The organism is Bacteroides sp. AM54-2NS (assembly GCF_003602935.1).
Classification (GTDB): domain Bacteria; phylum Bacteroidota; class Bacteroidia; order Bacteroidales; family Bacteroidaceae; genus Bacteroides; species Bacteroides xylanisolvens.
The window spans coordinates 1-57671 of record NZ_QTMZ01000014.1 but is presented as its reverse complement, the minus strand read 5'-3'; the positions used below and the strand labels follow the sequence as shown (position 1 = coordinate 57671).

Annotated in this window: 32 protein-coding genes and 13 pseudogenes (1 of these 45 running past the window's edge); 19 read left to right on the top strand and 26 right to left on the bottom strand. The window is 41.0% G+C overall.

What is annotated here, in order from left to right:
• Positions 1–102: pseudogene (locus tag DXA05_RS10765) on the bottom strand (TonB-dependent receptor) (it extends 2075 nt beyond the left edge of the window).
• 596 nt (positions 103–698) lie between these two features.
• Positions 699–1308, bottom strand: a pseudogene (locus DXA05_RS10755) (DNA-binding protein).
• Between the two features lie 337 nt (positions 1309–1645).
• Here DXA05_RS10755 and DXA05_RS10750 point away from each other — a divergent pair.
• Together DXA05_RS10750 and DXA05_RS10745 are read left to right on the top strand one after the other, a co-directional pair.
• Positions 1646–3562, top strand: coding sequence for an Ig-like domain-containing protein (locus tag DXA05_RS10750; RefSeq protein ID WP_128859160.1), 1917 nt, complete (start codon positions 1646–1648; stop codon positions 3560–3562).
• Positions 3507–4381, top strand: a pseudogene (locus DXA05_RS10745) (DUF3108 domain-containing protein). Before DXA05_RS10750 ends, DXA05_RS10745 begins: the two are co-directional and overlap by 56 nt.
• Positions 4382–4459: 78 nt before the next feature.
• Here the strand turns inward: DXA05_RS10745 and DXA05_RS10740 are convergent.
• The 3 genes from DXA05_RS10740 to DXA05_RS10730 form a co-directional block, all read right to left on the bottom strand.
• Positions 4460–4870, bottom strand: coding sequence for a hotdog fold thioesterase (locus DXA05_RS10740; RefSeq protein ID WP_004298330.1), 411 nt, complete (start codon positions 4868–4870; stop codon positions 4460–4462).
• A 32-nt stretch (positions 4871–4902) separates the two neighbouring features.
• Positions 4903–5895: a FecR family protein gene (locus DXA05_RS10735; RefSeq protein WP_004307470.1), complete on the bottom strand. Its 993-nt coding sequence runs from the start codon at positions 5893–5895 to the stop codon at positions 4903–4905.
• Positions 5896–5996: 101 nt separating this feature from the next.
• The gene (locus DXA05_RS10730; protein WP_004310927.1) at positions 5997–6593 is read right to left on the bottom strand and encodes an RNA polymerase sigma-70 factor; all 597 of its coding nucleotides are present in this window, start codon (positions 6591–6593) and stop codon (positions 5997–5999) included.
• Between the two features lie 405 nt (positions 6594–6998).
• On the opposite strand from DXA05_RS10730, the gene DXA05_RS10725 reads away from it, so the two are divergent.
• The 9 genes and pseudogenes from DXA05_RS10725 (at position 6999) to DXA05_RS10685 (ending at position 24332) form a co-directional block, all read left to right on the top strand.
• A complete protein-coding gene (locus DXA05_RS10725) occupies positions 6999–8723 on the top strand; it encodes a hypothetical protein (protein ID WP_008776096.1) in 1725 nt (574 codons plus the stop codon).
• Between the two features lie 57 nt (positions 8724–8780).
• Positions 8781–12281 carry a TonB-dependent receptor gene (locus tag DXA05_RS10720; protein WP_118195144.1) on the top strand — a complete coding sequence of 1167 codons (3501 nt, stop codon included), beginning with the start codon at positions 8781–8783 and terminating at the stop codon, positions 12279–12281.
• 23 nt (positions 12282–12304) lie between these two features.
• Positions 12305–14133 (top strand): annotated as a pseudogene (locus DXA05_RS10715) (RagB/SusD family nutrient uptake outer membrane protein).
• A 26-nt stretch (positions 14134–14159) separates the two neighbouring features.
• Positions 14160–15245, top strand: coding sequence for a family 43 glycosylhydrolase (locus tag DXA05_RS10710; RefSeq protein ID WP_128859159.1), 1086 nt, complete (start codon positions 14160–14162; stop codon positions 15243–15245).
• A gap of 3 nt (positions 15246–15248) precedes the next feature.
• The gene (locus tag DXA05_RS10705) at positions 15249–16325 is read left to right on the top strand and encodes a metallophosphoesterase (RefSeq protein WP_008641764.1); all 1077 of its coding nucleotides are present in this window, start codon (positions 15249–15251) and stop codon (positions 16323–16325) included.
• Between the two features lie 39 nt (positions 16326–16364).
• Positions 16365–18172 (top strand): annotated as a pseudogene (locus tag DXA05_RS10700) (sugar-binding domain-containing protein).
• Between the two features lie 282 nt (positions 18173–18454).
• Entirely contained in the window at positions 18455–19657 is a 1203-nt protein-coding gene (locus tag DXA05_RS10695) for a glycoside hydrolase family 88 protein (protein ID WP_004308000.1), read from the top strand.
• 151 nt (positions 19658–19808) lie between these two features.
• On the top strand, positions 19809–21359 hold the full coding sequence (locus DXA05_RS10690) for a sulfatase (RefSeq protein ID WP_004298319.1): 1551 nt from the start codon (positions 19809–19811) through the stop codon (positions 21357–21359).
• 113 nt (positions 21360–21472) lie between these two features.
• A pseudogene (locus DXA05_RS10685) lies at positions 21473–24332 on the top strand (chondroitinase family polysaccharide lyase).
• A 139-nt stretch (positions 24333–24471) separates the two neighbouring features.
• Here DXA05_RS10685 and cysS read toward each other — a convergent pair.
• From cysS to DXA05_RS10660, 7 genes are all read right to left on the bottom strand, one after another.
• Positions 24472–25953, bottom strand: coding sequence for a cysteine--tRNA ligase (cysS, locus tag DXA05_RS10680; protein WP_008023995.1), 1482 nt, complete (start codon positions 25951–25953; stop codon positions 24472–24474).
• Between the two features lie 230 nt (positions 25954–26183).
• Entirely contained in the window at positions 26184–26996 is an 813-nt protein-coding gene (locus DXA05_RS10675) for a Cof-type HAD-IIB family hydrolase (protein ID WP_004315541.1), read from the bottom strand.
• Between the two features lie 332 nt (positions 26997–27328).
• Positions 27329–29326, bottom strand: coding sequence for a PL29 family lyase N-terminal domain-containing protein (locus tag DXA05_RS10670; protein WP_008023999.1), 1998 nt, complete (start codon positions 29324–29326; stop codon positions 27329–27331).
• Between the two features lie 21 nt (positions 29327–29347).
• Entirely contained in the window at positions 29348–29515 is a 168-nt protein-coding gene (locus DXA05_RS27425) for a DUF4955 domain-containing protein (protein ID WP_284515516.1), read from the bottom strand.
• Entirely contained in the window at positions 29476–31254 is a 1779-nt protein-coding gene (locus tag DXA05_RS10665) for a DUF4955 domain-containing protein (RefSeq protein ID WP_284515515.1), read from the bottom strand. The genes DXA05_RS27425 and DXA05_RS10665 overlap by 40 nt, the downstream gene beginning before the upstream one ends.
• 56 nt (positions 31255–31310) lie before the next feature.
• On the bottom strand, positions 31311–31952 hold the full coding sequence (locus DXA05_RS27420; protein WP_284515514.1) for a PL29 family lyase N-terminal domain-containing protein: 642 nt from the start codon (positions 31950–31952) through the stop codon (positions 31311–31313).
• A 145-nt stretch (positions 31953–32097) separates the two neighbouring features.
• Positions 32098–34938, bottom strand: coding sequence for a DEAD/DEAH box helicase (locus DXA05_RS10660; protein ID WP_008024003.1), 2841 nt, complete (start codon positions 34936–34938; stop codon positions 32098–32100).
• 53 nt (positions 34939–34991) lie between these two features.
• Here DXA05_RS10660 and mnmA point away from each other — a divergent pair.
• Positions 34992–36130, top strand: a pseudogene (mnmA, locus tag DXA05_RS10655) (tRNA 2-thiouridine(34) synthase MnmA).
• Between the two features lie 240 nt (positions 36131–36370).
• Here mnmA and DXA05_RS10650 read toward each other — a convergent pair.
• Positions 36371–37896 (bottom strand): annotated as a pseudogene (locus tag DXA05_RS10650) (GH3 auxin-responsive promoter family protein).
• A gap of 137 nt (positions 37897–38033) precedes the next feature.
• Here DXA05_RS10650 and DXA05_RS10645 point away from each other — a divergent pair.
• Positions 38034–39044, top strand: coding sequence for an ATP-dependent 6-phosphofructokinase (locus DXA05_RS10645; RefSeq protein WP_004315551.1), 1011 nt, complete (start codon positions 38034–38036; stop codon positions 39042–39044).
• Here DXA05_RS10645 and rnc read toward each other — a convergent pair.
• From rnc to DXA05_RS10630, 3 genes and pseudogenes are all read right to left on the bottom strand, one after another.
• Positions 38986–40052: pseudogene (gene rnc, locus DXA05_RS10640) on the bottom strand (ribonuclease III). The gene DXA05_RS10645 and the pseudogene rnc sit on opposite strands and share 59 nt — an antisense overlap.
• Complete coding sequence (gene fabF / locus DXA05_RS10635; protein ID WP_008024013.1) at positions 40018–41280, bottom strand: beta-ketoacyl-ACP synthase II; 1263 nt, start codon at positions 41278–41280, stop codon at positions 40018–40020. Before fabF ends, rnc begins: the two are co-directional and overlap by 35 nt.
• A gap of 15 nt (positions 41281–41295) precedes the next feature.
• Complete coding sequence (locus DXA05_RS10630; RefSeq protein WP_002558672.1) at positions 41296–41532, bottom strand: acyl carrier protein; 237 nt, start codon at positions 41530–41532, stop codon at positions 41296–41298.
• A 98-nt stretch (positions 41533–41630) separates the two neighbouring features.
• Between DXA05_RS10630 and purN the strand changes: the two genes are divergently transcribed.
• Positions 41631–42257, top strand: coding sequence for a phosphoribosylglycinamide formyltransferase (gene purN, locus DXA05_RS10625; RefSeq protein WP_128859158.1), 627 nt, complete (start codon positions 41631–41633; stop codon positions 42255–42257).
• A 77-nt stretch (positions 42258–42334) separates the two neighbouring features.
• Here purN and pdxB read toward each other — a convergent pair whose 3' ends face one another.
• Positions 42335–43375, bottom strand: a complete 1041-nt coding sequence (gene pdxB, locus DXA05_RS10620) for a 4-phosphoerythronate dehydrogenase PdxB (RefSeq protein ID WP_128859157.1) — start codon at positions 43373–43375, stop codon at positions 42335–42337.
• A 117-nt stretch (positions 43376–43492) separates the two neighbouring features.
• Here pdxB and DXA05_RS10615 point away from each other — a divergent pair, with 117 nt between their 5' ends.
• Genes DXA05_RS10615 through DXA05_RS10605 form a run of 3 tightly spaced genes read left to right on the top strand, consistent with a single transcriptional unit; the run spans position 43493 to position 46269 of the window.
• Positions 43493–44098, top strand: coding sequence for a DUF4254 domain-containing protein (locus DXA05_RS10615; protein WP_008024018.1), 606 nt, complete (start codon positions 43493–43495; stop codon positions 44096–44098).
• 3 nt (positions 44099–44101) lie between these two features.
• The gene (locus DXA05_RS10610; RefSeq protein WP_055235779.1) at positions 44102–45133 is read left to right on the top strand and encodes a glycosyltransferase family 9 protein; all 1032 of its coding nucleotides are present in this window, start codon (positions 44102–44104) and stop codon (positions 45131–45133) included.
• Between the two features lie 59 nt (positions 45134–45192).
• Positions 45193–46269, top strand: coding sequence for a glycosyltransferase family 1 protein (locus tag DXA05_RS10605; protein ID WP_061448425.1), 1077 nt, complete (start codon positions 45193–45195; stop codon positions 46267–46269).
• Here the strand turns inward: DXA05_RS10605 and DXA05_RS10600 are convergent.
• Positions 46252–47310 carry a glycosyltransferase family 9 protein gene (locus DXA05_RS10600; RefSeq protein WP_049701600.1) on the bottom strand — a complete coding sequence of 353 codons (1059 nt, stop codon included), beginning with the start codon at positions 47308–47310 and terminating at the stop codon, positions 46252–46254. The two genes, DXA05_RS10605 and DXA05_RS10600, sit on opposite strands and share 18 nt — an antisense overlap.
• 231 nt (positions 47311–47541) lie before the next feature.
• Here DXA05_RS10600 and DXA05_RS10595 point away from each other — a divergent pair, with 231 nt between their 5' ends.
• On the top strand, positions 47542–48453 hold the full coding sequence (locus DXA05_RS10595; protein ID WP_009039121.1) for a lipopolysaccharide kinase InaA family protein: 912 nt from the start codon (positions 47542–47544) through the stop codon (positions 48451–48453).
• Here DXA05_RS10595 and DXA05_RS10590 read toward each other — a convergent pair whose 3' ends face one another.
• The 6 genes and pseudogenes from DXA05_RS10590 to DXA05_RS10565 all read right to left on the bottom strand — a co-directional run bounded on the left by DXA05_RS10590 (position 48454) and on the right by DXA05_RS10565 (position 53838).
• The gene (locus DXA05_RS10590) at positions 48454–49266 is read right to left on the bottom strand and encodes an FkbM family methyltransferase (RefSeq protein ID WP_009039122.1); all 813 of its coding nucleotides are present in this window, start codon (positions 49264–49266) and stop codon (positions 48454–48456) included.
• Positions 49263–50395: pseudogene (locus tag DXA05_RS10585) on the bottom strand (glycosyltransferase family 1 protein). Before DXA05_RS10585 ends, DXA05_RS10590 begins: the two are co-directional and overlap by 4 nt.
• Before the next feature lie 29 nt (positions 50396–50424).
• Positions 50425–51235, bottom strand: a pseudogene (locus DXA05_RS10580) (LicD family protein).
• Positions 51236–51251: 16 nt separating this feature from the next.
• A pseudogene (locus DXA05_RS10575) lies at positions 51252–51982 on the bottom strand (phosphocholine cytidylyltransferase family protein).
• Positions 51979–53027 (bottom strand): annotated as a pseudogene (locus DXA05_RS10570) (histidinol-phosphate transaminase). Before DXA05_RS10570 ends, DXA05_RS10575 begins: the two co-directional pseudogenes overlap by 4 nt.
• Before the next feature lies 1 nt (position 53028).
• Positions 53029–53838 (bottom strand): glycosyltransferase family 2 protein, encoded by an 810-nt coding sequence (locus DXA05_RS10565; protein WP_032811956.1) that lies wholly within the window; start codon positions 53836–53838, stop codon positions 53029–53031.
• A 196-nt stretch (positions 53839–54034) separates the two neighbouring features.
• On the opposite strand from DXA05_RS10565, the gene DXA05_RS10560 reads away from it, so the two are divergent.
• Positions 54035–55018: a glycosyltransferase family 2 protein gene (locus tag DXA05_RS10560; protein ID WP_118220066.1), complete on the top strand. Its 984-nt coding sequence runs from the start codon at positions 54035–54037 to the stop codon at positions 55016–55018.
• 70 nt (positions 55019–55088) lie between these two features.
• Here DXA05_RS10560 and DXA05_RS10555 read toward each other — a convergent pair whose 3' ends face one another.
• Both DXA05_RS10555 and DXA05_RS10550 read right to left on the bottom strand, forming a co-directional pair.
• Positions 55089–56129 (bottom strand): hypothetical protein, encoded by a 1041-nt coding sequence (locus DXA05_RS10555; RefSeq protein WP_008024039.1) that lies wholly within the window; start codon positions 56127–56129, stop codon positions 55089–55091.
• Between the two features lie 6 nt (positions 56130–56135).
• Complete coding sequence (locus DXA05_RS10550; RefSeq protein WP_128859156.1) at positions 56136–57512, bottom strand: MBOAT family O-acyltransferase; 1377 nt, start codon at positions 57510–57512, stop codon at positions 56136–56138.
• Between the last annotated feature and the right edge of the window lie 159 nt (positions 57513–57671).

The following is a 57671-nucleotide window of genomic DNA, read 5'->3' as shown; positions in this document are numbered from 1 at the left end:
TTTGTTTTTTCCGTCTTTAACGATTGCTTTAAATGTGTTTTGCGCCCATGCGTTTTGCACCAGCAATGTAACTATTGCTAGTGTTATAATTCTTATGTTCATATTTTTATTATTGATAATTTACCGTTGCACATTTATTCACAGTATGAATAAATACGCAGCAAACCTACGGTGAAGTATAATCTTCGCCGTCGTGAATTAAATAAATAGTTATATCTCCATTGAAGAGATATTCTTGAATAAATGATTAAAGACTCATTATCTTGGGTGGTTGCCAGATAGAAGATGAGAACTGCGGAATCAGTTTCTCCTTGTAAAACGAAAGGGGGGTATCATTGAGCTGAATCATTGTGACAAATGGCGAATGAAACAGTTTGGGTGCAGGGCAGCCCGTACAGGTGTTACAATGTAAGAAAGGTGAGCAGCAACAATCTGTGCAGGAACATCCGTCGTCATCTGTGGATGTCTCCTCCTGCGTGTCATTTTTGCATTGGAATAAACATTCATCTTTCAAAAAGCAAGGAGCTGTTGATAATAACAACACCCATAAAGCTAGTATGTAAGACAAATATTTCATATATGTTGTACGACGTTTAAATTCGGGCGCAAAGTTACTGCTTTACATTAAATAAACAAAATGTGTCATACTTTTTGTGCGAAAATGAGATTATAATAATGCTATCTCATTTTCCGATTATTTACTCTTCTGTCTTTTTCGCATATACTACCAGTTTACCCGCTCCATAACGGATCAATAATCCACGTTCGATAAAGATATTTAACTCATTGATCGCCCGTTGTTTGTCATGTCCTGTCATTCGGCAATAATCTGCACGGGTCAGGCAGGGAAATCGTTGGAGGTGTTCATTGATTAGCTTCAGACATTCTTCTTCATTGCGTCCTTTCCCGTGAGCGGGTGAACGATGCTCCGCGCTCCGGTCTCATTTGTTGGCCCACTTCTTTCTTGAACTGTTTGCCTGCCCTGAAATTGATATTTTTCAAGCTGATGGATTGTGCATGTACATCTTTCTTTTTCATTACGGGAGGTCCTTGTAGAGATACGGAAAAATATCCGATGTCACCCAGTTCTACAATCCATCCGTTTGCAAGCAAATCTCGCAATTCATTTTGGAAAGACTGCATGGCACCTACCAGTAGGCTACGGCTTATTCCGGTGAATTTGTGAACACGATCCAGAAATTCTTCCTGATCGATCGTCCCGTTGAAAACAACACGGGGATGAAGCGGTTGTTCTTCGCCTTTCTTCTGAATGTCGGGCGTGTCGTAAAGGTCGTAATGTATACTCATAATCAGAATTGTTTTATATCGGCACTTTTATCTATCCGATTGCCTGCGCGGATTTGTTTCATTCGTTATTCTTACTTCGTTTGACTATAGTTTCCCTTTCGTATGACTATAGTTATACGCAAGGGAGACTATAGTTGTCTTTGCGTATAACTATAGTTAAACGAAAAAAGATTAGGCAACAAAGGTAATCTCTTTAGGCAATAAAACTAATTATATTAGCAGGAAAAAAATAAAAACGTCGCAAATATTGTTTATTACCTTAAGTCACCCTTTCCTTTTTTAATAAATTAGCTAGAAAGTGTGGTGTTTATTGAATAAGAACGCTTATTTTTGCAGCATGTTACAATTTGAGAATCAAAAGATAAAACAAATAGTTCGCAAGGTGCTTCCGGTAGTAACGCTGGGGGCGATGTTATATTCCTGCGCCAGTATTGGACGGCCGGACGGTGGACCATACGATGAGACGCCGCCCCGTTTCATCGGCAGTACTCCGGAGGCGGGGGCTTTGAATAATAAAAGGACTAAAGTCTCTTTGATGTTTGACGAGTTTATTAAGCTGGAGAAAGCGACCGAGAAAGTCGTTGTTTCCCCTCCCCAGATACAGCAACCGGAAATCAAGGCTTCCGGCAAGAGAATACAAGTCAACCTGCTCGACTCTCTGAAACCTAACACGACCTACACGATTGACTTCTCGGATGCAATTGTCGACAATAATGAAGGTAATCCGTTGGGTAACTTTGCATTTACGTTCTCTACCGGTACGGAAATCGATACGATGGAAGTAGCAGGAACGATGCTCGATGCCTCTAACCTGGAGCCTATTAAAGGTATGCTTGTCGGACTACATTCCAACCTGAACGATTCGGCTTTCAACAAATTGCCTTTCGACCGTGTGGCACGTACAGACAGCCGTGGACGTTTCTCCATCCGTGGTGTAGCTCCCGGCAAATATCGCATCTATGGATTGATGGATGCCGACCAGAATTTTACCTTCAACCAGAAGAGTGAGATGATCGCTTTCCATGACTCGTTGATTATCCCCCGCATGGAAGAACGCATCCGCATGGATACGGCTTGGGTGGACTCATTGACTTACGACACGGTAGTGGAAAAGAAATATATGCATTATTTGCCGGATGATGTCATTCTCCGTGCTTTTAAAGAACTCAACTATTCGCAATATCTTATCAAGTCGGAAAGACTGGTTCCTCAAAAGTTCACTTTCTATTTTGCCGGTAAGGCGGACACTTTGCCTGTCTTGAAAGGTTTGAACTTCGATGAAAAGGATGCTTTTGTCATCGAAAAGAATCAGCGGAACGATACGATCCATTATTGGGTGAAAGATTCTCTGCTCTTCAAGCAGGATACGCTGGCCATGAGTCTGACTTATCTTTATACGGATACCTTGAATCAGCTAGTGCCCCGTACGGATACGTTGAACCTTGTTTCGAAGCAGAAATATAAGAAAGAGGAGCCGGATAAGGATAAAAAGAAAAAGAAGAAAAAGAAAGGGGAAGAGGATGAACCCGAACCGACGAAATTCTTGCCGGTGAATGTCAATGCCCCTTCGTCAATGGATGTATATGGATCTATTTCTTTGAATTTTGAAGAACCGATAGCCAGTTTCGACACTGCCGCCATACATCTGCGGCAAAAAGTAGATACGCTCTGGAAAGATATACCATTCGAATTTGAGCAGGATTCAGTGAATCTGAAGAAGTTTAATCTGTATTATGACTGGGAACCGACATTGGAATATGAATTCTCGGTAGACTCGACTGCCTTCCACGGAATATACGGATTATTTACCGATAAGATAAAACAAGGATTCAAGGTGCGTAGTGAAGATGAATATTTCACGCTTCATTTCAATGTGACGGGAGCAGACTCACTGGCCTTTGTCGAATTGCTTGACGCCCAGGACAAGGTGGTCCGTAAGCGGAGAGTGGAAGAGGACGGAATGGTCGATTTCTACTTCCTGAATCCGGGAAAATATGCAGCCCGACTAATCAATGACACAAATGGAAATGGTGAATGGGACACGGGAGACTTTGCTAAAGGCATCCAGCCGGAGGCTGTTTACTACTATCCGACGATATTGGAATATAAAGCGTTGTGGGATGTGACCCAACCGTGGGATATTCATGCGACTCCTGTGGATAAGCAGAAACCGGACGAACTTAAAAAACAAAAACCAGATGAAGACAAGAAAAAGAAAGATAGGGATCGAAATAATCAGAACCGCCGTCGTTGACGCTCGACGTAACCTTATTATTGGATTGGTGGCATTACTGACGGGAATCTTCGCCCTCCCTGCCAGTGCCCAATGTGAAGCGAAGAATGATGCGTTTCAATCCGGCGAACATGTAATGTATGATTTATACTTCAACTGGAAGTTTGTCTGGGTGAAAGCCGGACTCGCCAGTCTGACAACGAATGCGACCACTTATCATTCGCAACCGGCCTACCGGATTAACCTGCTTGCTTTAGGTAGCAAACGGGCAGATTTCTTTTTCAAGATGCGCGATACGCTGACTTGTGTGATCGGTGAAAAACTGGAACCACGCTATTTCCGCAAAGGTGCCGAAGAGGGAAAACGTTACACGGTCGATGAGGCTTGGTTTTCATATAAGGATGGTCTTTGTCTCGTAAATCAGAAGCGTACTTACCGGGATGGAGCGTTTGATGAATCTGAAGCTAGCGATAGCCGTTGTATATACGATATGTTGAGTATTCTGGCGCAGGCACGTTCTTACGACCCTGCAGATTATAAGGTGGGAGACAAAATCAAGTTCCCGATGGCTACGGGCCGTAAAGTGAAGAACAAACGCTTATCTACCGTGGAAAAGAAAATGTAAAAGCGGAGAATGGAGTTACTTACCGTTGTCTGATCTTCTCATTGGTAGAATATGATAAGAAAGGAAAAGAAAAGGAGGTGATTACTTTCTTCGTAACGGACGACTTGAACCATCTTCCTGTCCGCCTGGATTTATTCCTGAACTTCGGTTCGGCAAAAGCATTCCTGAATAATGTGACGGGTAACCGGCATCCGCTGACTTCTATCGTTAAATAGATATATAGAAAAAACGAAGGTATATCAGAAGTAAATTGACCTGCCAACCTGTTAAGAGTGTTGATATACCTTCCTGTTTTATTCCTGAACTTCGAAAGGCACTTTCTGATCCTTTCGGAATACGCTAGATTCAAAAGTTGCAATCAACTCTCCGTCTTGGTTTGTTATATCTACCTGATAGCAACCTGTACTTCGACCGATATAGCGTTCGCGTGCTTCGGCAAAGAGAGTATCTCCGGGGCCGCTGGCACGCAGAAAAGTAATAGTGGACGAGAGAGAGAAAGCTAGTGTGCCGTGCGAGTTGGCAGCTGCGGCAAGCGCAAGGTCTGCCAGCGTAAAGATCGCTCCTCCTTGTGTGCGGGCACCTGCGTTAAGATGTTCGGGTTTTATTTCTAATTTGGCTTTACTGTAACCTTTGCGTACTTCCAGCAGTACTACTCCTGCATTTTCGGCAAACAGATCGTTCTTAAAAAACTCTTGTGCGGTCATGATATTATTTTTGAAGATTCTTTAATCGTTTCTTATTTTTTCAATGAATGGATATATACCTTATCTTTTTCAATTGAGTAGCTAAATTTATTTGTTTCAGACATAATATCCAATATTTTCTCCAAATTATTTGTTTCTATAATAAAACTTCCATGGAAAATCAAATTCTTGAGTTGCTCTGACTCAAATGCGAATGTCACATCAAACTGGCGCTCCAACTCTTTAGAAATGATCGACATAGGAACTTCATCCCAGAATACTTTGCAGTTGATCCACTGTTCAGCATAGTCAGCACTCTCGGTCAGCTTATAAGTTTGGTCAAGCTTATTAACTGTCATCGTTTGATTAGGCTTCATTATAAACTCTTGGTTGATGCACAATAAGACAATGGAACCTTCTAGGAGTGATACCTTTATATAATTCTCATCACCATAATTTTTAACGTTAAACTTAGTACCCAGTACCTTGATCTGTGCGGAGTCTGTTTGTATAACAAATGGATGCTCTCCATGCTCTACCTCAAAATACCCTTCGCCTTCCAGCCGGACATTGCGATTCTTTCGACTAAAACTCTCGGAGTAAGAAAGCTTGGAATCTGCGTTTAACCACACTATAGAACCGTCAGGAAGCTTCATTTTTAATTTCGATTTTCTTGGAGCGTATACTTCGGAAATCAAAGAATCATCAGGTGTTGTAAAATTATAAATTATAAAAGGAGTGGTAAACAGTAATATAATGATTGCCGCTGCGTAACCTGCATACTTCACAAATAAGGCTCTTCTCATCTTTCCTGCCGGAGCACTCTTATGTTTGCGGATTCGTTTCGCAAATCTGTTATAGGCTTGTTCTTCGTGTACAGATACATTTTTATACTCGGCAGACAGAAGCCAGATTCGTTTCTGCTGTTCAAAATATTTCTGATTCTCCGGATCGGAGTATATCCATTCGTTCAACTTATGCAAGTCCTCTTTGGTGATACTTCCCGAGAGGAAATCATATATCAGTCTGTCAAATTCTTCTTTCATACCATCTTAAACTTAATATCTATTGAAAATCATATACCTGCGCTATCATCAGGACAGTTTGTCAATAGAAGAAGTATAGTGAATTACTTTGCTTTTTAATATTAATTAAATATATTCGTAATAAACATTACAATCAGGGCAAGATAAGATCTTGCTGCTTCCTTCAGTTTATCCAGTGCACTTCGCATGTGATATTTCACTGTATGAATAGTGATTCCCATGATTTCGGCAATTTCTTCTTGTCTTTTGTTCTCAAAACGACTCAATAAAAATACCTTCCGGGTTTCTGGAGATAAGCCGTCAATCGTCTTCTGGATAATAGAATGTAGCTCTTTACCCTCTAAATGCTCAACCGGATTTTCGCCCAAGGACCATAAATCGCTGTAAATGACCAGGTCTTCTGACGAGCAGGCCGTTTCCCTTCTCACATATTCAAGCTGAAGATAATTGATACACTTATTGGCTACACTTCTGAAAAGGTAGTTCTTCAATGAGGTGTTAATTGTTATTTTAGAGCGGTTTTCCCATAGACTATACACCAAATCTTCTACTATAGATTCTGATAGATAAGAGTCTGTCAAATACCCTCTCGCTATCCGGCAAAGATCTGTATAGTAAGTTTTATAGATGTATCGGAATGCCTCCTCTTTACCCGATTTCAGGGCCTCGATAATCTCTGTTTCCAGGTTTTTTTCCATTATGTCTTTCAGAAATCGTATATTTGATTTATTAGTTAATATATTAAGGTGAATACTCACAGGTTCTGTTTCTCCGATGGATAATTCGGGGGCAAGGTATTGAAAAAATGTAAGATGACCAAACTCACTAATAAAAAGATGAGTTGAAGGGCTGAACGAATAAAAAAATCATTTCTCACTATACTTTTTATTAATCTGGCTGTCATATTAATGAATAGGCCAATAAAGCATATTTTAACCTGAATCTCTATGAATGGTAAAAAGAAGGATTGTAAAAGAGCATAGCGCGACACTCTTTTTTAAGTTATAAGGTATACAAACAGCTGTTTTAGTTTAGTCATGCAGGATAAAGATTGTTTTCAGGAATAACAGAAAATAAGCTATTTCTTATTTAAATAATATTGTATGAAGAAACTACATTTTCTATTAAGCACATTCCTTGTGTTTATATTCACGTCATGCGGAGAAGATGAACTGAAAGGTGTTGTCTTATCCGAAGATCCGGGGTACGTAAAAGAACCATTGGTAGCCATACAGGCAGAAGATGGCACAGGGAACTGGATAAATGGTCTTATTGACCAGAACAGTAGGGTCATAGCCTTAGATTTTCGCATTTTGGACGACCAAAGTGCGGTGAATGTGAAACTCAAACTGGCGGATGAATGGGCAAAGCCCATTGATCCGCTTACTACTGATGCTGTACTGGACTTGAGCAGCGGTATCACCCGTATTAAAGTGAATGATGGAGCAGATGATATCGAATATACCATTTTCAGCACTTCTACTCAGCTACTTCGAGGCGTAACGGCTACTTGTAACACAGAGCAGGTTAGTGCTAACTTTATTAATGGCATCGCTTCGTTACGTTTCAAACAAAACACTGCATTTGCAAACGTTGTGTTGATGCCGACTTTGGCAGATAACGCAGAAATCATCTCTACGGATCCCGTCAGTCAAAAGGATGAAAACGGAAACCTGATTGTTGACCTAAGTAGCACACTTACTATTACTGTAAAAGACAATACGAACAACATGACTAAAAAATATCAGTTGAGTGCTGTAAATGGAATTATTGACGCAGGGGTAAACTGGAAAAATATTACTGCTGATCTAAAAAGCCAACACAGTAGTATTTGTATTCCTGATTTCATGATTGTCTATGAAAATAAAAACTTGCATGGAAGGAGCGGTAATACGGGATGGTTGATAACTATTCCTGCCGGTAGAATAAATATGAAGGTTAGCTGGGATATGAATAAAGACAATGTAACATGGGCTGAACCCACTGCTCAACATCGTACAACAGCTATCATGAATGATAATATGGATTATTCATTGTTTGTTCCGGGATTGTCCGGGCAATTCTGGGTACCGATATTTTATAGCCTCGGGTGGAATGATAGTGGGCTGCTATCCGCACCGCGTCTCGGATATAACCTATCTACTTCTTTGAAGTATTGTCCGGGAACTCTGGGAATTACAGCTGATGGAAAAGCGGAGATTTCGTATGCAGAAGTGATAGATAATAACTTGTATAAGTTTACCAGCGGCGGAGCCGGCAAACAAGCTGCCAATGGAGTACAGTGGTCCCCAACCAGTGCTGTCAGTGGATATTCCTATCCGTTGCAAAAAGGGCAGATCATGATTGCCGGAGAAAATGCAGAACTTTACAAGACATTTGCTACTAATGAAGGAAGAAATACTTCGACCCGTAACAGAGGAATGGATGGAGCATTGTCAGGAAGTAATTCATGGGCTGCTAATCCGGTAAGCATTTGGACTTTTGATGGCAAGCCTGTAGGACGCCGGGCTGTCGGTATCACGGAAGAAGGAGACTTGGTCATTTTTGTAAGTAATCGTTTTACGAATTCTTATAACTCGGTAAAAGCAGCTTGGAATGTCTTTAGTGATGGCTCTTCTTTACGGGAAGTTGCTGTGGCATTGCAGGAAGTGGGTTGTACGGATGCCATTGTGTTTGGTGAGAACTATCATAGTCCTGTTGTTATTCGGGATGATAGTAGAGGGGTGCCTTTAGGAAAGGTAGCCGGTAGATACGACTGGGAAACGAACGGCAATGTTAAAAATGCGGATAATGAGGCTAGTTCGCAATCCTGGATAATGTTTAAATAAGAATATTGTAAAACAATGAGTTAGTAACAAAAGATATACACATAAAAACTTAAATCAATGAGTAAAATCATCAAATGCATGTTCTTCGTGCTATTAGCTGCAGTTCTTCCACTGTCGGTTCATGCACAACAGGTGACCTTACATTTGCAAGACGTAACGGTGCGCAAAGCGTTCCGGGAGTTGGAGGTCAAAGGAAATGTATCCTTAGTATATGAGAAAAATGATGTGGACCTGACCCGTAAGGTAACTGTAAAGGTAGATAATCAACCGATAAGCAAGGCACTGGATCAGATTCTGAAAGGGCAGGAGTTGATTTATAAAATAAAAGATAATCATATTATTATCACCCGGCCTGTCGTTCAGAAATCGGATAAGAAACGGCGTATCAATGGTGTCATCAGCGATGTCAATGATGAATTGTTAATTGGAGTATCGGTATCAATTCCCGGTACTAATATTGGCACGGTGAGTAATATGGAAGGGAAATTTGAATTGGAAATACCGGAGGACGCTAAGAAATTGCAAGTGTCTTATATCGGTTTTGACACGCAGGAAATTTCATTGTCGCCCGGCAAGACGACATTCAACATTGTAATGGGAGAGAATGTGAAAATGCTTTCAGAAGTAGTAGTGGTTGGTTATGGCACGCAAAAGAAGGTGAACCTGACCGGTTCGGTTGCTACGGTAAATTTGGAAAAGGAATCACTTTCCCGTCCTTTGGTCAGTGCTTCGCAGGCGTTGAGCGGTATGACAGCCGGTTTGCAGGTGATGCAAAGCTCCGGGACTCCATATAATGAAGGCTTTTCTTTCAATATTCGGGGAGTAGGTACCCTGAACAGTTCTTCACCACTCGTGTTGGTGGATGGGATGGAACAAAGTCTGAATAATGTAGATCCCAACGATATTGCTTCTATTTCCATCCTGAAAGATGCGGCCTCGTGTGCTATTTATGGTAACCGGGGGGCAAATGGGGTTATTCTGGTTACTACCAAAACCGGACAAACAGGAAAGGTCAGCGTATCTTACAATGCTACTTTTTCACTGAATCAACCTACCAAACTGATAAAAACGGTATCTAACTACGCCAAGTATATGGAATTGATGAACGAAGCTGCTACTAATATAGGAGAATCTGCTCCTTTCAGCGACATTACCATCAATCAATGGCGTGAGGCGGAAAAAGATCCGAATGGCATTTCGGCTTCCGGCTATCCTAATTATGTAGCTTATCCTAATACAGATTGGTACGATGAGATATATAGTAACGACTGGATGATGAAACATTCGCTTTCCGTCACTGGACAGGAGGGACGTACCGGATATAATCTTTCTATATCTTATACTGACAATCCGGGATTAATCAAGGATACCGGATACCAACGCTATTTTTTGCGTGCCAATGTTTATTCGGATATTACTAAGTGGTTACGTATTGGTACTCGCGTATGGGGGTATCACACTGACCAGAAGAAAAGCGATACCGGTTCACTCACCAATATTAATACTCAAAAGATGATACCGGGCGTATATCCATATTATGACGGAAAATATGGTGCGCCGGAAGCGAACGAGGAAGATCCGCAATCTCACAATCCTCTGTGGGACATGGCGCAATCGGAAGGGCATATCAAGAACACGCAGTTCTTCACTACTTTCTATGCCAACGTGAAGTTTCTGAAACACTTCTCATACGATGTTAATCTGAACTATAAGGATTATCGTTATGAATCGATGTCCGTAAATACGGATTATGGGAAATATAGTTTTAGTACAGATCAGTGGATAGCTGCCCCCAAAGATCCTGCCGATTTGTATACCCGTATGGCGTATGTCCGTGAGAACCACTGGAAATTAACGCACTTGCTCAATTATAACCAGACTTTTTATAAGCATGATATTGGTATGTTATTGGGCTTTGAAGAAGAACGTTTTGTCAAACGGACTACCGACACTGCCAAACTTGGATTAATAGATTCGTCTGTGGGTGATTCAAGTTCTGCTACTACTCCTTCTTCCATAGGTGGTACAGGTGAGGAATTTACATCCCGTTCTTACTTCGGTCGTATTAACTATGCTTTCGACAGCCGTTATTTATTCGAGGTTAATATGCGTTATGACGGTTCCTCCCGTTTTGCTCCGGATAATCGCTGGGGGCTTTTTCCATCTTTCTCTGCCGGGTGGAGAATCTGTGAAGAGAGATTTATGAAAGGACTTCCTATCGACAATCTGAAATTACGTGCTTCGTGGGGTAAGTTAGGGAACAATGCGATTGGTAACTATGAATGGCAGGCTGTGTACAACTCGGCAAAGTACGCGTTTGGAGGTAGCCTTAATAATGGTTTGGCAATTACTTCTATTTCCAACAACCTGTTGGAGTGGGAAAGTACTGCCATTACGAATATTGGTATCGACTTTGCAACTTTAAGAAACCGTCTGACGTTTGAGGCTGAATTTTATAATAAAGTAACGGATGGAATCTTATATCGCCCTGATATGTATATGTCTCTCGGGACAGCCAGTGGCCCTCGTCAGAACATTGCGGAAGTGACTAACCGCGGTATTGAAATGACCCTGAATTGGCAAGACCGTATCGGTAAAGTAGAATATCGTGTATCCGGTAACTTTGCCTATAACCAGAACAAGGTCAGTAAATACAAAGGAGAGTTGCAGCGTGGCTGGGTGACAGATGAAAACGGGAACCGTGTTTATCAAACCAATATCGGCGATGTCTCTACCGGAGGATCTACCCGTGTAATAGAGGGTAAAATGATTAATGAATACTATATGTTGCAACCATATAAAGGCAGTGGAAACGGTTTTAACGCAGATGGAACAGTCAATATCAACGGTGGTCCGAGAGACGGAATGATCCGTACAGTAGACGACATGAAATGGCTGAATGCTATGGTAGGGGCAGGGTATAAGTTCTATCCGCGTCAGAACGTCAGTAAGAGTGGCATTTGGTATGGTGATTACATCTATGCTGACTTAAATGGCGACGGTGTATATGGTAATGACGCTGATAATGAGTTTCAGGGATGCTCCAATGTGCCCAAGTATAACTTCGGTCTGCAGGCAAGCGCTAATTGGAAAGGCTTCGATTTCTCCATGAACTGGTCCGGTGCGGCAGGTTTCAAGATTTACTACTATCGTTTGGCATTGAACAGCAGTGCTACCATCAAAGGATATGCTATTGGGGAAGCAATAGCAAACGATCACTATTTCTTTGATCCCAAAAATCCCAATGATCCGCGCACGAACTTGAGTTCAAAGAATCCTCGTTTGACAAATAACTCCGGTAACGACCAAAGTGGTATGACACAGTCATCAGTACATTTGCAAAAAGGGGATTATATTAAACTGAAGAACCTGACTATCGGATATACATTGCCTGCTGTCCTGTCGAAAAAAGTATATGCACAGAATATCCGTTTCTTTGCTTCCGGTGAAAATTTATTTACCATTACCGGGTATGAAGGAATGGATCCGGAAATGCGTACCGCAGTGGGATATTCTACTATGAGACAATATGCATTCGGTGTAAATATCACTTTCTAAACTTACTCTAAAACGATTTTATGATGAAAAACAAAATAAAAATATTTCGGAAATTAGTAAGATGTGCATCTATTGCCTTGCTGTCTTTCTCTATGGCTGGATGCGGTGCGGACTTTTTAGATACTACTCCTACCAATAACATAAGCGGTAGTAGTATCTGGACGAAAGCAACTTTGGCCGAACAGGCTGTTATCGGCGTATATAATGTCTTTCTGGATCAATATTGTCCTAACTCCGGCATTTTGGATTCGCACCGGATTCCATGGGATGCTTATTCTTCTGTGATGGATACAGACAAGAACTGGATTAAGCGAATGCCTAATTGTACAGGAGCAGCTACTCCCTCAAGTGGCCTGTTCAGTGATATTTATAAACGTTTTTATACTTTTATCTATCGTGCTAATGATGTGATAGATAATATTGGTCAGGTTCCTGATATGTCGACCGGAGAGAAGCAACGGCTATCGCCGAATGTAAATTCTTGCGTGCATTTGCTTATATGCGCTTGAATATCTTGTATAAAGGAGTGCCGTTATATATGAATGCAATCACGAGTCCTGAAAACGGTAACAAAGCCCGTTCTTCAGAAGCGGATGTTTGGGCGGCTATACTCCAGGATCTGACAGATTGTGTGAATGAACCCAATCTACCGGGTAAATATAATTCGGGTGACTCTAACTATGGACGGGTAACCAAAGGAGCTGCTTATGCATTACGCGGACAAGTATATATGTGGCAGAAGAATTGGGAGGCGGCGGTTGATGATTTTAATTCTGTGGCTGACTGTGGCTTCGGGTTATATACTAAGGCCGGTGCTACCAGTTATAAGCAGTTGTTGAAAATAGCAAATGAACAATGTGAAGAAATGATATTCTCTGTGCAATGCATCAAGCAATATGGCTACTCCAATACAAGGAACATCACTTACGGCAACCGTTGTACAGCAGGTTCTATGTGGAATAACTATTTGCCTAATCCGCATTTTGTAGAATCTTTTGAGACGGCGACCGGAGAAAAGTTTAATTGGGATAACTACTTGCCGGGCTATAGTGCGATGAAAGAAAAAGAACGTGTGGTGTTTTTTCTACGCGATGGACTGTCTGCGGCGGAAAAGGAACGTATGGCTGCCTATGGGGCAGATATGAACAAATATCTGGATAGTGGCAATGAAGCACGTATCAAAAAAGCTTACGAGAGCCGTGATCCACGTCTGCAAATGGCTGTCATTACCCCTTACGCACAATACAATGGTGCTTCTTCTGGAATAGCTCATACTTATACATTGCGTTGGCCTTATCGTGGCTCCGATAGTGCAGAGCCTTTTGATATCCGTACTGATACAAACGATAAGTTTTACTATCTATGGAGAAAGTTTGTACCTGAAGGTCTGGAACAGACAGAACGTGATACTTATGGATTGGATATTCCATTAATACGCTATGCGGAAGTATTGCTCCTGAAAGCAGAAGCGCTAAATGAATGGGGAAGTACCCATGAAAGCGAAGCAATCAGATGTGTTAATGAAGTAAGACGTCGTGCAGGGCATGTCGAATTGAATAATGCAACTTATCCTGCTACGAAAGTTAACGGGCAGAGTGATTTGCGTGAACGTATCCGGAATGAGTATTACTGGGAAATCGGTGGCGAAGATTCCATGTATTTCCATGAATTGCGTTGGGGAACGTGGAAAGATAAGAAGTTTGATAATAATCGTAACGGTCTGATGCAGATGTGGGGTGAAACGACTTATACCTGGTACTGGTTGGGGGATCAGTGCTGGAGCTGGCCTATTCCTGCTAAAGAAATGGAAATGAACTCGAATTTGGAACAGAATGAAGGTTGGATAAATTAATCTTAGTTTTAACTAATAAAGTATATATGAAAAAATTATCTTTTTTAATTGCAACAGCATTGTGTATCATGGCATGTTCCGGTGGCTCTGACGAACAACCGGATGGGCCGGGTAACGGTAATGGAAATGGGGGTGGGGGGAGTACACCTAACCCTGTTTCATTCTCCAATCCTATAGTCGGCAAACAGTTGCCTGATCCGACAATAATTCATGCGGCAGACGGAAACCTTTATTTGTATGTTACCCAACAGGATAATATCTATATTCCGATTTACAAATCTACTAATATGACACAGTGGACTTATGCTGGGGCAGCCTTTCTGCAAAAACCGAACTGGCAGCCGGACACTCGCTTATGGGCTCCGGACATTAACTATATCAATGGCAAATATGTGCTCTATTATGCTCTCGGGCACTGGGACTTGCCTAAGAATAGTTGTATCGGGGTGGCGGTCAGCGACTCTCCTGTAGGGCCTTTTACGGATCACGGAAAACTTCTTGACTACAATTCTGGTACTATGCAGTGCATCGACCCTTGTTATTTTGAAGATAATGGTAAGAAGTATCTTTTCTGGGGAAGTTATAATAGTACTTCTAAAGGCTATGAAGGAGGTATCCGTTATGTAGAGTTAAGTGCTGACGGTCTATCCATTAAAGGGGCTGTTTCCGAAAAGATAGCGGGTCCTTCAATAGAAGGCATCATGGTTCATAAACGCGGGAATTATTATTATCTATTTGGCTCTACGGGTAGTTGTTGTGAAGAGGAAAGAAGTACGTATCGTGTAGTGGTGGGGCGTTCTAAAAATATCGAAGGTCCTTATGTGGGTAAAAACGGTACTGTGATGAAAGAAAATAGTAGTTATAATGAAGTAATTCTACAGGGTAATAACCTGTTTGCCGGAACCGGACACAATTCCGAAATTATCACGGATGATGAGGGTAATGACTGGTTCTTCTATCATGCCTGGCAGAAAGCGAAAATAGATAATGGTCGTCAATTGATGTGTGACCGCATACAATGGAGCAGTGATGGCTGGCCTTATATTACTAATGGCACACCGGCATCCGTATCTCGTGCACCTGTATTTAAAAACGAAGAAGAAAAAGAGTAATCTATGAAACTATTCAACTATTTATTGGCCGGGATATTGTGTGCTTCTGTCACTTGTCTCCCGGCGCAGCATCGGGCTGATCCCCAGAAATTGGTCAATCCGGAATCCTTTTCTATGATTTTGCTCGGTGATCCACAGGGATATACCAAGTATGATATTAACCAGCCGCTTTTTGATCTTTGTACCGCATGGATTGCGGACAATATAGAGTCGCTTAAAATTAAAGCTGTCCTTTGTACAGGCGATTTGGTGGAGCAGAATGATAATAATGTATTAAACCGTAAGATGCTGAACCAGACCAGTCGTGAAATGTGGGAGGCAGCATCGCAGGCTTTGAAAAGACTGGATAACAAAGTACCTTATATTATTGCCGCAGGCAATCATGATTATGGATACAAAGCCGCAGAAAACGGTCGTACTTATTTTCCTGATTATATTCCTTTTGAACGAAATTCTACCTGGCGGAATATCTGTGTCAGTGAATTTCCTAATCGTGAAGGCAGGGCGTCTTTAGAGAATTCGGCTTTTGAGTTTGATGAGCCGGGATGGGGAAAGATTTTGGTTATAGCAGTAGAGTTTGTGCCTCGTGATGAAGTTCTGCAATGGGCGAAAGATTTGGTAAACAAGCCGAGATACAAGAATTATAAGGTGATTTTTATCACTCATTCTTATCTTGATATAGGTAATAAGCGCGTTACGAAAGATGGGTATAAGATTTCTCCACAAAACTCGGGGCAGGCTATTTGGGAGAAACTTATTTATCCTTCTTCCAATATCCGTCTCGTACTTTGCGGACATGTGGGAAGAGGCACCGGTGAATATGAGAATAATGTGGCTTATCGGGTGGATAAGAACAGTGCCGGGAAAGATGTATCACAAATGACGTTTAATGTACAATATGTAGGAGGCGGTCCGGAAGGGAACGGAGGGGATGGTTGGCTTCGCATTCTGGAATTTATGCCGGATGGTAAAACGATCAAAGTACGTACTTATTCTCCCTTGTTTGGGATTTCAAAATTGACCAGGCATCTGGCACATCGTACGGCACCTTACGATCAGTTTGATATTATATTGGAATAACTTGACCTAGTAAAAATACTCTTAATAGAAATAATGTAGATGAGAAAAGTTGTATGTTCTTTAGTGATACTTATTAATAGTGTTTATCTATTTGCACAGTGGAAACCGGTTGGCGGTCGAATTATGACGGAATGGGCGGCGAAAATAGATGTTGAAAACGTGTTGCCCGAATATCCCCGCCCAATTATGGAACGTGCTGACTGGATAAATCTGAACGGATTGTGGAATTATGCTATTTCTCCGGTAGGTCAAGCTATGCCACAAAGTTATGATGGTCGGATTTTAGTTCCTTTTGCTGTAGAATCAAGCTTGTCCGGAGTGGGGAAAAGTCTTGGGGAGAAGAATGAACTTTGGTATCAGCGTCAATTCTCGGTTCCCTCCAAATGGAAAGGACATAGGATCTTATTGCATTTTGGGGCTGTTGACTGGAAAGCGGATGTTTGGGTAAATAAGGTAAAGGTGGGACAACATACAGGAGGATTTACTCCTTTTTCTTTTGATATCACGCCTGCCTTGCTGAATGGGGAAAATGAATTGATCGTGAAAGTGTGGGACCCGACTGATAAAGGTCCTCAGCCTAGAGGAAAACAGGTTAGTAAGCCGGGAGGTATCTGGTATACTCCTGTCAGTGGTATTTGGCAAACAGTTTGGCTAGAACCCGTGCCAATCCGGTCGATTGTCAATATCAAAACGACTCCTGATATTGACAGGAATAAGTTGACAGTAGAGGTTATGACAGATCATCAGATGCTTTCAGATAAATTGGAGGTGAAGGTATTAGAAGGAAAGCAGTTGGTGGCTGTAGGAAGTTCCGTAAATGGTATTCCGGTTGAGATTGCTATGCCGTCTGATGTAAAGTGGTGGTCTCCGGATTCTCCGTTTTTATATGATATGGAAATTTGTCTGTATTCAGAAAATAAGTTGATCGATAAGGTTAAGAGCTATACTGCCATGCGTAAATATTCAACGAAGCGTGATAAAAATGGAATTGTGCGTCTGCAACTGAATAATAAAGACTTGTTTCAATTTGGTCTTTTAGATCAGGCTGGTGGCCGGATGGCTTGTATACAGCACCTTCGGATGAGGCTTTAGTATATGATATTCAAAAGACAAAAGATTTTGGATATAATATGATTCGCAAACATATAAAAGTAGAGCCTGCCCGTTGGTATACGTATTGTGATCGTTTAGGGGTTATTGTGTGGCAGGACATGCCGAGTGGCGATAAGAATCCCGAGTGGCAGAATCGGAAGTATTTTGAGGGAACAGAATTTAAACGGTCTGCTGAATCAGAGGCTATTTATCGTAAAGAATGGAAAGAAATTATCGACTGCCTTTACTCTTATCCTTGTATTGGCACATGGGTACCTTTCAATGAGGCTTGGGGGCAGTTTAAAACCCCTGAAATAGCAGAATGGACAAAGCAATATGATCCTTCCCGTTTAGTGAATCCTGCCAGTGGAGGTAATCATTATACCTGTGGTGATATGCTCGATTTGCATAATTATCCCGGTCCGGAGATGTATTTATATGACGCACAGCGTGCAACTGTACTCGGAGAGTATGGAGGAATTGGTTTAGTGCTGAAGGAGCATCTTTGGGAGCCGAATCGTAATTGGGGGTATGTTCAGTTTAGTACTTCCAAAGAAGCTACTGATGAGTATCTGAAGTATGCTAATATGCTGAAGGATATGATTGCACGTGGATTCTCGGCTGCTGTTTATACACAGACTACAGATGTTGAGATCGAAGTGAACGGATTGATGACATACGACCGCAAAGTAATAAAACTGGATGAACAGAATTTGAAGAGGGTAAATACGGAAATTTGTGAAAGTTTAAAGTAAGAAGCCGGATTAGCCATTTGGCTGAACAAGGCAACTCATCTGTAGCCATTCGAATTATAGATATAGTTTGCAATATTATATAATTGAGAAAACAGAATTCAGATACTTTCTTTGTATCTGGACTCTGTTTTTTTGAATATATAATTCTATCCATTCCTTCATTTTTCAGTGAAATGTACCAAAATTGTCCTTCATTTGGATTATTTAGGTCGGTCAATTCTATTTAAATGCACTACTTTTGCCATCAGGAAAATTAATCACTTAACAAATAATCCTTGTATTATGAAAACAATTCTTAGCGCATTAGGACTTTCCCTATTGATCTTTACGAGTTGCGGTGGACAAAAAAAGGTTGAAGTAGACTTTATTCAGGACAACATCGACAACGCTGTGGCACAGAACACAATCCAGACGGACATTATCGAGAAGTCCGGTAAAATCTTGAATCCGAGAACAATCAACGAAGATGGGAGTATCTCTTACATACCGATGGAAGACTGGTGCTCCGGATTCTTTCCCGGTAGTATATGGTTGACTTATAACCTGACGGGTGATAAGAAATGGTTGCCGCTGGCTGAGAAATACACAGAAGCTCTTGATTCTGTGAAATATCTGAAATGGCATCATGATGTAGGTTTCATGATTGGTTGCAGTTATCTGAACGGCTATCGCATGGCAGATAAGAAAGAGTACAAAGACGTCATTATAGAAGCTGCCAAATCATTGTCCACTCGTTTTCGTCCGAATGCAGGCGTTATCCAGTCATGGGATGCCGATAAAGGTTGGCAGGGAACACGGGGATGGAAATGTCCGGTGATTATTGATAATATGATGAATCTCGAACTCTTATTTGAAGCAACAGCTCTTTCCGGAGATTCTACTTTCTACAATATTGCAGTGAAACATGCTGATACAACAATGGCTCACCACTTCCGTCCGGACAACAGCTGCTACCATGTGGTAGATTACGATCCGGAGACAGGAGAAGTGCGTAAGAGACAAACTGCACAGGGATATGCGGATGAATCTTCTTGGGCCCGTGGACAAGCTTGGGCACTCTACGGATACACTACTTGCTATCGTTACACGAAAGACAAGAAATATCTCGACCAGGCACAAAAAGTCTATAACTTCATCTTTAATAATAAGAACCTGCCGGAGGACCTCGTACCATACTGGGATTATGATGCTCCGAATATTCCGAACGAACCGCGTGATGCTTCTGCAGCAGCTTGTACAGCCTCTGCCCTTTACGAACTGGATGGCTATCTGCCGGGCAACCACTACAAAGAAACGGCTGATAAGATAATGGAAAGTTTGGGCTCACCTGCTTATCGCGCAGAAGTTGGAACAAATGGAAACTTTATCCTGATGCATTCGGTTGGCAGTATTCCTCACGGTCAGGAAATTGACGTTCCTCTGAACTATGCTGACTATTATTTCTTGGAAGGACTGATGCGTAAAAGAGATTTGGAAAAGAAATAAGAAATAGACAATGAACGGTAAACAGTGAACGGTGAATGCTTAGCGGATTCTGACGGAACATGTTTACCGTTTATCATTCGCTACTTATTATCTATAACTTTCTATTGACCGTTTGTCATTTACCTGTTTTAATTATTTATCATAAACTATCATGAATAAACCTATAAACCTTCTTGTAGGAGGCTTGACGCTGTTTGCCGCACAAGGTTGCAAGGCTCCGAAGCAAGCGTCCCAACAAGCGGAGCATCCTAATATAATCTATGTATTTCCCGATCAATACCGTAACCAGGCGATGGGCTTCTGGAGGCAGGACGGATTCCGGGATAAAGTAAACTTTGAAGGAGACCCCGTGCATACTCCTAATCTGGATGCCTTTGCACGTGAATCTATGGTCTTGTCGTCTGCACAGAGTAACTGTCCGTTGAGCAGCCCTCATCGTGGAATGTTACTGACCGGTATGTATCCGAACAAAAGCGGTGTACCATTGAATTGCAATTCTACACGTCCGATCAGTTCCTTACGCGAGGATGCGGAATGTATCGGCGATGTGTTCAGCAAAGCAGGTTATGACTGTGCTTATTTTGGTAAACTTCACGCTGACTTCCCGACTCCGAACGATCCCGAACATCCGGGACAGTATGTGGAAGAAAAACGTCCGGCATGGGATGCCTATACACCGAAAGAACGCCGGCACGGCTTTAACTACTGGTATTCTTACGGAACATTTGACGAACACAAGAACCCGCATTATTGGGATACGGATGGTAAGAGACACGATCCGAAGGAATGGTCACCTTTACACGAATCAGGCAAAGTCATTTCTTATCTGAAAAATGACGGTAACGTACGTGATACCAAGAAACCTTTCTTCATAATGGTGGGCATGAATCCTCCTCACAGCCCGTATCGCTCCTTGAATGACTGTGAAGAGCAGGATTTTAATCTTTATAAAGATCAGCCTCTGGATAGTCTGTTGATTCGTCCGAATGTCGATTTGAAGATGAAGAAAGCGGAGTCTGCACGTTATTATTTCGCTTCCGTTACCGGAGTAGACCGTGCTTTCGGACAGATTTTGACGACATTGAAAGAATTGGGATTGGATAAGAATACAGTCGTAATCTTTGCTTCCGATCATGGTGAGACGATGTGTAGCCAGCGCACTGATGATCCGAAGAATTCCCCTTATTCTGAATCCATGAATATTCCGTTCCTGGTTCGTTTTCCCGGTAAGATTCAGCCGAGGGTAGATGATTTATTGCTCTCCGCTCCTGATATTATGCCTACGGTGCTTGGCTTGTGCGGACTGGGTGATTCTATTCCGGCGGAAGTGCAGGGACGTAATTTCGCTCCTCTTTTCTTCGATGAAAAGGCTGAAATTGTTCGTCCTACAGGTGCACTGTATATTCAGAATGTAGATGGTGATAAAGATGAAAATGGATTGGTGCAGACTTACTTCCCTTCTTCAAGAGGTATCAAGACGGCTCAATATACATTGGCGTTATATATCGACCGTGATACGAAGCAATTGAAGAAAAGCCTCTTATTCGATGATGTAAAAGATCCATATCAACTGCATAACCTGCCTTTGGAAGAAAATAAGGAGATTGTGGCACAACTTTGCGGTGAAATGGGAGCTATGTTGAAGGAAATTAATGATCCTTGGTATACGGAAAAGATTCTGTCGGATCGGATTCCTTATTAGCGATTAGTAATTTATAAAACGCTGATTAACTCAAATAAGTGCCAATTTTAGGAGTAAATCTCTGCGACAATAATAGGTGTTAATCCGCATCCGCGTTTAAATTGAAAATAGTAATGAAAAACAGTTGTTTTATAGTATTATTCCTTTTGGGAATCATTCCTTCAGCTTTCGCTCAACTCATCGGATTTGAAGAAGAAGTGCCCGAAGCATTTACAGTTTCCGGAAAGGGAGAAGTGAAAATCTCTTCTCTTTTTTACAAAGAGGGTGAAAGTAGTCTGGAATGGGACTTTCAGCCCGGTTCTACGCTGGATGTTCAAATTGCTCCTTTATCGTTGAATACGAGAAACGAGAAGCAGTTCGGCATTACCTTGTGGATTTATAATGAGAAACCGCAGCAGGATTCTATTCGTTTTGAGTTTCTGAATAAGGAGGGAGAAGTCTCTTACTGGTTCTCTTATCGTTTGCAGGCAGCAGGCTGGCGGGCTTGCTGGATCTCTTTTGAGTATATGCAGGGCGACAAGAAAGATAAGAAGATCGTAGCCTATCGGCTGGTTGCCCCGCAACGGAAGGGACGTATCTTTCTTGACCGTCTGATTTTCCGGAAAGAAAATGAATCTTCGTACCACTCCCGACCAACAGTTGCCTACCAATAATGGGCTGTCTAATCGTGACCTGTGGCATTGGTGTCTCGTGTGGAAATGGGAACAACAGTCGTATGATATTCCTCTGCCTTCTAAATTGACAAGCGAACAAAAGAAGGAGCTGAAGACTATCGAACAACGTTTGACTGACTTTCTGGAAGTGAAAAAGGCTCCGCAAGGACCGATTAATGCTGCCTATAAAACATTTGAGAAAGCGGCTATCAGTCCATCCATCGCTGGGACGGGATTTATAGGAACTCCTATTGTTGCTCCTGATGAACAGGACAAGAAGAAAGGAGAAATGTCATGGAACGATATTGAAACGATGCTTTCCGGCTTTGCCTATGATGCTTATTATAACCAGAACGAAACATCAAAGAAAAACTACTTTACCGTATTCGACTATGCTATCGATCAGGGATTTGCATACGGTAGCGGTATGGGTACCAATCATCATTATGGTTATCAGGTACGTAAGATATATACAACTGCCTGGCTGATGCGTGATGCTATCTATAAACATCCTCATCGGGATGCTTATCTCTCCACATTGCGTTTTTGGGCGGCTCTGCAAGAAACTCGTCAGCCATGTTCTCCAACACGTGATGAATTGTTGGATTCCTGGCATACGTTATTGATGGCGAAATTTATTTCCGCTATGATGTTTCCCGATGCAAGAGAACAGGCGCAAGCGTTGAGCGGCTTGTCACGTTGGCTATCTTCTTCTTTGCGTTATACTCCGGGAACGATCGGTGGTATAAAGGTAGACGGTACGACTTTCCATCATGGCGGTTTCTATCCGGGATATACCACTGGAGTACTTGCGACTGTAGGAGAATATATTGCATTTACCAATGGTACAAGTTTTGAACTGACCGAAGATGCGCGCAAACACATGAAATCAGCCTTTATTGCTATGCGCAATTATTGCAATTTCTATGAATGGGGCATCGGAATCAGTGGCCGTCATCCTTTTGGAGGGAAGATGGGAAGCGATGATATCGAAGCATTTGCCAATATCGCTTTATCCGGCGATTTGTCCGGTCAGGGAAATACGTTTGATCGTGGTCTGGCTGCCGACTATTTACGTCTGATACGCAATAGTGATACTCCGAATGCGCGTTTCTTCAAGAAGGAAGGTATTCAACCGGCACAGGCTCCACAGGGATTCTTCGTTTACAACTATGGTTCGGCAGGCATTTTCCGTCGTGCGGACTGGATGGTGACATTGAAAGGGTATACCACTGACGTATGGGGCTCTGAAATTTATACGAAAGATAACCGTTACGGACGTTATCAGAGTTATGGCTCCGTGCAGATTATGGGGAAAGGAAATCCCGTGTCACGTGCCGGAAGCGGTTTTGTGCAGGAGGGATGGGACTGGAACCGTTTGCCGGGTACAACTACCATTCATTTGCCTTTCGATTTGCTTGATAGCCCATTGAAAGGAACGACTATGGCACGCTCCAAAGAGAATTTCTCCGGAAGCAGTTCTTTAGATGGTAAAAATGGAATGTTCGCTATGAAATTGGCAGAACGGGATTATGAGAATTTCACACCAGACTTTGTGGCCCGTAAATCCGTATTCTGTTTTGATAACCGGATGGTTTGCCTGGGAACAGGTATTTCGAACTCCAATGCGGATTATCCTACGGAAACGACTCTTTTCCAGACAAAATATAATGGTAAGGAGCCCAAAGTAGGAGAGGATAACTATTGGCTTCATGATGGTTATGACAATTATTATCATGTAGTGGACGGAACCGTTCGCGCACAGGTGGCAGAACAGGAATCACGGCACGAAAAGACGCGTGAAGTTACTAAGGGAAAATTCTCTTCTGCCTGGATAGAACATGGCAAGGCACCGAAAGAGGGGACTTATGAATATATGGTATTGATACAGCCTTCTGCTTCTGATCTCGACGAGCTGCGTAAAACTCCTGCATACGAGGTGTTGCAACGCGATCAGACTGCTCACGTTGTTTATGATAAAAAGACAGGTATCACGGCGTATGCTGCTTTTGAAGCTTATCAGCCTGCCGCTGATAAAGTGTTCGTGGCTATTCCTGCGGAAACAATGGTGATGTATGCAAAGGAATCTGATAAGGGTATCCGTTTAAGCGTCTGTGATCCGAATCTGAATATAGAAGAGAAGACGTATACAACGAAAGAACCCAGTCGTCCTATTACTAAGGAGATACGGCTTAAAGGACATTGGAGATTGACAAGCCCGATGGAAAATGTCCGGTTGGAACAGCAGGGAGACCAGACCGTACTGACGGTAACCTGTCAGCATGGACAGCCGGTTGAAATGCTCATGGAAAATAAATAATTAGTGAATAAGATAAGAGAAAACAAGAATTTAAAGAGAGGTATTAGTTATCATGTTTCTATGAAAAAAGAGAAGACCGGTTCGTGGTGAGCCGGTCTTCTTTGTATTTGCACGGTGCGTTGAGCACTTTCTTTTCTTATTACTTATTCAGCCTCCATTCGAAACCGTCTTTAGTATCTTTGATTTCAAATCCGAGTGCTGTCAGTGTGTTGCGGATTTCATCGGAAGTAGCCCAGTCTTTGTTGGCTTTCGCTTTCATACGTTGTTCCAGTAGCATATCTACTACCTTACCGTAGGCTGCTTCACGGCCATCAGAAGAACCTTTTTCTTCTTTCAATCCCATGATGTCGAAGCTGAACAGATGGAATGTTTCTTTCAACTCTTTCAGGTCTTCGGCGGATATGGTGGCATTGCCGGCAATGATATTGTTAATAATGCGGGCACCTTCGAAAAGCTGTGCGATGACAATCGGTGTATTCAAGTCGTCATTCATTGCTTCATAGCACTTAGCGCGCAGTTCTTTCACGTTGATTCCCTCTGAAGTTGCCGGTGCGGGAGTAATCTTATCCAATGCGTCAATGGCTTCCATCAGACGTTGCAGCCCTTTTTCGGATGCTTGCAGTGCTTCATTGCTAAAGTCTACCGTGCTGCGGTAATGAGCTTGCAGGATGAAGAAACGGATTGTCATTGGTGTGTAGGCTTGTGCCAGCAGCTTATGAGTACCGTTGAAGAATTCGTCCAAAGTGATGAAGTTGCCGAGTGATTTACCCATCTTGGTTCCGTTGATGGTAATCATGTTGTTGTGCATCCAGTAGTGAACCATGTCATCACCTTGTGAGGCTACCGATTGTGCGATTTCACATTCGTGGTGAGGGAAAATCAAGTCCATTCCTCCTCCGTGAATATCGAAGTGTTCGCCTAGGTATTTGCGTCCCATAGCGGTACATTCGGCGTGCCATCCGGGGAAACCGTCGCTCCATGGAGACGGCCAGCGCATGATATGTTCAGGTTGTGCCTTTTTCCAAAGGGCGAAGTCGGCGGGATTGCGTTTTTCGCTTTGTCCGTCGAGGTCACGGGTGGTATTCAATACGTCGTCCAAATTACGTCCGGAAAGTTTTCCGTAATGGTGATCTTTGTTGTATTTGGCTACATCGAAATAAACGGAGCCTTCGCTTTCATAGGCGTATCCGGCATCCAAAATCTTCTGTACCAGTTGGATTTGTTCAATGATATGTCCTGAAGCATGTGGTTCGATGCTCGGAGAAAGTACATTCAGTGCTTCCATTGCTTTATGATAGCGGTTCAGGAAATATTGAACAACCTCCATTGGTTCCAACTCTTCCAGACGTGCTTTCTTGGCAATCTTGTCTTCTCCGTCATCGGCATCATGTTCCAGATGACCTACATCGGTAATATTTCGTACGTAGCGTACTTTATATCCTAGGTGGGTGAGATAGCGGAATAACACATCGAAGGTTATAGACGGGCGGGCGTGTCCTAAATGGGCATCTCCGTAAACAGTCGGTCCGCACACATACATGCCTACATGAGGTGCATGAAGCGGTACGAACAACTCTTTCTTTCTATCTAAGGTGTTGTAAATGGTAAGTTGATGTTCCATAACATTTTATATTTGTTTTATTGGAACTGCAAAGTTAGTATAAAATCTGAATATGCGCTCTATCTTTGATGAGTTGATTTTAGCTCTTGAGCTGTTTTACTGGTAATATTATTAGTTTCCCGGTATGAAACTAAAAGTTTCACACCGGGGAACCAATGGTTTCATTACGGGAAACCAAAGGTTTCTCACCGAGAAACTAAAATTTTGTCGGCATGAAAGTAAATGTTTGGTTATTGTTGACTGCAAAACTTATCAATAGCTTCTGCTACACCGTCTTCTTCGTTGCTTAGAGTGATGTAATTTGCTGCTTTTTTTACAGGTTCTTGTGCATTTCCCATAGCAATTCCCAGTCCTGCAAACTTAATCATGGATAAGTCATTATAGCCATCTCCCATTGCTATGACTTCTTCTCGTGCTACTCCTATTTCTTTCAATAAGACAGCAAGAGAAAGAGCTTTGTCAATTCCTTGCGGAACTAATTCGAGGAAATAGGGTTCTGAACGGAAAACGTTAATATGTCCTTGTAGCCGGAGACTAAGTTCTGCTTCAAGCGGAATGAGTTTATCTGCGTCTCCCACGATGAGGCATTTGGCTACAGGAAGCGTGATCTCTGTGAGGAAGTCGTTTGTTTCCCGTACTGCCATTTTATTGAGAAAGGCCTCTTTCTGTACGTATGGGTCTTGAGAGTTTTCTGTTATTATATCTGCTCCGTCATAGGTTAATATACTTAGTTGGTGGGTACGGGCACATTCATAGAGCATCGGAACAACTTCATTAGGTAACACATTTTCATATACCATCTCTTTTGTTTCCCAATTGATAATTTCACCTCCGTTATAGGAGAGGATGAAACCTCCGAATTCATTCATCCGTAATTCGTTGGCTAATGGTACAATACCATAAGTAGGTCGTCCGGAAGCTAATACGAGTCGTATTCCTTGCTCTTGTATACGTATTAGAGTTTCCCTGTTGCGGGGAGTGATTTCTTTTTTAGAATTGGTGAGTGTGCCGTCAAGGTCGAGCACGATAAGTTTGTATTTCATGTAGCGTTGTTTTGGGTGCAAAGATAGATTAAAAAAGTTTTTCCGCAAGGTGGTGGGGGAAAAGATGTGGCTTTAGCTAAGCCAGCCATCGTTTGTTCAACTTGGCAGATGTTTTTGTAAAGTATTGAATATTAATAAAGGAGCTTCAGATCTGAGTCGTCGTGCTGTCATGCATCAGATGCAGGGACTTTCTTTTTGAACCAGACTCGTATTTTTCGGATGTAGTAGCTTCTCCTGTTTCTGATTTCTTGATTGATGATATGACATTTAGATAAATAAAAGCCGCATAACTTTCGTTATGCGGCTTTTATTATTAAACTGGTAAAAGAGTTTTATTCAATTGTTGCTCCATAACCAGCTACATCGCTAGCTAATGTAAATATACCATTTACATAATCATATTGAGTAATAGGAGCTGTTGCGTGCTTGGTTATGTTATTACCGCTTGTTGGTTCTTTAACTAAAGAACTTGTATGATAATAATTCCAATTTTTGGTTAAGCCATATACGATATTGTCGGTTACATCTATTTGAGGTGTGCAACTTTCTAAGAAAGAATAATAGTAGGAACCGAATTCTGCTTCCGGACTTACGTCAAAGATATTCTTGCTTATAGTCAATGATGTTCCTTTTTGATATCTGAAGAATATATTGCTACCTATCATGTTGACAAAAGTATTATTTATAATTTCGGCAGAAAGTACACCATCTGATAAAGGTATATTACCAGTAGCCCAGTTTAATATTTGCACGCCTTCTTGAGGTGTCTGGCTATACACTATATTGTTCTTGAAGTTGAAAGTTTTATAATCTCCTAAATTGAAGCCTTTATATATATTTATCAAGGCAATTTTGATAGCATTAACTTCAATACGAGTGTCTTGAACAGAGATGTTGTCTATACCAAAGTAAGTCTTTTGTGCTGCATCGTAATAAATTGGTTTCAAGACATTCGCAATCAGACAGTTGTCAATGCAGATGTCAGTAAAGTCTCCCTTGCTGATAACGCCTGCATTATTTATAAAATAACCAGCATTGCTACCTCCATTGAGATCACTTAAATCTATTTTTATATTCTTAAAAAGTAGCTTTCCTTTGCATGATTTCCAGCAATTAATAGGACGAAGTGTTACTTGCTCGTCATCATATCGACCGATGATAATAACATCATTGCTGATTGATTTTACTCCGGTTGTGGTAAAATTGTGTGCTGTACCTGTGAGGAACAGTATAACAGGTTTACTCATTGTAGCACTAAAGTAAGTGTCAAGTGCCACATCGGCATCTGTTGCATCCAATATTTGTATGTCAGCATCTGAATAAATTTGGTTGTTGATGGTGATGCCGCCGATAGTAATGTCTTTACCATGATCAAAATCGGCTTTATAATCCGTACGATTCTTAATACTAACCTGAATCTTTGCAATCATAGCATACTTTCCACTTGTTGCCAATATCGCAATATCAGTACTGTTATCAGCTGTTGCACGAGTCATCATCTTTGCGCTTGATGCAGGGGCAGTAACAATCAATACATTTTCTTTTCCAGCTTCCTTAGAGAATTTAGCACTCCATCCTTCTGGAGCAGTAATCATTGTATTTTTTACTCCTCTCATGGTCATGGTAAATTCTTTCGTTTCACCTGCAGAAAACTCTTGTATTTGTTCTAAATCTTCAGCCGCAAAACTACATTCAAAGTCGCTGATGATAGGGATACGTATGGTTGGAGCATCCTCACCCGCAAGTACTAAGACCAGTTCGTTGTTTTCTACTGTTACACTCTTGAAGTTTTTGTCTTCTGCCGGAGCGGAACCGTCACCAGTTGCGCTGACTTTGTCAGTAGTTCCTTCTTTGTATATATATTCATAGTTTTTTCCTTCATCATAGCTAACCTGCCAGTAGCCTTCACTATCTACATTAAATGTAGGAGTCTTGCCACTCTCTCCATTAGCTTTCACAGGTTGTCCGTTTACAGTCAGACGCTCCGGAGTTTCATTTTTGTTGTAAAGAACAGTCCAGTAGCCTTCTGAATCGATACCGATAATAGGGCATAACAGGTTATTATCGTTTTTCATATATAGATTTACTGTTTTTCCATTGCTCAAAGTGAGTGTGTAGGAATCAGACTTTTCCTCTATATTAGTAATAAATGTTCCTTCATTATAAAGTTCGCGAAGAGCTTCTGTGTTACTATTTATATCACGTACTTGTGTCTCGAGTGCGGTAACGCGCTTTTTCAGTGCGTCTACATCATCTTCCAAATCGTCAATGTTGGTACATGCTACCAGGCATACAGCCAATAACATGAACATACTCCATACTTTTTTCATGATTATATTGTTTTAAAGTTATTATTTTAAAGAGGATAGCCAGGAAGGAACATATCCCAAACGTTTACGTAATTGAGCCTCATAGAGTGAATATGGTTCCACAGCAGTTCCGTTACTTTCGAGTCGCTTCATTTGAGTAGCATCAAAATCTAAAGGACTTCCGTGGAAACCGACAATGATAGGAGGCATAAATTTCCACCAAAAGCCGTTACTATCCCACCAGTAAATTTACCTTCTGTATCGATGTCCTGATCTGTTTGTACATTTGTTGCATAGAAATTCCATATTGTCAGATTCTCCATGTGATTTGGCATTTGAGCAGAGTCTCCTCCTTGTCTCCAATGCATGAAACCGCCAGTACAGCAGTCAATTAATGTTGCACGTGGCTGTGTGGCATGTGATTCAAAGCAAGAATCATCTCCCCATTTCACATTCCATATTACAGCACCCATGCTTTGCTTTGAAACACCGCAAGCGTGATATTGACCAACGTTTGTTTTATATTCCATCAATGTGCTTTCACCTTCTCCTTTTCTAAGTGTGTAGCCATTGCTGCTTTCAGTTACTTTTCCAATAAAGATACGGGAAGAAGCTTGCGAGCGGATAGAAGCATGTCCACGATTACCACCAATAGTGATGTCATAAGCAGAACAATTGGCAGAACTTGTGATTGACATGGCTTCACTAACACTTTCAAAATTAACCCGGCGCATCCATGAATTGGTCAGACGTACAAAATCGATAAGCTTAAAACCACCGTCATCTATGTCAGAGCCGTGATGAATAAACTTCTCTTTGGCATGTCCTTTAAATGTAAGGTCTTCTACGCCAACATTGGCATAATTGGCGAATTTATGTACATTCCATCCCCAATCTTTATTAATAGCATGCATGATGGGTTCTTTAAAGGTAATACTGTTACCACTAATCTTTTCAATCTGATGGTATTCGAATATTTGAATACCATTTGTTTTGATATTGGGAGTAATGCCTTGTTGTACCTTAATATCTTGCCATTGATAAGGCGATAGTTCGGAATTAATAACATCATTATCCGTGTTTCCCAACTTGGGGGTTCCCAGTACGAGACATACCCAACTGCCCGCACTTACTCCTGTTAAACTGGCCGTTATGGTTTTGCTGCCTATGGGAGCGTCTTCAGTGATAGCACCAATTGATTCTCCTAATCCTGTATTATGTTTGAACTCCATCATAACAGGAGCATTCCACATTTCCTCAGTAGGTTTGGGAGAATTATTTGCAGCAGTCATTTCGAGTGTTGTTTTGTTTCTTCCGGCTCCTTTTAAAACAATATCACTCATCGATATACGAATCCTGCGATCCTTAGAATCCTCATCTTGTAGAATATAATTCCCTTCTGGGAAGTAGATAATAGCTTTAGCGTTTTCCTTAATATATCGATCTGTCATATTATTGAGATCTTCTTGCTTTGTTTCTCTTGCTATTTTTTCCAGTACCTTCATGAAAGCTGCTCTGTCAGATTTGCCGTCGTTGGGGATAGCCCCATATTGGGGATCTGTAACATCGTATACTTTATATCCTTGTGCTATTAATGTTTCTATTTCAGGAGGAGCTATTTCACCATGTTTATATCCGGCGTATGAAAAGTCCAATAATACATTTTGTTGATCTGCGTTTACAAATTGTTGCCAGGCTTTTGCTCCGGTTTCATTGGAAAGTTGTTTCACTTCAATAGAAACAATACGGATATAATTCTTTGATGAAGTAAGTACAATCTTAATTGTTTCTTCTACGTCTTTTACAACAGTTGCTTGTGGTGTGATAGTTAATAAGTTCTCGGATAAAAGAACATCCCATCCTTTAGGAGCTTGTATTGCAGCTTGTTGCACGTCATTCTGTTCTACTTTATACTCTTTATGGCTTTCATTGGGGGCAAAAACTTGCACAGCTTGTTCACTTTCAGCGTCATTGAGACCATAAATGATTAGTCCGAAGCTGTCGTCTACTGGGAAAGTATATGTTTTTTCACCATCAGCAGGGTGAATGAGAAAGTATGGTTTGCTTCATTATATTCTACCTTGCTGAATATGCTGGTTCCTCCCTGACTTCCACCTTCGGCCTTAGTTCCTAAGCTTGTATATGTTTGTCCATTATCGTAGCTCACTTGCCAATATCCACTGGAAGATACGCTGATTAATGGAGTTGCCACCACATTGCCTTCTCCATCACGGGGCCAGGCTGATATTTTCTCTCCATCGGCTCCTGGCAGATATTTGAAATCTGTATCATTACTTGTTTTATATATCCAGTAGCCTTCTTCGTCTACGGAAAATTCAGGGACAGACGCTTGTACTGCTTCACTCTCCATGACTTTAATGCTTGTTCCGTCACTAAGTTCCAGCAAATATCCTAAGCCATCTTTAGTCGGAGTAATTCCGATAATGATTTTGTTTTTTTGCATAAGGGCTTGCAGACTGGCAAATGAAGTATTCAGTCCTTCCGTTGCTTTTTCCAAAGCAGCGACACGGTCTTTCAGAGAATTGATGTCTGCTTCCAGGTCGTCTGTTTTTTGGCATGATTGCATGATTGCCAACATGCTGCAAATACCAAATAGTAATAGGTAGGTAATGCTCCTGTTTTTCATACATTTATTATTTCGGGTTATTTATAATTTTCACAGTGGCAAAGATAACCGGATAAAATAAGAGTATATGGATAAAAAAATTCAGGAATACGATGAAATAATACATTTTACACACCTCTGTGATAGATTGAGGCTTTATGTATTATTAGAGCAGGTCTACCCATTGCTCATTGCTTAATATAGGCAATGACTCACTGTCGGCAACAAATGTTTCCGCCAGTTTTCGTTTCTCATCTTGCAGATGCAGAATCTTTTCCTCAATGCTGTTTTGTGTAATGAAGCGATAGGCAATCACCTGCTTATCCTGACCGATACGATGGGCACGGGCGATGGCTTGCGATTCGGCGGCAGGATTCCACCAGGGATCTATGATAAATACATAGTCGGCTTGTGTAAGATTGAGTCCCACACCCCCTGCTTTTAGTGAAATAAGGAATGCCTGAACATCTTTTTGCTCGGTGAAATGGGCGATTTCGGAAGGCCGGTTGTTGGTTGCTCCTGTTAATAGGGCATATTTCCAGCCTCGTTCTCGGAAAGCTTCAGCCAAGACCTCCAGATGTTTGACGAATGAAGAGAAAATTAGGACTTTGTGTCCTTCGCTTTGTAATGTATCGAATGTTTCGATTATCTGTGCGGTTTTTCCGGATGTTCCGGTATAATCAGGAAGAATGAGTTGCGGATGACAAGAGAGTTGTCGTAAACGCAAAATGCCATTTAGTACACTAAATGAATGGAGCCTGTTCGTACTTTGAGGGTGCTGGAGAAGTATGTTTCGCAAGCTGTTTTTCTCCTGTTCGTAACACGTGTTCTGCTCTTCAGTCATGTCGCAGTAGATTGTTTCTTCCGTAAGTTCAGGAAGTTCCGGAGCTACCTCTTTCTTGCTTCTACGGAGGATGAATGGGGCAGTCAGTTGTTGCAACTGCACTCGTACGCGTTCGTTTCCCTGGCGAATCGGCATTATGAACTGCTTTTGGAAAGCACTTTCCGTGCCCAGTAAGTCCGGTTGTATAAAATGAAATTGAGCCCACAGGTCCTTTAATGAGTTTTCGATAGGAGTACCTGTTAGTGCGAGTCGGTGTTTGCTTTGCAGTTGAATTGCCGACCGGAAGGTGAGCGATTCGCTATTCTTGATATTCTGGCTTTCATCGAGCACGACATATTCGAAACGGTAGGAAGAGAGTATATCAATGTTATTTCTCATCATGCCATACGTAGTAAAGATCAAGTGAAAATGACCGAAGAATTTTTCCGGACGTTTCTTGTCTATAGCCACGGTGTTGTTGTATTCCATCATTGAGAGCCCTGTAAAGCGCTTGGCTTCCCGTCGCCAGTTGTGAAGTAGCGATGTGGGGACTACAATTAGGGTAGCGGGTTGTTTGGGAGCGGATGGCTTATATATGTACTGTAGCAGGGTAAGAGTCTGAAGAGTCTTCCCGAGTCCCATGTCATCTGCCAGGCATCCGCCAAATCCTTGTTTATGGAGGTGTACCATCCACGAGAATCCTTTCTGCTGATAGGGGCGTAACGTTGCTTTAAGCGTTCTTGGTACGGCAACGTTATGTATTTGCTGCTTCGCGGGGAATTTTTTCACTCCATCCTCACCCAAAGCTGTCTGTACGGCACCTATAAATGCATGTTTCAACCGAATTCCTTTTTCTGTTTGTACTCCCATCTCCAGTAAGTTCGCATATTTGCTGAACCACTCTTCAGGCAGGAGAATCATACGCCCGTCAGGTAGCAGATATTCCCGCTTTTCTTCGAGGATATGTTTGCGGAAACGTGAAAAAGGAATGCGCAGATTACCGATAACAACAGTGATGTGCAGTTCGAACCAGTCAACCTCATCGTCGCAGCTTTGCTCGATGCGTATCTCATCCAGACAATATAATGCATTCCCTACATTACTGGTAAGGTGAAAGGATTGCTGCAACATCTCCCGATGATTGTTGATCCATTCGACAATTGTCTTTTCCGGAGCTTTGGCGGATAGTTGGAAGTGTGTGGCATTGAGTTGTTGCAGACCGGCATTCGTTAAGAGTTGGACTGCTTGTTCTTCCACTGTAATATTACGCGGGAAAAAGCCGATTTCACCGGATGTTTTCCGATAAATGATTTTCTTCATTTCATTAGCACTATCTGGTGCAAATGTCTGGTCTCCATAGCGGAAGACAAGTTGCAATGCTTGTCCGTTGTATGTGGCATCTTCGAATGAGAGAACAGCTTCACAGGCACATTCTTCTTCAGTAATATTCAAACCGTGAGTCTCGATATCGTGATAACGTGCAATTGGAATAACGATGTTGTCTATGTATTTCTCAATCTGCAAAGCGTCTACGCTAATCGATCTTTTCTTTGTGAAAGGTAAGATACGTGCGCTTTCAATGTGCGGAAAGAAATATAACTCCATTCCCAATAATAGAGTGGCCGGCGAGGAGGTCAGTACAACTACCGGTTTTAACTCACTCAAAGAGAACGGTTGCCCTTCATAATAACACTGCAACTGATAACGGAACGTTTTACTGTCAACATGAAACGTTACGCGAATTTCTACGTCGTGAGGGTTGATATGATAAATATGATGGGCGTATAAGATTTTGCTACCGGCTTGTTTCTGATAAAAAGGCAGTCCATTTTCCCGTATCAACGCCAGCATCTCCAACAGCTTCTTTTCGATGAACGGGCGAATATTATTTTTAATTCGTTCCGGATCTTCGGATAGCTTATGTAGAAAGCGTGATACTGTTTTTTCACGGGAGTAGAGGCCCATCAGATACTTTTCTGTATAGTATGAAGCGATATCGATAGCTTGTCTTTCCGCTTCGCTCATTATGCTCATAGCTTCCGGAGAGGCGTGAAACGCTTGCTCCACTAATTGCAAGGTGCCATCGTTCAGCCTTTCCGCAATATACGGAATCAGTAATATGCCGAGTATCGGATGCTCTGTGAAAACGATTATAACTTGTCCGTTAGTTGGTCTCTCTTTCATTCTCTTTTAGGCTTTAACTGACAAAGATACGGGAAAATACTTAATTTTGCAGCATGATAGAGGAAAACAAACGCGTATTGCTTGGAATGAGTGGCGGTACAGATAGCTCTGTTGCTGCTATGCGATTGCTGGAAGCCGGTTATGAAGTAATCGGGGTAACCTTCCGTTTTTATGAATTGAATGGTTCGACAGAATACTTGGAAGATGCCCGTAATTTGGCAGAACGTTTAGGAATACGGCATATAACATACGATGCCCGTGAAATATTTGCCCGGCAGATTATTGAATATTTTGTGCAGGAATACCTGGCAGGACGTACTCCGGTCCCCTGTACCTTGTGCAATAATTATCTGAAATGGCCTTTGCTGCTAAGATTGCCGATGAAATGGGAATTTTTTATATTGCTACCGGACACTATGCGCAGAATATACAACTAAATGAAACTTTTTATATAACGTACGCCGCCGATTCGGATAAGGATCAAACCTTCTTCTTATGGGGATTGAAACAGGATATTCTTAATAGGATGCTGTTGCCGATGGGCGATATTACGAAAGCTGAAGCCCGTGCCTGGGCTGCTGAACATGGTTTTCGAAAGGTGGCAACCAAAAAGGATAGTATTGGTGTCTGTTTTTGCCCGATGGACTATCGGACCTTTTTAAAAGATTGGTTGGTCAGAAATGGTCAGATGTCGGTCAGTAATAGTGAGGCATCAATCAACAATAGTCAGACATCGGGCAGCGATAAACAGACCTGGTCTGACAGAATCAGAAGAGGAAGATTTGTCGATGAAAAGGGAAATTTTATTGCCTGGCATGAAGGCTATCCCTTTTATACTATTGGGCAGAGACGCGGTTTGGGCATTCATCTGAATCGTCCTGTATTTGTGAAAGAGATTGATCCTGAAAAGAATGAAGTGATGTTGGCTTCTCTTTCATCGTTGGAAAAAACAGAAATGTGGTTGAAAGATTGGAATCTTGTAAATCAGGAGCGTACTTTAGGACGCTCTGACATAATTGTGAAGATACGCTATCGCAAGCAGGAAAACTATGGCACGATTACCGTCACATCGGATCATTTACTGCACGTGCAGCTCCATGAACCATTAACAGCCATTGCTCCCGGGCAGGCTGCTGCATTCTATGGAGACGGATTGCTACTAGGAGGAGGAATCATAGTCAACGCCCGGTAATCTTATATATTGGGAAGATGAACGCTCTGACGCAAGTTTTTTAAAACAAAACTTAGCTTGCTAATCGACATAACTAAGGCACGGATTACACGAATAAACAAGGAAAGAGAATAAACTTATCCATGTAATTCGTGTAATCCGTGCCTGAAAGAAATCGGAGAGTTGTTTTGACGCTCTCTCCTTATACAAGTAACCTCTGTAATGGAAAAAAACTTGTAGTGGTTATGTTTTGGTTTTTGGTTATTCTTCCGGATGAGCGCTATTATTCAGCACCAGCATTGCTTCTATATATTCGCGTGTATTGCTTAATCTGGGTACTTTGTGTTGTCCTCCCAGTTTTCCTTTCTGTGCCAGCCAGTCATGGAACAATCCCTGACGGGCAACGATCACTTCCAATGGTTGCAAAGCAATATCTTTCCATCGTTTGGCCTCATAGTCAGAGTTAACCTCTTTCAGCGTAGCGTCAAGTATTGCGGCGAACTTTTCTACGGAATCCGGCATTTTGGCAAATTCTATCAGCCACTGGTGCCTGCATTTTGCGTTCTCATCCATAAACACCGGCGCCGCAGAGTATTCGCAAATTTGTGCTCCGGTTTCGGCGCAAGCCTTTGCCAATCCTTTTTCAGCATTATCGACAATCAGCTCTTCACCAAATGCATTGATGAAATGCTTCGTTCTTCCCGTGATGACAAACTTATAGGGATTCTTGCTGGTAAACTTCACAGTATCACCAATCATGTATCTCCACAAACCACAGGAAGTAGAAATAACCATTGCATAGTTCTTGTTAAGCTCGACTTCTTCAAGACAATAAGCCCGTGGATTTTCTTTTCCCACTTCCTCCAACGGAACAAATTCGTAGAAAATTCCATAGTCGATCATTAATAACATGGCAGGATCGGAAAGGTCGTTCTGGGTTCCGAAATATCCTTCCGAAGCATTGTAGGTCTCTACATAATGCATTTTAGGTGTTGTAATCACCTGTTTATATTGCTCACGATACGGTGTGAAAGCTACTCCACCATGAAGAAAACTTCCAGATTGGGCCATACTTCTTCCAGTGCCTGCTTTCCTGTCTTTTCAAGGATACGTTTGATAAGTACCAGCATCCACGACGGCACACCGGATAGGCTTGTCACATTTACCGGAATAGTGCTGTTGGCGATTGCTTCTATCTTGGTTTCCCATTCGCTCATCAATGCAATTTTCTTGCTTGGTACGCGAATGAAATTGATAAGCGGATTTACGTTTTGAATCAGAATAGCGGATAAATCTCCTACTAAACTATGATTGGAATTGAGGTTCGGGCTATGGCTCCCTCCTAGAATCAGTCCCTTGCCGGAGAAAAAATGGCTATCCGGATTGATGCGGAAATAAAGAGCTGCTGCGTCTTTTCCTCCTCTGTAATGAATATCTTCCAGCGCTTCCTTGCTGACAGGAAGGAATTTACTTTTATCATTAGTCGTTCCGGAAGATTTTGCAAACCAGCGTATCTCCGATGGCCAAAGCAGATTCTGTTCCCCAGCTCGCAAACGTTCTACATAAGGCTTAATTTCTTCGTATGTCTGGATAGGAACACGTTTACGGAAATCTTCATAGTTACGGATAGAGGAATAATCGTACTTTCTTCCCCATTCAGTTTGAGCGGCCTGGCGTGTTAAGCGGCTTAACACACGATGCTGTATCTCACTAGCCTGACTAGCATATAGGTCTATCTGTTTTAAACGGGAATCGAAAGTCTTACTAATAATTTTTGTAATATTCATTTCTGCTTTAACATAATAATGTTTAGTCGTGCAAAAGTAACTTATTTATCTTTTTTTTCTATCTTTACGACGGAAATAATCGTTAAAAATAGACGACTTTCATATAAATCCCGAGTTTTAGACTAAAAAATGCGACAATGAGAATTGGAATCTTAACATCCGGCGGGGACTGTCCCGGTATTAATGCCACGATTCGTGGCGTGTGCAAAACTGCCATCAATTATTACGGGATGGAAGTAGTAGGTATTCACAGCGGTTTTCAGGGCTTGCTGACTAAAGATGTCGAATCTATTACAGACAAGTCGCTCTCCGGTTTGCTCAATCTGGGTGGAACGATGTTAGGAACATCTCGTGAGAAGCCTTTCAAAAAAGGAGGCGTTGTCTCTGATGTTGACAAACCGTCTTTAATCCTTCAGAATATCCGGGAAATGGAACTCGACTGTGTCGTTTGTATCGGCGGAAATGGAACACAGAAGACTGCGGCGAAGTTTGCTGCGATGGGAGTGAATATCGTATCTGTTCCTAAAACCATTGATAATGATATTTGGGGTACAGATATTTCTTTCGGTTTCGACTCGGCAGTAAGTATTGCTACCGATGCCATCGACCGTTTACATTCCACCGCAAGTTCTCACAAAAGGGTGATGGTGATTGAAGTGATGGGGCACAAGGCGGGTTGGATTGCCTTGTATTCCGGTATGGCAGGAGGAGGGGATGTGATTCTTCTCCCTGAAATTGCTTATGACATTAAAAATATTGGTAATACGATTCTGGAAAGACTGAAAAAGGGCAAGCCTTATTCTATTGTAGTGGTAGCAGAAGGTATTAGGACAGACGGACGCAAACGGGCTGCTGAATATATTGCGCAGGAGATTGAATATGAAACTGGTATAGAAACTCGCGAAACAGTTCTGGGCTATATTCAGCGTGGTGGTTCGCCTACTCCTTTCGACCGCAATCTTTCTACCCGTATGGGCGGCCACGCGACAGAATTGATCGCCAAGGGTGAATTCGGGCGTATGGTAGCTTTAAAAGGGGACGATATTGCATCTATCCCTCTTGAAGAAGTTGCAGGAAAACTGAAATTAGTTACTGAAGATCACGATTTGGTGATTCAGGGGCGTCGCATGGGGATTTGCTTTGGCTAGTCTTCTCGGCTTCCATAGTAGGTTGTGCCGTAGAAATTTCATTATCGGAGGTGTTTTCTTCTAAAACATTCTCCGGTTTTGTCTCGGGAATTACATTCAGTTCGGCTTCAAGTTCATTCTCAAATTCATTCTCAAGTTCAGTTGCCAATTCAGTTTCAGAGTTAGTTGCAAGTTCAACCTCCGGTTCTGTTGTAGTTGTTGAATGTTGTGCTTTGATCTCTTCGACAGTTGACATAAATACGGGTTCCTTTACTTTCTTTATAGCCATTTGGGCAGCATTCTGTTGAGACTCTTTCTTGGAATATCCCGTACCTGTTCCTGCCGGAAGTCCTTCAATGCGTACTTCGGTTTGGAAGACAGGGTTGCTGTCGTGATCGAGAAATTGCTCGATTAACTCAAAGGAAACCTCCATCTTATTTTTTTGGCTCCACTCAATAAGTTTGGATTTGAAGTTAACCTCTTTTCGGGATATTTTATCCAGGTCGATATAACGGTTGATGATCCGTTGCTCCATAAACTGTTTGCAGCGTTCATACCCCTGATCCAGATAAATAGCTCCGATAAATGCCTCAAAAGCATTTCCGTACATATAACTGTTGTGAGAAGAAGAGCGGGTGGAATACTTTATGAGTTTATCCAAGCCGATTTCAACGGCCAACTTATTCAAAGTCTCCCGTTGTACGATTTTAGAACGTGTGTTGGTCAGGAAACCTTCTCGTTTCCCTTCAAAACGTTTATAGACAATATCTCCTACGATGCGTCGAGGATGGCGTCACCTAAAAACTCCAGCCGTTCATTGTTGAGGGGACGTCCCTTGTCGGAGCGGACAGAAGTTGATTTGTGCAGGAGAGCCTGCTCATAAAGTTGGATATTGTGCGGGTAGAACCCGAGTATCCGGTAAAAACAAAGATAAGACTCTCTATCCTTGCGGAACAAGAGCCTTATCTTATCTATTTCGTTACGTAACACGATATTACTCTGCGTATTTCTTGAAGATAACGCACGCATTGTGACCACCAAATCCAAATGTATTGGACAAGGCAACATTAACTTCGCGTTTCTGTGCTTTATTGAACGTGAAATTAAGGTTATAGTCGATATTCTCGTCGTTGTCACCTTCTTCGTGGTTGATAGTCGGAGGAACAATGCCGTTCTTGATAGCAAGGATACTTGCAATAGATTCTACCGCACCGGCAGCTCCCAGCAAGTGACCTGTCATTGATTTTGTTGAACTGATGTTCAACTCGAACGCATGATCACCGAATACTTCCTTGATTGCTTTTGCTTCTGAAATATCACCAACCGGAGTAGATGTACCGTGTACATTGATATAATCTACTTCTTTCGGATCCATTTCCGCATCTTCCAGTGCATTTTTCATCACCAATTTCGCTCCCAGACCTTCTGGATGAGAAGCTGTCAGGTGATGTGCATCTGCAGACATACCTACACCGGCAACTTCTGCATAGATTTTTGCACCGCGAGCTTTAGCGTGTTCCAGTTCTTCCAGGATCAGGCAACCGCCACCTTCGCCCATAACGAAACCATCACGGCTTGCGCTAAACGGACGTGAAGCTTTAGAAGCTTCGTCGTTGCGTGTTGACAGTGCGTGCATAGCGTTGAAACCGCCCACACCTGCCGGGAAGATAGCTGCTTCCGAACCACCGGATACAATTACGTTTGCTTTACCCAGACGAATCAGGTTGAAGGCATCTGCAATAGCGTTGGTTGAAGTAGCACATGCTGAACAAGTCGCGTAGTTAGGACCATGGAAACCATACATGATAGAAATCTGTCCGGCTGCAATATCCGAAATCATCTTTGGAATGAAGAACGGATTAAACTTCGGACCCATTTCCTGACGAGTGTAGTAGTTGCCTACCTCTTCTTCAAATGTATGTATACCACCAATACCGGCGCCGAAAATAACACCGATTTTGTTCAAGTCTTCTTTCTCGACATCAAGACCGGAATCACTCACCGCTTCTTTGGCAACAGCGATGGCATATTGAGTATACAGGTCCATCTTTCTTGCTTCTTTGCGGTCTATGTATTTCGTTGCATCGAAGTCTTTCACTTCGCATGCGAATTGGGTCTTGAATAACGACGCATCAAAATGAGTAATAGGCCCTGCTCCACTAACCCCGTTCACAAGGTTTTCCCAAAATTCGGGAACGCTATTGCCAACGGGAGTAATGGCGCCAAGGCCTGTTACTACCACTCTTTTTAATTCCATATTGATGAAATCGAATTACTTAGCGTGTTCTTCGATATAAGATACAGCATCACCTACAGTACCAATCTTTTCTGCTTGGTCATCAGGAATAGAGATACCGAATTCTTTTTCGAATTCCATGATAAGTTCTACAGTGTCAAGAGAATCTGCTCCCAGGTCGTTAGTGAAGCTTGCTTCGGTTGTAACTTCTGATTCTTCTACGCCTAATTTATCAACGATAATCGCTTTTACTCTTGATGCAATTTCAGACATAACTTTAAGTTTTTAATTAATAATTAGTTTTATTTCTTTAAATTTGCGGTGCAAAGGAATGAATATTTATCGTTTTGCGCAAATATTTGACTAAATAAATGCAAAGTTTTGCACATTTTTCACTGTTTTGTGCATCGAAATTGAGGGTTATGAAGAAAAACATCGCAATTTTTGCTTCCGGTTCTGGTTCAAATGCCGAGAATATTATCCGGTATTTCCAAAAAAACGATTCCGTTCAGGTTTCGTTGGTACTTTCTAATAAAAGTGATGCATACGTTTTGGAACGTGCGCATCGTTTGGGAGTGGCCTGTAACGTGTTTCCAAAGGAGGACTGGATAGCCGGAGATGAAATTTTGGCTATTTTGCAGGAGTACCGCATCGACTTTGTCGTACTGGCTGGCTTTCTGGTTCGTGTGCCTGACTTGCTTTTGCATGCTTATCCCGATAAAATTATAAATATACATCCTGCCCTTCTGCCGAAGTTCGGAGGCAAAGGAATGTATGGTGACCGGGTTCATGAAGCGGTAGTGGCTGCCGGTGAAAAGGAAAGCGGTATCACTATACATTATATAAATGAGCATTATGACGAAGGAAATGCAATCTTCCAGGCTACTTGTCCTGTTTTTCCGACAGATTCTCCGGATGATGTAGCCAAGAAAGTGCATGCCTTGGAATATGAACACTTCCCGCAAGTCATAGAACAAGTATTAAGAAATAAGTATTAATTAAGTATTACTCCATGCAGATAATCGTTTGACGGAATTTCATGAAGTTCTCGGTCGCTACGGTTAATACTTAATACCTAATACTTGATTAAATAAGCTGTTTCTTCTCGCCGCAAAGGATAATCCCCGCGTAAGGTTTCGAATTGTTCCGGTTGATTTTTCAATCGGGTGCTATCTTCGACTGGATTATATATTTGGAGGATTGCTTCTTCATGGTTTTTGGCATGTATAATAGGAGAGGCGGGTGCCGGTGCGTTTATTTTATAATCAGCTTCTATTTGGAAGAATTTGCAAATGGCATCCAGTGACATGCGTGTGGCGTTTGCTTTTCCATCGGCAGAGTAACCCGCAATGTGGGGGGTACCGATGAATGCTTTTTCCAGTAGTTCACGGTTAATTTCTGGCTCATGCTCCCACACATCAATGATAGCATCCGAAATGATCCGGCTGTCCAAGGCTTTTAAAAGAGCATCAGTGTCAATAACCTCTCCTCGGGAGGTATTAATGATAACCGGTTTTCGTTTGAGTGACTGGAAGAAGTTCTCATCTGCCAGGTGGAAGGTTTTATATTTCCCTTCCTTATATAAAGGTACGTGAAAGGTTATGATATCACATTCTTCTGCAATTTTATTTAGTGAGGCAAATAGCTCTGTTCCTTCTTTTTCCTCCCGTGGCAAATCATTCAGTAAAACGCACATGCCAAAATCCCGGGCAACTTTAGCTACCTTACTCCCTACGTTTCCCACTCCTATGATTCCAATCGTCAGTTCGTTTAACTTTTTGTTTCTGCAAGATTTCCACACCAGAAGCGATGACTGTATATATTGGGCGACAGAAGCAGAATTGCATCCCGGAGCATTTGTCCATTCTATGCCTGCCTGTTTGCAATACTCTGTATCAATGTGATCGAAACCAATAGTTGCCGTCGCTATGAATTTCACCCGACTACCTTCCAATAAATCCCGGTTGCAATGTGTGCGGGTACGGACAATAAGTGCGTCTGCCTCCCGTACGAGCTCCGGAGTGAAATCTTTCCCCGGTACATAAGCCACCTCATCGGCTATTCTCTGAACCGCTTCTTTTATAAATGGTATTTTATTGTCGATAATAATTTTCATATACAATTCATCTTTTATACCCACAAAGGTAACAAATAAAAAAGTAAGAAACGGTTGCTTGTCTGAAAAATATTACATAGATTTGCCCTATTATATATCTATTAGCTAGTTAAGATTATGACATTTAGTAACCTTTGCAACGAGATTTTTTGGAAATCGACAACAGATTACCATGTAACGGATAGTGTGGATGCTCCGATGAACAATCCTTACGAGTTGAAAACTATTGAGTATTATTTATATCTAAAGAACTGGATTGATGCTGTGCAATGGCATTTTGAGGATATTATCCGTGACCCGCAGATTGATCCGGTAGAAGCATTGGCTTTGAAAAGAAGAATTGATAAATCAAATCAGGATCGTACAGACTTGGTGGAATTAATCGATAGTTACTTCTTAGACAAATACAAAGAAGTAAAACCTCTCTCTGACGCAACGATCAATACAGAAAGTCCTGCATGGGCTATTGACCGCTTGTCAATTCTTGCATTGAAAATTTACCACATGCAGCAGGAAGTGGAACGTACGGATACTACAGAGGAACACCGTCTTCAATGTCAGACTAAGCTGAATATCCTGCTGGAACAACGTAAAGACCTCTCTACGGCTATTGAGCAGTTATTAGCTGATATCGAAGCCGGGAGAAAATATATGAAGGTATATAAACAGATGAAGATGTATAATGACCCGGCATTGAATCCGGTGCTTTATGCAAAAAAATAACGAATGGCGCGTATTCTCATTATTCGTTTTTCAGCTCTTGGCGATGTAGCCATGACAATACCGGTAATACATTCGCTGGCTGTGCAATACCCGCAGCACGAAATAACAGTGTTAAGTCGTGCTGTATGGCAGCCGCTCTTTCAGGGGCTGCCTACGAATGTAGGTTTTGTCGGAGCTGACTTAACAGGTAAACACAAGGGGCTTTGGGGCTTGAATAGCCTCTATTCGGAGTTGAAGGCGATGCATTTTGATTACATTGCAGATTTTCATCATGTGCTTCGTTCCAAATATTTATGTCTGCGATTCCGTCTTGCCAATAAACCGGTAGCTTCCATATGTAAAGGAAGGGCCGGTAAAAAGAAACTGGTTCGTCGTCATGATAAGGTGATGGAGAATCAGAAGAGTTCTTTTCGCCGTTATGCCGATGTGCTTGAGAAGCTAGGTTTACCGGTTTTATTAAATTTCTCTTCTATTTATGGCGAAGGAAAAGGTAATTTTGCAGAGATAGAGCCAGTCACAGGACCTAAAGAAAATCAAAAATGGATTGGTATAGCTCCTTTTGCCAAACACAGAGGTAAGATTTATCCGTTAGAGTTGCAAGAGCAGGTTATAGCACATTTTGCGGCTAACCCACAAGTGAAAGTGTTTCTTTTTGGAGGCGGCAAAAATGAGCAGGAAGTGTTTGACGCATGGATTGCTAAATATCCTTCTGTTGTTTCAATGATCGGTAAACTGAATATGCGTACCGAGCTGAACCTGATGAGCCATTTGGATGTGATGCTTTCAATGGATTCTGCCAATATGCATTTGGCGTCCTTGGTCAATATTCCGGTTGTTTCTATTTGGGGGGCCACTCATCCTTATGCCGGTTTTATGGGCTGGAAGCAATTGCCGGTTAATACCGTGCAACTTGATTTGTCATGCCGTCCCTGCTCTGTATATGGACAGAAGCCTTGTTGGCGTGGTGATTATGCCTGTTTAAGAGATATAAAGCCGGAACAGGTTATTGCAAAAATAGAAGGGATTGTAGGTTGATATTTGCAGGAATTCAATTTAGTTGTTTTTGAGCCGAAAGAGCGTAGAATCAAATAATGATGGAAAAAGAGATACAACGAAAGAAAAAGGTACTGATAGATCTTACGAATTATGGTAGTCTAACAGCTGGTTTCGGACAGATTGCGGCCAACTATGCGGCCGCTTTTTCGTCTATGCCGGTAGAGGATCTTCATTTTGTATATTTGTTGAGACAGAAATATATGCAGGAATTTGGCCCGAATGTGACCTCTGTTCCGGTACGTCGTATCAATAAGTTTTTCCCTTTTACTCTTCCTAAAGTAGATGTATGGCATGCGGTGAATCAGCAGCGGAAGTTGTTACGTATTGCCGGTGGTACAAAGTTTATCTTTACTATACATGACTTTAATTTCTTAACGGAGAAAAAGCCTTGGAAGGCTAAAATGTATCTTCGTCGGATGCAGAATAAGGTCAATAAGGCATCAGTAGTCACAACGATTTCTCATTATGTAGCAGATGTCATTCGCCAACATATAGATTTGAAGGGGAAAGAGATCCGGGTCATCTATAATGGGGTGGAGAGGATCGATATGTTGGAAGGAACCCAGCCGTCTTTTGCGACGGGACGTCCTTTCTTTTTTACGATTGGACAGATCCGTAGGAAAAAGAATTTCCATCTCCTGGTTGACGTAATGCGCCATTTCCCGGAATATGATTTGTATATTTGTGGAGATGCCCATTTCGCTTATGCTGAAGAAGTGCGTAATCTGATTCGTGAGAAGCAAGTCACTAATGTGTTTTTGACAGATGTAATCACTCAAAGTGAAAAGATTTGGTTGTATCGGAACTGTGAAGCGTTCCTGTTTCCTAGTGAAGGAGAAGGTTTTGGGCTGCCTGTGGTAGAAGCTATGCAGTTTGGAAAAGCTGTATTTGCTGCTAATCGCACTAGTTTGCCGGAAGTTTGTAATGGACATGCCATCATGTGGGAACATTTGGATACAGAATCTATGGTGCAAAGTATCCGGGAACATTTGCCTGATTTCTATAAAGATGAGGAACGCTTGACCAGAATGAAAGAACATGCAGCTTCATTCAGTTACGAGAAGCATATACAAGCTTATCTTGATTTATATCGCGAGTTAGCTCAATTGTCTTAATGTCGAAGTTAATTGATCGTATACCTTTTCCGGGGTAATTGATGCGAAACGTTCTTCATAAGTTAATGTTGCTTGTTGTTCCGGCGGAAGAATATCGTCGGGACTAATACCTCGGGCAAGTACGGAATTTGCAGGTAACCACATTGATTTAGAGGCGCTTGGCGAATAAATAGCGAATGAAGGAATTTCGAGGGCTTGCGCAATGTGTCGGGCTCCTCCTTCGTTTCCGAAATAAAACGAGCAGTTGGCGCAAAGTGCTGCCAGTTGTCGTAATGAAGAGGCTTGTATATCAATCTTGATGCGTTCCGGACATCCCAATTCCTTGTAGATATTTCTTGCATCTTCTTCTTCATACCCCGGTGCATAGTTGAAGATCATTTGTATGTCCTTGTATTCTTCCAATATTCTTTTAAGTGTGGTTATCATAAACTCCGTATTCCATTTTTTATGGAGGAGCTTGGTGGTGACTCCTATTAGGAATACAGGGCGCGCGAAATCTATCCCCTCCTTTTCCATATAATATCGAAAGTCTTTTTTCTCCTGGTCAGTGAGGTATAACCTGAATTCTTTTGTATATTGAATAGGCTTGATTTTCTCTAATGGCGCTGCAAGCAATAGGTTGCGTTCTACCATATCAGTTGTTAGACTATTGCTGTAAGTGTCTGTCCGATAATTTAATAGAAAACGTGTGTATCCCTTGATACGCCCTATCCGGAAAGGGGTTTTTAATGAAAAAAGAGAGAAAAAAAGAGTCCGGATCGTAGAACGCATATCGATGATGACATCGTATTTGTTTTGATGCGTCACTTGCCATACTTTTTTTATATAAGCAGTGAATGGTTTATTCTCATTCTTGTCAAATGTAATAACCTTATCTATGTCCGGGTGACCCTCATAGAGCGATGCTATATTTTTATTCAGCACAAAGTGTATTTCTGCATCGGGAAAACTTTTTTTCAGCGTACTGCACAATGCAACAGCCAGAATAGAGTCCCCTATTTGTCTAAATCGAATAATCAGAATTTTTTTGATTGGTTTCATGCTTGACTTCTTTATGCTTTTTATCGTGCAAACATAGCTAAAAAAAAGCATTTATGTCTAAATATAAATGAAAAGAAAAAAGAAAAAACGACTAAAGTTGTTCGCAACAGTACTTATATGTATAGAGAGTTAGCCAATCTTTGTGAGAAAAGAAAAAAATATAGTCGGAATATGCCTTAATTTCTTTATCTTTGCTCCATCTTTGTAATTAGTATTATATAGGAGAGTGTAATGAGAGTGATTGTAAATCCCAAGTACGCGCATCTGCAGAAGGAGATAGAAGAAATTCCAAGGTCCTTCCAGGAAAAAGGAGATGTGGTGTACGATGGGCGTAATGTTTTAAAACGAATTGGCTTAGGCAGCATTGATGTTGTGGTGAAGAGCTTTAAGAAGCCTCACATCATCAATCGTGTTGTATATTCGTTTTTCCGGCAATCAAAAGCAGAGCGTTCCTATATTTACTCTATGGAAATTCAACAACATGGCTTTGACACTCCGGAGCCAGTTGCTATGATCGAACAATTCCAGAGTGGCCTTCTTTCACATAGCTATTACATTTGTTGTTATGATGGTGGCGAAACAGTCCGTTCCCTGATGGATGGGAAAGTGGAAGGAAATGAAGATAAACTTTCTGCTTTTGCGCGCTACACGGCTGCTTTGCATCAGGCAGGTATCCTGCATTTGGACTATTCGCCCGGCAATATATTGATCCATCAGAATGATGCGAATGAATATAGTTTTTCCCTGGTCGACGTGAATCGCATGCAGTTACTATCGGATATTGATTGTGATACTGTGTGCCGTAATATGTGTCGTTTATGCATCTCTCGTGAAGTGCTGACTTATATAATGACAGAATACGCTTCTTTGAGGGGATGGGATGTAGAATCTACTGTCAGTCTGGCTCTTCGTTATAGCGATCAGTTCTTTACTCATTATATTTATCGTCGTGCGGCGCGAAAAGAACAAGAAAGGCATATCGTATCCCTGATTTTATTCTTCCGTTTGTACCGTTCCGTACGTAAGTTCTTTTCCTGGGAACCGCATATCTCACGTTTCTTATTGAAAAAAGAAAAGCGCATTTATGATACATACTTGTGTAAGTATGACTATTGCGAATTGCTTTCTGCTGATTATCAATGATTAACTCTTACTTCCGCGCATGACTACACTGCGGATTTTATGCCTGAAAAAACCTTTCTGATTGGTATATGTGCAGTTATGCTTATCCAAAAATGCAGAAATGACTGCTTCGTCATCATGTAGATGGTATGTGCAAATTGCAAAATCCAACTTCTGGCAATTCTGAAATAAGTTCTTGCATCCGGCCAATGCATGCCGTTCAGCTCCTTCGATATCCATTTTTAGAAATAGATGCTCATCCGTTTGATTGTTGAAGAAGTCATCCAGGGTTTGTTCTCTTGAAGAGTTATGGTCGCTTACATACTTTTGGACAATCGTAACTTTATCTTGCCATGGCTCAAAGGTCGCTCTGATGGCCTCCAACCATTGTTCGTCCTGTTCAAACAGGTAAACATGTTTAGCTTCTTCGATGATTTCCAATGAAGAATATCCTTCGGCGCAACCAACATCCACAAATACCTTTCCTGTCACTTCTTTAACGCTGTTGAAGTAATGGTGCGGTGAACGCCTGTCTTGTTCCATGCTCAAAGCCCTGTAATATTTTTGAATTTTCCTGGCCGGAGTGCTCTTTCTGAAATAGAGCCGTTTCTCTTCTTTTTGAACATAGTATAAACCTTTCTCCTCGTCTTTCTGTACGTCAACGGGCATATTTGCATATTCATCTTTGAATTCATACAGGTGTCTTGAATATCCATGTTCTTTAATATATTCATAGTATTTCAGATAAGGAGAGCCGGGCTTATATCCTTTCATGAAATAATATGGGAGAGTGCCATATATAAATTTCTTTATTGTGTGTTTAAGTATGTTCATCTCATTAATTTCTTGTAGATGTTTAAGATCTCTTCCGCTTGCTTTTCTTCAGAGAATCTTTTGGCAAATATTTGCCTTTTTCAATCATTACTTTCTTTCTTTCAGGGTCAGAGTATATCTGTTTGAAAGCATTGGCCATTCCTTTGATATCGTCGGGATGTATATAGATTGAGTCGGGACCTCCGGCTTCTTCCAGGCAAGAACCTGTTGCGGCTACTACCGGAATTCCGGAGTATAAAGCTTCTATAATGGGGATGCCAAAGCCTTCAAAGCGTGAAGGATATACAAAAATTTCAGCTAGCTGATAAAAAGTCGGCAGATCATCAAAAGGAACATTGCTGATGATGTGCACTCTTTCTTCCAGCTTATTCTCCTTAATAAAACGTTCAATCTTATCAGTGTATTCTGTATGGCGTCCTACAATGACAAGATGAATTTGTTCAGGAAGCATCGTCAGTGCTTGTACCGCCGAAAGGGCATTCTTTCGTTCTTCAATACTTCCTACGTTGAGGATATAGTGTTCCGGTAGCTGATATTTAGCTCGGACTTCTCTTTTTTTCTCTTCTGTTACAGGGTGCGTGAATGAAGTATCACATCCCTGATAAACAACTTCTATCTTATCGGCAGGAATCCCGAAATACTCAATAATATCACGTTTGGTACATTCGCTGATAGCAATGATTCTATCCGCATTTTCGCAGGCTTTGCGGAATTTGTATGTATATATATTCCTGTCGATCGAATGATAGTATTGTGGGTATCGCAGAAATATCAAATCGTGGATTGTTACGATACTTTTTACCTTACTTTTATGGATATTCAGGGGTAATTCATTGCTAAGTCCGTGAAAAATATCAATTCTTTCTTTTTCCAATTGGCGGGTGACTCCCAACACTCGCCATAACGAACTTAACTTTTTCCAGAAAGAAGTAGTGGGGTAAGAAAGCTGTAGTTGCCGATATTGCTTCGTTAATTTGTTCAGCCTTTTATTTTCCCGTTTCTTAGGGGCATACAATACATATTCATTCTCCGGATAGAATTGGCATAGAATATCCACTATATAGCGGCTATAATTACCCAAACCGGTGAAATTCTGTACTGCACGTTTTCCGTCAAAACCTATTCTCATTTCTACTTCTTACCTTTATGTGATTATAGTTAGACTTCAAACTCCCGATAAGGTTTATTCAGGTCTAAATAATGGAAATTGTGTTGTCTTTGCCCACTTTGTTTAGGTATGGTCATGTAATCTCCGTATTTCTGTGACAGATAGACATCGTATTTCTGTACTCCCCATACTTCTTCATTTTCAAATAAGATTGGAGTAGGGGTACCCAGAATATCTTTAGACATGATTCCTTTCATTCCGTCATCATAATCACAGACCAATGTGGATTGGTCGAAATCATACTTTTTCATTACTTTCCTGATACTTTCCTGTGCTCCGGTAAGGGTAAAAAGCTTTCTGCATAATAGCGGTATCCATGAACTGGGGCCTTTTCCATGCTTGTATGGATCGCGATGAATCAGATAAAGTACACGTTTGTAGAATTCGTACTTTGCAAAATGCATTCTTTGCGCCATGCGGCTCTCCGGAACTCCGTCCAGTGGGAATATATCAATATATACGCCTCCCAAATATTTGAGATGCATACGTTCAATTAGAGTGGTATCGGCATCCTGTACTTTTGCGAATGGAAGAGGATATTCCTTGTCGTTTTCAGCACATACAGCTTCGTATGGTTTCGGTAACCATTCTTTGGCATTAGCCATTAATAAATCATAATCGGCTCTTGGCATGCCGATATCCAGATCATCATCCCAAGGGATAAATCCTTTGTGGCGGACGGCTCCCAGCATGGTGCCTGCATGATGTAATATCGCAGATATGTTCTTTGCAAACTTTGTCAACAGCTAATAAATTCTTTAATATGCGAAGCTGTAGAGGGCGGATATCGTAATTTGCCATTTCTATATGAATTTGATTAATAAAGACTGGCTGGAATCAGCTTCTGTGCCTGTTGAAAGTCCTCTACGGTGTCCAGTTCGGCCGAGAAGAACTCGGTGGTATCCATGACGTAAAAGCTATATCCTTGCGGAATCAGTCGCTCAAAAGCCCGTTCGTAGATATATTGTCCAGTCCTTCAGTGGTAATCATAATGTCCAGTTCCCGGAATAGAGCTTTGGTGTATTCAGCTGACATCTTTTCGATACCGATAGACTCTCCGATAGCATCGGATATAGAACAGACTTTGCTGATTTCAACAACCTTTTGTGCATCGTCTACGATAACTTTTATTTCTTCCGCTCCAAGCTCATGGCGATTCAGTGCCAATATGTCGTCCTTATCCGAGTGAAGCAGTTTTTCTACAATTTGAGGATCAAAAACAATGTCGCTGTCTAATAACAATATTTCTTCCCCGTCTGTATACGGTCGGGTAAGCCATAATGAATAGATATTGTTGGTTGATTCATATCTGTCATTATAGATGAAAGTAATATTTTGGACTGGATAACGTGCCTGCAGAAAATCAACGATTTGTTGCTGGCGATACCCCGTGACGATAATGAATTCGTTGAATCCATTTTGTATCAGAGCATCAAAAGCCCTTTCCAGTAGGCATCGTTCTCCTATCTTGAGGAGGCATTTGGGCGTTGTATCGGTCAGCGGGCGTAAGCGTGACGCTATTCCTGCGGCTAATATTACTGCTTTCATTTGGAGGCGATTTCTTTAATTGTATCTATAACGATCCGGTTTTGCTCTGGACGTCCCAATGTGATACGCAAATGAGTGTTGATATCCGGTTCATTCATAAACTTCACTTTATAACTCTGTTCGGCAAAAGCCTTTTGTAAAGCCTCTTTTAGCTCTATCGGGTATTTGATTAAAATGAAATTGGCAACCGATTCATATACTTTGAATCCGGGTAACACGCCGATTTCCTTTTCGTAGCGCTCACGGTCTTCGTTCATCAGTTTGGCGATATTGCGGTAGTGTGCGTCCGATTTAAGAGCTGCAATGGCGATATCTTCGGATATTCGGTTGTATCCCAGATATTTATTGCTATATCTGCTGAATTTTTCCAGTTCCTTACTCATAAATCCGAATCCCATACGTAAACCGGGCAATCCATAAAATTTAGATAAGGTACGGGAAATAATCAAATCGGATATTTATTAACCAGTTTTTTGATATAACTGGTATCAGTTGAAACAAAAGAAGCGTATGCCTCGTCTATCAGTACCACTGTTTGGCTGGGTACTTCTGCAAGCAGTTCATCCAGTTCTTTCGGAGTTAAACCGTTGCCGGTAGGGTTATTGGGAGAAGCCAGTAAAAGAATCTTCGGATTCTCTTTCTGAATCATATCTTTCAGCGTCTCAAAGTCATATTTAAAAGTGTTTCCGTCTTCGTAAAGAGGATATTGCAAAGTATGGCCATTCACCTCATCTGCAATTGATTTATAATACCACCATGAGAACTTGGGAATCAACATCGTTTTGTTTCCATCTTCTTGAGTCAGGAAGTAATGAACGGCTTGCTTCAGGATATCTTCTCCGCCGTAGCCTAGCAGGACTTGTGTTTCATCTATATCATATAATTCGGATAAGAAAACAGATAATATACTTTTCTTTCCTTCATCATAAATGCGGGTATAAAAACAAAGTTTATTTATATCGAAGTTTTTTAAAGCTTCTACTACTTCTTTTGATGGACTGTAGTTAAATTCGTTTCGATCTAAAAAGTTCAAATTCTTTTCCATATTAGTTTTGTATGATTCCTTTATCGCACCAGGTTAGTTTCCTGACTTTTGTTTCGTTCAAAATACTGCGGTTGTTGTTTAGATTATCTGTTCCGTGTAGTTCATGATGAAGATGGAACACGATTCCCGCAAATTTGATGGTACGCTTGCGTACACCGCTGTTGATAAGACGGCATACTAATTCATGATCTTCACTTCCCCATCCGGTTATAGCTTCATTGTACCCATTGACTTTTAACAAATCCTCTTTCCAAAAAGCCATATTGCATCCTCTCGAGTAAGAAACATCCCATTGACGATAATGTTGAAGTAGTGGACTCAACCAAGGTAAATGTACTCCGTTGATTGTATTTTTAGTACCTTTGTCGTGAATGGAAATGATGCAGTTTTTTTCTGCTAACATTTTTCTCGTTAAGCCTTCCCGGATTAATACACGGCTACCAGTTACGAAACTACCTCTTTTGGCAAAACGTACATGATCTTTGACGAAATCTTTGTGTAAGACGATATCTCCGTCAATTTGTATTATATATTCTTTAGATGCTTTCGCAATAGCTTTGTTGCGGATGGAGGCCAGTCTGAAGCCTAAATCCTCATGCCAAACATGAATAATGGGAACTTCAGAGGAAGTTGCCAATTGATGAATTAGTTCTCCTGTGTCTTCTTTAGAACCATCATCGGCAATGATAATTTCATCAGGAAGGAGAGATTGACGTAGCACGCTTTTAACGCATAATTCTAATGCGTCGCTTCTATTATAGGTGGATATAATTAGCGATGTACTTATGTTGCTCGCCATTGGTTTATTCATATAATTATTACTATGTTAGTTAAATAGTTAAGGGGGCTTGCACTAAAATTCTACAAATGTATACATTTTATTTGGTTGTGACAAGTGTTAAAGGCTTTTTTGCTAAACATTAGAGGGTTAGCGTCTTTTTTAAGAATAATATCTGTATCTTTGCTATCAGTTTGTTATTATAACTAAGATTAATAGTGTATTTGTAATGGAAAATCATTCGGTGGAAGTTAGTGTAATCATTCCTAATTATAACTATGCTCGTTTTTTGCGGCAACGTATCGAATCGGTATTGGCCCAAACATATACAGATTATGAGATTATATTATTGGATGATGCGTCAACGGATGATAGTACATCTATTTTAAAACATTATAGTGCTAATCCTCATGTCAGTCATTTGGAGATTAACTCAGTCAATACAGGAAGTCCTTTTGCTCAATGGCAGAAAGGCATTAGTTTGTCTCGTGGAAAGTACATTTGGATTGCCGAAAGTGACGATGCGGCTGAACCCTCTTTTTTGAAAAAGGCAGTCTCTGTTTTGAAACAATATCCGGATGCTTCTTTTTGCTTTCTGGGTTCACATTGTATAGATGGGGAAGGTAATCAGTTAACTACTGATTTTGATCGTTGGACTTCAAAACAGTTGAGTCGTTCTCATAATATGGGTGTTTTTGATGGTGAAGATTATATAAAACATAATCTTTATTGGCGTAATTATATTTACAATGCTAGTGGTGTTGTCTTTCGTAAACAATGTTTTGAACAAATAAAAGACTTGTCTTGCTTTTCAATGCGCTATAGTGGCGATTGGCTTTTCTGGATAGAAATGGCCAAGCAAGGAATGGTAGTCGAAGTTTATGAAAAATTGAATAATTTTCGTTTGCATAATGTAAGCACTACCAAGAAGGGGCAAAAGACAGGAGATGGGGTTCGGGAAGACATATATATAGTAAATAGAATAGAGCATTCTCTCGTTAATATAGGGAGGCAAAGAAAGACTGTGCGTCATGGGAGCTTTTATAAAGAGATAAAAAGACTTAAGGTTCCTACTGAAATCAAGGAGGAACTTACATTGCATTTAGCATCTTCTTTAAAAGCAAATTCTAGTGATTATTATGTAGAACGCTTTAATAAAAGTTTTAGTTGGCTGATGCCTTGGTTGATTACTCGTGATAAAGATCGTCTGTGATTACTGGATGTTTTTATTGGAAATTGATAATGTTTATGACATACTTGCTAATAATCACTTAAAAGTAAATTTAGTCGGTGGATTTTTCTATCTTATCTGCAATAATATTACCAACAGTTTCACTAGCTATAGTTGCCCAATGCGTATCATCTATATGATAAACGTCTTTGACTCCGCTGGCAATCATTTCTCTAAAATTATCTCTAGGATTAATAAACCATTTTAGTTGGTTAATTCCATTTTCTTCTAGTTGATCAATTACTTTCTTAGGCGGGTATGGATTATTTATTATATATGGTTGGTATACATCATATTTATCGGGAGCTATCATATAATAGAGGTCAATGCCTTTTTCTTGAAAGCGTTTATGAAGGTAGTTTAGTTTGTCTAAAATGGCGTTGTATTCTTCTTCTGTGATTGATAATTTCCATAAATCGTCATTGTAAAAATAGAAGGTGTTGTATGGTGGAACAGAGAAACAATCAGTGTTTAACTGTACTTCTTTTACTGGCCTTTTTGATTTGTATAAATGATATTTGATATATTTAAACGTTTCCATTAAATAATCTTTCTTCTTTTTTTCTGTAAAATTATTTTCTGGCTTATTGTCTTCTTTCTCAAGAGTATAATTGATGTCTTTAATATCTCTAAAGCTAAGTATATGCTGTACAAATTCTCTTTCGACCGTTTCAATAATAACAGTCTTACATCCTAGGCTAGCATATATATCGTTATTCAATAAATACAATGCAATATCTTCAGAGCTATATCCTCTTCCTCTTGGATCAGGATAGTTGAGGATTCTTTCTCCTAATTTGGCTGCTAAATAATTTTGATAACCACTGAAACCTTGTTGGCTAAAGGAGTCTCCTATGGTCATAACTTTGTAATTTCTTTGTATGTTGTCATAATATGTATCTACCTTGTTCTCTGATAATGGTGTACCTAAATTGGTTTGGGTTTTGTCTATGTAAAAGTAGCCAAGTTTCCCTAAATCACCGGCTTTGGTTAGACGATCTATCAAATAGAAATTCACATAAAAACCATATGCGTATATTAATACCATGACAGGGAATATGGTGAATAAGCATTTTAATATAAATTTTCTCATAAAGTTCTAGAATTGAAAATAGATAAATGTTTGAATATCATTAGAGTAATAAAATATATAATAGAATATGGCACAGTAGATTCCCCATCTGATTATAGGGTATTTTATATTTATTTCTAGTCCGTGCATTTTGCGTCTGTTAATCCATTCTATGATAATCAAAATAGCAATGTATTGGATGCATTTAACTCCATATTCAAGCGATGAAGGTTGCCATTTAGTAAACATATAAATGATATATTGATAGGCCTCTTTTATATTTTCGGCGCGGAAGATAACCCAACCAATCATTACAAGAATGAAAGTACTAATAATCTGTCCAAGTTCTTTGAGGGATGGTAGGTATTTGTTTTCAGCTACTATGTCTTTATACTTTCTGTTTCTTCCCATGAGTAATAATGGTAGAAATAGTAGAGCATGAAATGCACCCCAACAAATAAACGTCCAATTGGCTCCATGCCAGAGACCGCTAACTAAGAAAATTATCATAGTGTTACGGAAAGATTTCCATTTGCTACATCGACTTCCTCCTAATGGGATATAAATATAATCTCTGAACCAAGTGGTGAGTGAAATATGCCAACGTCTCCAAAATTCGGCAATATCTCTAGAAAAATATGGAAAGTTGAAGTTCTGTAGTAAGTTAATGCCAAATAACTTTGCTGTACCTATAGCGATGTCCGAGTATCCAGAAAAGTCTCCATAAATTTGGAAAGTAAATAAGAAAGCTCCCCAAACCAGATTCAAACTATCAAGTGTTTGATAATTTGCAAAGATTTGATTGACTGCGACAGCGCATGTGTCTGCTACAACAATCTTTTTGAATAATCCCCATAAAATTTGCCTCATACCATCTACTGCCGCTGTGTAATCGAAAGCTCGTTGTCTTTCGAACTGCGGTAGTAAATTGGTCGCTCTTTCGATAGGACCTGCAACAAGTTGAGGAAAAAAACTGATAAAAGCAAAGAATGCTACAATATCATGTGTGGGTTTCATCTTGTGACGGTAGATATCGATTGTATAACTAAGTGCTTGAAATGTATAGAAGCTAATTCCTACTGGAAGTAAAATATCTAATGTGACCCAATCCAATTCAAATCCAAACCACTGAAACAGGTGTTGTAAATTTTCCGAGAAGAAGTTGAAATACTTGAATATTCCTAATATGGTTAGGTTTAATACAATGTTGGCAATACTTATTAAACGTTGGATGTGTCTATGTCCTTCTTGCCGTTCAAGTAGGATTCCGCTTGCATAACTACATAAAGTAGTAAACGCTATTAAGATAAGAAAGCGCCAATCCCACCAACCATAAAATAGATAACTAGCTACAACAACAAATAAGTTTTGTGCTCTTAATTTTTTGAAAGCAAACGTAACCATACTATTTTCCGCCACGCCAATTTTATCGGCTGTCTTTCAGCCGATAAAATAAAAATGCCCGTAAGAAAATATTTTTGTTTTAACATTCCGGTTTATAGAAACATGGCAGAAGAGCCTTCTTGTCGCAGTCCTTACCATGAAGAATACATTCAAACAAGT

Bases quoted from the DNA above. Each gene is read 5' to 3' on its own strand.
- DXA05_RS10735 (WP_004307470.1), bottom strand. From the start codon at position 5,895: ATGAAAGAAGAATTTGACAGACTGATATATGATTTCCTCTCGGGAAGT.
- DXA05_RS27420 (WP_284515514.1), bottom strand. From the start codon at position 31,952: ATGAAAAACAGGAGCATTACCTACCTATTACTATTTGGTATTTGCAGC.
- DXA05_RS10565 (WP_032811956.1), bottom strand. From the start codon at position 53,838: ATGAATAAACCAATGGCGAGCAACATAAGTACATCGCTAATTATATCC.
- DXA05_RS10720 (WP_118195144.1), top strand. From the start codon at position 8,781: ATGAGTAAAATCATCAAATGCATGTTCTTCGTGCTATTAGCTGCAGTT.
- DXA05_RS10595 (WP_009039121.1), top strand. From the start codon at position 47,542: ATGAGAGTGATTGTAAATCCCAAGTACGCGCATCTGCAGAAGGAGATA.
- DXA05_RS10675 (WP_004315541.1), bottom strand. From the start codon at position 26,996: ATGAAATACAAACTTATCGTGCTCGACCTTGACGGCACACTCACCAAT.
- DXA05_RS10660 (WP_008024003.1), bottom strand. From the start codon at position 34,938: ATGAAAGAGAGACCAACTAACGGACAAGTTATAATCGTTTTCACAGAG.
- DXA05_RS10645 (WP_004315551.1), top strand. From the start codon at position 38,034: ATGAGAATTGGAATCTTAACATCCGGCGGGGACTGTCCCGGTATTAAT.
- DXA05_RS10740 (WP_004298330.1), bottom strand. From the start codon at position 4,870: ATGACCGCACAAGAGTTTTTTAAGAACGATCTGTTTGCCGAAAATGCA.
- fabF (WP_008024013.1), bottom strand. From the start codon at position 41,280: ATGGAATTAAAAAGAGTGGTAGTAACAGGCCTTGGCGCCATTACTCCC.
- DXA05_RS10615 (WP_008024018.1), top strand. From the start codon at position 43,493: ATGACATTTAGTAACCTTTGCAACGAGATTTTTTGGAAATCGACAACA.
- DXA05_RS10670 (WP_008023999.1), bottom strand. From the start codon at position 29,326: ATGAAAAAAGTATGGAGTATGTTCATGTTATTGGCTGTATGCCTGGTA.
- DXA05_RS10610 (WP_055235779.1), top strand. From the start codon at position 44,102: ATGGCGCGTATTCTCATTATTCGTTTTTCAGCTCTTGGCGATGTAGCC.
- DXA05_RS10725 (WP_008776096.1), top strand. From the start codon at position 6,999: ATGAAGAAACTACATTTTCTATTAAGCACATTCCTTGTGTTTATATTC.
- DXA05_RS10750 (WP_128859160.1), top strand. From the start codon at position 1,646: ATGTTACAATTTGAGAATCAAAAGATAAAACAAATAGTTCGCAAGGTG.
- DXA05_RS10630 (WP_002558672.1), bottom strand. From the start codon at position 41,532: ATGTCTGAAATTGCATCAAGAGTAAAAGCGATTATCGTTGATAAATTA.
- DXA05_RS10555 (WP_008024039.1), bottom strand. From the start codon at position 56,129: ATGAGAAAATTTATATTAAAATGCTTATTCACCATATTCCCTGTCATG.
- DXA05_RS10560 (WP_118220066.1), top strand. From the start codon at position 54,035: ATGGAAAATCATTCGGTGGAAGTTAGTGTAATCATTCCTAATTATAAC.
- DXA05_RS10605 (WP_061448425.1), top strand. From the start codon at position 45,193: ATGGAAAAAGAGATACAACGAAAGAAAAAGGTACTGATAGATCTTACG.
- DXA05_RS10690 (WP_004298319.1), top strand. From the start codon at position 19,809: ATGAATAAACCTATAAACCTTCTTGTAGGAGGCTTGACGCTGTTTGCC.
- DXA05_RS10600 (WP_049701600.1), bottom strand. From the start codon at position 47,310: ATGAAACCAATCAAAAAAATTCTGATTATTCGATTTAGACAAATAGGG.
- pdxB (WP_128859157.1), bottom strand. From the start codon at position 43,375: ATGAAAATTATTATCGACAATAAAATACCATTTATAAAAGAAGCGGTT.
- purN (WP_128859158.1), top strand. From the start codon at position 41,631: ATGCAAAGTTTTGCACATTTTTCACTGTTTTGTGCATCGAAATTGAGG.
- DXA05_RS10705 (WP_008641764.1), top strand. From the start codon at position 15,249: ATGAAACTATTCAACTATTTATTGGCCGGGATATTGTGTGCTTCTGTC.
- DXA05_RS10590 (WP_009039122.1), bottom strand. From the start codon at position 49,266: ATGAACATACTTAAACACACAATAAAGAAATTTATATATGGCACTCTC.
- DXA05_RS27425 (WP_284515516.1), bottom strand. From the start codon at position 29,515: ATGCCTCCTATCATTGTCGGTTTCCACGGAAGTCCTTTAGATTTTGAT.
- DXA05_RS10710 (WP_128859159.1), top strand. From the start codon at position 14,160: ATGAAAAAATTATCTTTTTTAATTGCAACAGCATTGTGTATCATGGCA.
- DXA05_RS10695 (WP_004308000.1), top strand. From the start codon at position 18,455: ATGAAAACAATTCTTAGCGCATTAGGACTTTCCCTATTGATCTTTACG.
- cysS (WP_008023995.1), bottom strand. From the start codon at position 25,953: ATGGAACATCAACTTACCATTTACAACACCTTAGATAGAAAGAAAGAG.
- DXA05_RS10730 (WP_004310927.1), bottom strand. From the start codon at position 6,593: ATGGAAAAAAACCTGGAAACAGAGATTATCGAGGCCCTGAAATCGGGT.
- DXA05_RS10550 (WP_128859156.1), bottom strand. From the start codon at position 57,512: ATGGTTACGTTTGCTTTCAAAAAATTAAGAGCACAAAACTTATTTGTT.